This is a genomic window from Sanguibacter massiliensis (assembly GCF_900240335.1).
In the GTDB taxonomy this organism is placed as follows: domain Bacteria; phylum Actinomycetota; class Actinomycetes; order Actinomycetales; family Cellulomonadaceae; genus Flavimobilis; species Flavimobilis massiliensis.
The window spans coordinates 1,402,029-1,459,699 of record NZ_LT964979.1; the positions used below are offsets into that span (position 1 = coordinate 1,402,029).

Here is a 57,671-nt window from a genome sequence, read left to right on the forward strand (position 1 = left end):
CGTGAAACAATGCCACGTCGCCCGATCCCGGGCTGCGACCGGCCGCTCGCGCGGCTCGCTCGACCCGAAGTCTAGGGCTGGTACCCATGTCGTCGCTCCCCCGCGCCTCAGCGTCCACGCTGCTGGGGCCGTCCGCCCTCGTCGCCGTCGTGCTCGGGCTCGTCCTCGGTGCGATGTCGACCGTGCTGGGCCTCCCCCTCGTCGTCACCGCGGTCGCGCTCACGTGCTCCGCCGTCGCGGAGCCCTGGCTCGCCGGCCCCGCTCGCGCCTTCATGCGCCGCGCGTCGTTCGGCCACTCCGTGCGGCTCGCCGGACGCGCCGCGCTCGTCGCGCTCGCCGTGAGCCGCGAAGCTCCTGACCTCACCGGGGCCGCGACCGCGGCCGCCGTGTGCCTCGTCACCGTGAGGGTCGTCGACAACCTTGCGGGAGCGGTCCTCCGGTCACGGCGGACGACCGCGGTCGCGACCCGCAACGTCGGCGACCTCCCGGGCACGCGCCTTCCGGTGCCCGCTGCCGTGCTGCTGCCGCTCACGGTGCGCGCCGCGGCCGTCGAGCCCATCGTCGTCGTGGGCGTCGCGCTCACGGTCGTCGCGCCCACCTGGCTGACGCTCGCCGCGGTTGCCGTCGCGGCCTACGCAGCGCTCGCGCTCGCCACTGGCCTCGTCGCGCTGCGCCTCGGCAGGACGGGCACGGCCGCCGTCCTCCTCCCCCAGGTCGCCGCGGCGCTCGACGCGCTCGCCCCCGACGTCGCGCTCTACCTCAGCGGCGACGCCGCGTCGGTCTACCAGGCGAACATGTGGCTCGCGACGCTCGAGCGCACCGCGCCACGCTCCATCGTCCTCCTGCGCGAGCGGAGCGTCATGGAACGCCTCGCACCGACGTCCCTGCCTGTCGTGTGCGTCCCCGACGCGACGACGCTCATGGCGCTCGGCCTGCCCACGGTCCGCGCCGCCCTCTACCCGGCGAACGTCGGCAAGAACATCCACCTCCTGCGCGAGCCGCACATCCTCTCCGTGTTCATCGGCCACGGCGACAGCGACAAGAACGCGTCGTTCAACCCGTTCACGCGCGTCTACGACGAGGTCTGGGTCGCAGGTCCCGCAGGTCGCGAGCGCTACCGGCGCGCACAGGTCGGCGTCGTCGACACGGACGTCCGCGAGGTCGGCCGGCCGCAAGCGGCCGGGCTCGCAGCCCTGCCCGTACGCAGCGGCGCGGAGATCCCAACGCTTCTCTACGCGCCGACATGGGAGGGCTGGAACCAGGAGCAGGACTACGGGTCGGTCGCGCACCTCGGCGTGCGGCTCATCGAGCACCTCCTCACGTCCGACGCCCCGGTCCGGATCGTCTACCGACCGCACCCGTTCACGGGCCGTCGGCGCCCCGAGGTGCGTGCCGCGCATGCCCGGATCATCGAGCTGCTCGACGCCGCGAACGCACGCGCGGGCCACCCTGCGCCGCCCCTGCCCCCGCTCGTCGACGAACCTGCCGACGCGGCGAGCCGCGAGGCTGCGGTGCAGGCGCGCGACGCCGCGTGGTTCGCGTCGTCGCCCGCGGCGCACCTCGTCGTCGCCCCGCGCACGGGCGTGAGCATGGACGCCTGCATGACCGTCGCCGACGTGCTCGTCACGGACGTCTCATCAGTGCTGTCCGACTGGCTCGCGACCGGCCGTCCCTTCGGGCTCGCGGTCCCCGCCCACCTAGCGGTCGACGACCTCGTGCGGCTCGCCCCAACGGCCTCGGGGGGCACGCTGCTCCTCGCCGACGGGACAGGGCTCGACGAGATCCGCGACCTCGCCCTCGGTCGCACCGACGATGCCCGGGCCGCCGAGCGGCTCCGCCTCCGCACCCACCTGCTCGGTTCGTCGCCCGCCACGGCTGATGTCACGTTCGCCGCTGCGGTGCGCGACGTCGTCGCGCGGTCCGAGGAACGGCTCGCGCGCCTCGGGGCCACGGAAGCCCCCTCGTCCGCAGCCGAGGCCGTCACCTCGCGCGACGCCCAGGTCCCGTCTGACGACGCGGCCGACGGGAGTGCAGGCCGGTAGCATGGACCGGCGGCGTCCCGCAGGGCGCCCGAAGCAAAACGAAGGAGTCGTCCTGTGCGCACGGTCGGAGTGGTTCTCGCCGGAGGCGTCGGTGCTCGTCTCGGGCTCAAGGTGCCCAAGCAGATGGTGAAGATCGCCGGCAAGACCATCCTCGAGCACACGGTGAGCGCCCTCGACGCGAGCCCCGAGATCGACGAGCTCGTCGTCATGATCACGCCCGGCTGGTCCGAGCACGTCGCGACGCTCCTCGGCAACCGCTACGGCAAGCTCACGCGGATCCTCGAGGGCGGTGCGACGCGCAACGAGACGACGCGCCGCGTCCTCGACGCCCTCGGCGAGGACGAGTGCAAGGTCGTCCTCCACGACGCGGTACGCCCGCTGCTCGACGAGCGCGTCATCAAGGACTGCGTCGACGCGCTCGACTCCTACGGCGCCGTCGACGTCGTCATCCCGTCGGCCGACACGATCGTCGAGGTCGACGCGCACGACGTCATCTCCTCGATCCCCGACCGCAACCGGCTGCGCCGGGGCCAGACGCCCCAGGCCTTCAAGCTCTCGGTCCTGCGCTCCGCCTACGCCAAGGCGCTCGACGACCCGTACTTCGCGGCGACCGACGACTGCGGCGTCGTCCTCAAGTACCTGCCCGAGGTCCCCATCAAGACCGTCGCCGGAGCCGAGCACAACATCAAGGTCACGCACCCCGTCGACCTCTTCATCGCCGACAAGCTCTTCCAGCTCGCGTCGCAGGGGCCGAGCCACCTCACGGCCGCCGAGCGCTCAGAGCTCCTGCGCGACCGGACGATCGTCATCCTCGGCGGCTCCTACGGGATCGGCGCGGAGATCGCTCGCATCGCCGAGGCCGCAGGTGCGAACGTCGTCGCCCACGGGCGGTCGACGACCGGCCTCCACGTCGAGGACTACGAGTCGATCGCGTCCGCGTTCGCGCAGACCAAGGCCGAGCACGGCAAGATCGACGCCGTCGTCCTCACCGCCGGAGTCCTGCGCATCGGACGCCTCGCCGAGACGACCGAGGAGCAGATCGCCGAGACGATCGGCGTCAACTACCTCGCCCCCGTTCACGTCGCCAAGGCTGCCTATCCGTATCTCGCCGAGACGAGCGGCCACCTCCTCTACTTCACATCGTCGTCCTACACGCGCGGCCGCGAGAACTACGCGCTGTACTCCTCGACGAAGGCCGCGGTCGTCAACCTCACGCAGGCTCTCTCGGAGGAGTGGGCCGGCGTCGGCATCAAGGTCAACGTCGTCAACCCCGAGCGCACCGCGACGCCCATGCGCACCCAGGCGTTCGGCGAGGAGGCCCCGGGTTCGCTCCTCTCCGCCGAGGCGGTCGCGGAGTCTTCGCTCGACGTCCTCGTCTCCGACGCGACGGGCCTCGTCATCGACGTGCGCCGCGAGCAGGCGCAGGACCGCGGCGAGGCCATCGCGAGCGCGCTCGACGAGACCGAGGCCGAGCTCTCCGAGAACACCACCGCCTGATCCGTGGACGCCGCGGACGCCGTTGACGACGAACCGCTCGCGTGGGGTAGGCACCTTCCCGCGCGCGTGCGTCAGCTCTACACTCTCGGGGCGCGGCCGCTGCTCGTCTCGGGCGTCGCCCTCATCGCATGGGCGTTTGCCGCCGCCACACCTCCAGTCGAGGTCATCGGCGCCCTCACGGTCCCGCTCGCCCTCGCCCTCGTGCTCCAGCGGCGGCTCATCGGGCGGACGCCAGGTGGACGCCACGGGCGCTTCGTCCTCGCGGACGGCACGGCTGTCGGCACGTTCGTCGTGCCACGCCTTGCCGTGCTCGCCGCCCTCGTCCCCACGTCGCGCGGCGACGTGCCGCGCATGGCGACGCTCGCCGTCCTCGCAGCGGCCCTCCTCGCCGAGCCGGTCCTGCGCACGCTGCTGCGCCGTGCCGTCCCGTACGCGTTCAACGTCCCAGCCGACTATGGCCCCGTCCGCAACTGGCCGTTCCTCGACCCGACGCTCGCGTGGCTCGCTTGGCTGTTCTCCGCCGTGTGCGCGATCCTCGGCCAGGTCGCGGGCGGCGGCGAGGTCGTCGGGCTCGTCGCGGCGTTCCTGACGCTCGGCCTCGTCGCCACGCTCGGGGCCGACGCGTTCCGCCGGACCACCGCCCGCCAACGGTTCGAGCGGCGAATCCCGGAGCTCCTCGCCGAGGTCGCCCCCGCGATGCTCCTTCACTGGGAGTCCGTGCCAGGGACGGGCTACCAGGTGCGCATGTGGCTGCCGTACCTCGACCGTGTCGGCGCTCCCTACGTCATCGTGCTGCGCGACCCGCTCAACGTCCCGGACGTCTGCCACACCGCGACCGTGCCGATCATCGTGCGCCCCGCGCTCGAGCAGCTCGACGAGGTCGCGGCCACCCCGTCGCTCCGCGTCGCGCTCTACGTCAACACCGCGACGAAGAACCAGCACCTCGTGCGCTACGCGAACCTCACGCACATCCAGCTCAACCACGGGGACTCGGACAAGGCGCCGAGCCACAACCCGGCGTTCCGCCTCTACGACCGCAACTACGTCGCCGGGCAGGCGGCGATCGACCGGTTCGCCGCCAACGCGGTGCGCGTCCAAGAGGACTTCTTCCGCATCGTCGGTCGGCCGCAGGTCGAGAACGTCCTCCCCGCGCCCGACGTCGACCGTACCCCGACGACCGTCCTCTACGCCCCGACATGGCGCGGTTTCTACACCGACTCCGACTACTCGTCGCTGCGCGTCGGCGCCGACCTCGTCCGTGAACTTCTCGAACGCGGTGTGCGCGTCGTGTTCAGGCCCCACCCGTTCGCACGGAACGACAGCCGTCTCGCGCAGTGCTGCGACGCGATCATCGAGCTGCTCACGGAGGACAGCGCCACGACGGGCGTCGACCACGTCCACGGGCCGCGTGCCGAGGACGTCGAGGTCGTCGAATGCTTCAACCTCGCCGACATCATGCTCTCGGACGTCTCGAGCGTCCTCGGAGACTTCCTCTACTCCGAGAAGCCCTACGTGCTGCTCGCGACCCAGCTGCAGGTCGACGATCTCCGCGTCGACGTGCCGCTCGCCGACGGCGGGTACGTCGTCCGTGCCGTCGACGGCACGACGGCCCGGACCGATCTCGCCGCGGTGCTCGATCTCGCCCTCGGGCCCGACCCCGCGCGCACCCGACGGTCGGAGCTGCGCCGCCACTACCTCGGCGACCTACCGCGCGACGGCTACGCGAACCGCTTCGTCGAGGTGATGCGCGACGAGCTCGGGCTCCCGCCTGCGTCCTGACACAGGCGGCGCACGGCCTCACGGGTCAGCGCTCGCGCCGCACGACCTCACGCGCCGCGTCGAGGAAGAGCCCGACGTAGTCGTCGCGCTCGACGTCGCCGAGGTACGCCGTGCGCAGGCGCAGCCTGTCGGTCCGGAGCGGATCGAGGCCGAGGAGGTCGTCGAGCGCGGCACCGAGCCCGGTGAGCGCCTCGTCGATGACGTACGCGCCCTCCGCGACCGGGTTGGCGGAGACGAAGTCGTCGATCGTCGTGCCGACGGCGACGAGCGCGAACGGCTTGCCGGAGAAGAGAAAGTCCGGGACGACGCTCGAGACGTCGGACACCATCGCATCCGCCGCGTTGAAGCAGTCGACGACGGACATCTGCTGGGCCGCGACCTCGCCGAAGAGGTGCGCGCGACCGGTCGCGGCAGCGTCCGCCGCGAGCAGCTGCTCGATCTCCCGGCACGCGGCGGCAAGGCTGCGGGACCGCCACGCGTGCGGGTGCGGGCGGAACACGACGGTCGTTCCGCGACGCAGCAACTCCCGGACGATGTCCGGCCCCTGGAGGAGCGAGGAGTAGTTCGAGTCCGCCATGAACCCGGCCCACGTGGGCGCGTAGAGCACCGTGAGCGGGGCATCCGCGGGCCGCGCAGCGGCCGGCGCGACGTCGGCGACCTGGGGACGTCCGACGATCCGGAAGAAGTCCTCGCGCGTCGTCACGCCGTTCGCCGCATAGCGGTCGACCGCCGCCTGCCCGGCGACGAAGTTGAGGTCGTACATCCGCATGACCGGGTTGAAGCTCGGCGCCTTGTCGGAGTCCCCATGGTTGAGCTGCACGTGCGTGAGCTCGGTGAACCGCACGAAGTGGCAGTTGCGGATCGAGTTGTTGACGTAGAAGGCGGTCGTGAGGCTCGGGACGAGGACGTCGTCGAGGCCGTCCATCGCGCGGACGACAACGACGGGCCTGTCGGTGAGCGCAGCGACGGCTTCGAGGTTGCGCGGGTGCCGGAGCACGACGACGAAGGGCTCGCCGATCTGCTCGAGGTACGGCAGCCACATGCTGATCTGGTACGTCGTCTCCAGCCCGGCCTCCCAGTAGAGGACGAAGCGCGGCGCGTACTCCTCAAGCCCGCCGCGCAGCCCCTGCTCGGCCTGTAGCCGGTCGCGTCGCGCGAGGAGCGCCCCGACACCAGCGCCGACGAGAGCAGCGAGCGCGAGGGACGTGAGGCCGAGCGCGGGGACCATGCTGGTGCCGAGTGCCGCCAGGACGAGCGCGACGACCATCGTGAGCACCGACACAGGTGCGACGAGGTGCACGGTTCGCGGGGTGCGTGCAGGTGCGGCCCATGGAGCATTCGCTGCCGCTGGCTCCCAGGCTGCCTCGGCACGTCCGAGCACCGTCTCGGCCAGTACCCCGAGGACGAGAGCCCCGGCCACGACGAAACCGAGGGCATCGGGGTTCGTGACCGCGACGAGCACCGCACCCCAGGAGCGCGACACCGCGAAGCTGCCGAGACCGAAGCGGCTCGGCCGGGGTGTCGCGTCGGGCCGCCCGAGGGCGCGCCGCACCGCGCCGACCGGACGGAGGAGCGCCAGGACGGCGACACCCGCTGCGATCATCACCCAGAGTCCGCCCTCGACCGCGCCGACGACGAGCAGCGTGGCGAGCGTGGCGGCCGCGTTGACGAGGACAGCGACGTTGCCGAGGGCGATCGCGCCGATCTTGCGGAGCATGCGTCAGCCCTTCGTGGACCCGGAGCGGGCCCTCGTGTGCTCGTGGTAGGCCGCGGTGACGTCCTCGGCCGGGCCGTCCATGCGGACGAGCCCCTTGTCGATCCAGATCGCGCGCGTGCACATTGCCTTGATGGAGGCGAGGGAGTGCGAGACGACGAACACCGTGCCCGCTTGGCGACGGATCTCGTCGACGCGCTGGCGGCTCCGCTCCCGGAACGCAGCGTCGCCGGTCGCGAGCGCCTCGTCGATCATGAGGACGTCGGGCACCGCGGCCGTCGAGATCGCGAAGCGGAGGCGCGCCGCCATGCCCGCCGAGTACGTCGTCATGGGAAGGTGTACGAAGTCACCGATGTCCGCGAACTCGACGATCTCGTCGAACCGCTCTTCGACCTCGTCCTTCGTGAGCCCGAGAGCGAGGCCGCCGATCATGATGTTGCGCGCGCCCGTGAGCTTACGCACGAGGACCGCGCTCACGCCGAGCAGCGAGGGGATGCCCGCGACGTACACGGAGCCCTGGGCGGGCTGGATGAGGCCAGCGAGCGCCTGGAGCGTCGTTGACTTGCCCGAGCCGTTGGTGCCGACGATGCCGATCGACTCGCCGTGACGCGCGACGAACGACACGCCACGGACGGCGTGGATCTCCGTGACGCCGCCCGTGCTCGCGAGAGAACGACCGAGGAACTTGCGCATCCTGCCCTGCGGAGGAGCCTCGACAGCCTTGCGCCTCGTGCCGAGGATCCGGTAGGTCACGTGAAGGTCGTCGACGACGACCGAGGGGTCGCCGAGCGCGACCCCGTCGTCCGTCATCGGGATGAGGTCGTCAGCGTCGACCTCGACGTCGAACTCGTCAGTCACGTCCGTACCTCGCCTCGTCGCGCCAGAAGATCACAAAGCCGACGACGAGCGTCACGACGGCCCACACGAGCCCGACGAGCCACAGCTCGCCCGAGAGCTGCGCGGAGGGTTCGTCGAGCATCGCCTGCCGTGCAAGGTTGAGGTACACGGCGACGGGCTGGTAGTTCATCATCGTCGCGAGCACGCCGCCGCTTGCAAGGTAGTGATCGATGCTGAAGATCACGCCCGACGCATACATGCCGATCCGCAGGACGAACGGCAGGAAGTTCAGCACGTCCGGCCAGCGGGCGCCGAGCCGCGCGAGGACGAAGCCCGCTCCCGTGCTGAACATGAAGAGCAGGAGCACCGCGGGCACGATGAGGAGCCAGCGCCAGTTCGGCGTCGTGTCGAGATGGAGCATCCAGCGGTCGGAGACGAGGACGAAGCCCGCCATGACGGCGAGCGCCGGCAGGAGCATCGTGAGCTCGGCGAGCACGGAAGAGATGGGCAGGACCGCCCGCGGGAAGTGCAGCGACCGCACGAGGTTGATGTTGCGCGGGATCGCACGCGCGGCGCCCGTGACGGAGTCCTGGAAGAACTTGTACATGAACGTCCCGACGACGATGAAGCCGATGACGTTGTTCATCCCGTCGCGGGTCTTGAGCAGGAGGCCGAAGATGAGGACGTAGACCGCCGCGTTGAGCGTCGGGTTGAGGATGTCCCAGACACGTCCGAGGTACGTGTTCTGGTTCTCGGCCTCAGCCCTCGACCGCGCGAGGACGAGCATGAAGTCGCGGCGCGCCCACAGCGAGCGCACGTACTCACGCAGCCCAGGGCGCACACCCATCTGGTGGAGCCCGTACCGCTCCGCGATCTCGGCGGGGGTCATCCCCGCCGTCGCGTCGTTCGTCGCGTCTGTTGTCACGCGTCCATCCCTACAGGTCCCGTCCGTCCGGTTGTCCGACGTTGCATTGTGTCAGCCTCCTCGGCCGTCGTCCTACCCGGGCTCCCCCGCGGGTTCGTCGGAACGGGGGTTGCGGCCGGCGACGAGCGCCGCCGCAGCGGCGACGAACCGTGCGGTCGCGCGGCCCGGCGTAACGTCGGAGAGGTAGTGCTCGACGAGCGCACGCGCGGCGTCGTCGTCCGACTCCGCGAGGGCCCGCGCGACCGCGGTCGCGGCGTCCTCGTCGGCGTCGAGCATGCGCTCGGGCGCGAGGATCGGCGCAGGCTCGGGCACGACCGCGTCCCCACCCGGGCGGGCGACGAGGAAGGGCCGGCCCGTGGGCAGCCAGTTGAGGGCGACGCCCGAGACGTCGCACACGAGGACGTCGGCCCGCGCGAACGCGGCGGCGAGGTCGGGCGACGTGTCGACCCGGTGCGCGCCGCCGGCACCTGTGACGAGCGCGCGGATCTCCGCGTCGGCCGCGCCGTACTCCGCCGATGTCACGCCCGTGAGCGGGTGCGGCCGGTAGAGGACGTCGTAGCGGCCGTCGTCGAGCAGGGAGCGTACGAGGCGCACGCCGTGGCTGAGCACCGACGAGTAGGCGACCGACGGCTGCGCGCCCTCCCACGTCGGCGCGTAGAGCACGGCCGTCCGCTCCCCCGGCGTCCGCGCGGGCAGCGTGAGCAGGCCGCTCGAGTCGAGCTGCGGCTGCCCGATGATGATGCAGCGCGCCTCGGCGTCGTAGCGCGGGACGTGCGCGAGGAGCCGCTCGACAGCCGCACGCCCCGCGACGAAGCAGAAGTCGTACGCCTTCACCTGGTTGGACGCGCTCACGCCCTTGTCGGACTCACCGTGGCCGAGGTAGACGTGCGTGAGCGACGTGAACCGCAGGTTCTCGAAGTTCCGGGGCGAATGGTTGACGTAGAGGGCGACGCGGACGTCGCTGCGCGCGAGGAGGTCGTCCATGCGCCCGTAGCGCGCGATCGTCAGCACGTCGAGGCTCGACGCCTCCCGGACGGCACGTGCGGTGCGGGAGTCCTGGCAGACGACGACGGTCCGCGTGACGCGGTCGAGCGCCTCGAGCGCCGGCAGCCACGGGCGCAGCTGGTAGAGGCTTTCGAGCGTGTCCGGAAAGAACACGACGACCCGGTGCGGCAACGACGTTCCCGCGAGCTCGTCGTCCTGGCCGAGGCGGTCCGGGATCGTCACGGGGAAGAAGCGCGAGCGGCGCGCACGGCCCATGACCCAGCGCTGCAGCGCCCGCACCTGGCGCGAGCCGAACGACGGGCCGCTCATGCCTCGTCCCATAGACCGACGAGCTGGTTGTCGACCATCGAGAGCGCCGAGCCGATCGCCATGTGCATGTCGAGGTACTGGTACGTGCCGAGGCGTCCGCCGAAGAACACTCTCGGCTCGGCCGCCGCGCGCTCGCGGTACCGGAGCAGCATCTCGCGGTCGGAGGCAGTGTTGACCGGGTAGTACGGCTCATCGCCCTCGTCCGCGAACCGCGAGAACTCACGGACGATGACCGTGCGGTCCGTCTGGAGGTCACGTTCAGGGTGAAAGTGGCGGAACTCGAGGATCCGCGTGAACGGGACGTCCTCGTCGGCGTAGTTCATCACCGACGTGCCCTGGAAGTCGCCCGTCTCGACGATCTCCTGCTCGAAGTCGAGCGTGCGCCACGTGAGGCGCCCCTCCGCGTGGTCGAAGTAGCGGTCGAGCGGCCCCGTGTAGACGACGGGCACGTGCCCGACGACCTTGTCCTTCGAGAGATTGTGGGAGTCGTCGAAGAAGTCGGTCGATAGGCGCACCTCGATGTTCGGGTGGTCCGCCATGCGCGTGAGCCACGCCGCGTAGCCGTCGGTCGGCAGGCCCTCGTACGTGTCGTTGAAGTAGCGGTTGTCGTACGTGAAGCGCACGGGCAGCCGCGAGATGATCGACGCTGGGAGGTCCCGCGGGTCCGTCTGCCACTGCTTGGCCGTGTAGCCGCGGATGAACGCCTCGTAGAGAGGACGCCCGATGAGCGAGACGCCCTTCTCGTCGAGGTTCTCGGGGCGCTTGCCGTCGAGCTCGGCGGACTGCTCCGCGACGAGCGCGCGCGCGGCGTCGGGTCCGTGCGACGAGCGAAAGAACTGGTTGATCGTGCCGAGGTTGATCGGCATGGGGAAGACCTCGCCGCGGTGCGACGTGTACACATGGTGCACGTAGTCCGTGAACGACGTGAAGCGGTTGACGTACTCCCAAACGCGCTCGTTCGACGTGTGGAAGAGGTGCGCGCCGTAGCGGTGCACCTCGATGCCCGTCGTCGGCTCGACCTCGCTCCACGCGTTGCCGCCGAGGTGGTCGCGCCGGTCGAGGACGACGACGCGACGGCCCGCGGACGCCATGCGTTCGGCGACGGTGAGCCCGAAGAGCCCAGCACCGACGACGACGAGGTCTGCTCCCATGGTCACGACTCCTTCTCCCCCGCGCGACGACGCAGGATGACAGACCTGTACGCGACACGACGCACGGCCTCCGGGACCAGACGGTACCCGCCCCGCACGACGACGTTGCGGACGGCCTGCGGGGTGCTCGTGAACCCCTCGCGCCGAAACGTCTCCTGGAGGGAGAGCTCCGAGCGGAGGAGCGCGCGCCCGCCGCGCCGCGCGTACGATCCGGCACCCGTGCGGTACTTGACGAGCGGCTCGGCGAGGTTGGCGACCTTCGCGCCGTGCGCGATCATGCGCGCGAAGAGCAAGTAGTCCTCCATGAGGTGGAGGTCCTGGTAGCCGCCCGCCGCCGCGACCGCGGAGCGACGGTAGACGACGCTCGGGTGGTTGAAGGGGTCCGCGAAGCGCGCGTAGCGCGCGATCTCGTCGGGGTCCGTCGGCAGGACGCGCAACGCCCCCGTGACGTGCTCGTCGTCGTCGAACTCGACGAGCGCCGTGCCGACGAGGTCGGCACCGGCCGCGACGACGGGAATCTGCTCCGCGAAGCGCCGCGGGAGCGAAATGTCGTCCGCATCGGCACGCGCGACGACCTCGTGCGCGCAGCGCGCGAGCCCCGCCTCGAGCGCACGGGCAAGCCCGACGTTCTCGGAGAGCTCGACGAGTGTCACGGGCACGACCGCGCGCTCCTGGATCGCAGCGAGCTCCGCCGCGATCTCGGGTCCGACCGGGCCGTCGCGCACGATGACGACCTCGTCGGGACGCAGCTCCTGCTCGACGGTCGCGGCGTCGAACGCGCGCGCGAGGAACTCGGCACGATCCCCGCGGTAGACGGGCAGGAGGACGGAGAACGGAGGAAGCTCGCCCGTCATCGCACGGACCGGTCGAGGACCACGACGTCGGACGCGAGCGAGAGGCCCGCGAGGACCTCGGACGTCGGACGCGGTCGTCGCAAGACGCCGTCACGCAGACCACGACCACCCGCACGCAGGAGGACGCCGCGCGCCTGGGACCGCGCGACCGTCCGCGCCCAGCGACGCAGCGTCGACGCACCGTAGAGGAGCCGCTCGCCGCCGCCGAGCGCGCGCGACCGCGTGAACATCCAGATCTTGTTGCGCACCTCGAAGTAGAACCGGTCCCCGGGGTCGGCGTCCGTCGCGCCGAACGTCTTCGTGCGGTGCTCGACGACGCTCGCGGGCACGTGGAGACCCGTCCCGTCGCGCAGCAGCCGGCACGAGTACTCGAAGTCGTCGTTCCAGATGAAGTAGTCGGCGACGGGCAGACCGTGCGTGCGGACGGCGTCCGCGCTCACGAGCATCGAGACGAACGACGTCGAGCGCACCGGGACGACGCCTGCGCGGCGCGCGGCCGCGAGCGCCGCCCGGCTCGCGCCCGGCCGGCTCCGCGGCGTGTTCATGGGGTGGTCGCGCCCGTCGGTCCACACGACGCGGCTGCCCGCAGCGTCGACCGGCGCCGGGTGCGTCGCCCACGCAGCGAGCAGCTCGGCGAGAGCCGTCGGCGTCGGGATCGTGTCGTCGTCCATGAGCCACACGCCGTCGGCGCCGAGGCTCGCGACCGCGTGCGCGAGGCCTGCGGCGAAGCCGCCGGCGCCCCCGGTGTTGCGCTCGAGCGTCACGACGACGGGAGCCGCCGGGTGGTTCCTCGCGACCTGCGCCGAGTCGTCGGTCGACGCGTTGTCGACGACGAGGATCGCGTCGAGCGGGCGGGTCTGCGTCGCGAGCGCGTCGAGCGCGTCCTGGAGAAGATCCCGGCGGTTGAAGGCGACGACGACAGCGACGACGCGACCGTCAGGCCGCACGAGAGGAGAGTCCACCACCCCTCGAGGATACCGATGAGCGGAGCGCCGAGACGCTCCGACGTCCCGGGGCGCTCTCAGTAGGACGGGTAGACGTAGTAGAGGACCGCCGAGCGGGGGAACCAGCGCTCGAGCACACCGCGATGTCCCGCGGGGAGCGGGCCGACCGTGTTGCCGTCGACGAGCCGCACCCTGCCGCCCGAGATCTCGCTCACGAGCGCGACGTGCGTCGCCTCGCCCGCGGGCCCCGTCGTGTGCCGGAACGCGAGCGCACCAACCTTCGGCGTCGTGCCCGACGGGAGGGTGCGCAGCGTCGTCGACCGGAACGTCCTGAACCTGTCGATCTTCGGGACTGCCGCGCCGTTCCCCGAGGCCTGCGACGCCCACGACTGGAAGAACGAGCACCACGCGGCCCGCGATCCCATCCACGTGTTGAACTTCGTCGTCTGTCGCGACGGGTCCGGTGCCCGCCTCACGTAGCCGACCTGCGAGCGCGCGGCCGCGATCATCGCGCCGCGGTCGCCCGTGACGGTCGTCGACGCGACAGCGCCGCTCGACGGTGAGACGTAGGCCGTCCCGCGCGAGAACCTGTGGACGCAGCCCCGCTCGAGCAGGCCACACCGACCGTCGGCGATGGGCACGCCCCACCGGCCCTTCGCCGCGCGCGCGTCCGCGTACCAGCGACCAGTCGCGCCACTCACGAACCAGGTGCGGACCGTCGTGCGCGTCGACGTCCTGCGCGTCACCTCGACGAGGACGCCCTTGGCGTACTCGCGAGACCGGACCTTGAGGAGCCCGGTGACGCGTGTCGCCCGGCGCTGCGCAGGGGTGAGCGTCCGGATCTTGTCGAGGGGCCGGCCGAGGCGCGTCGTCCCGAGCGCGGCGGCGCGCGCCTCGAGCGTGCGTGCGCCGCGGCTCACGACGACGGCACGCTGCGCCGAGCGGACGGTCCTGCCGTCCGCACCGAGGACCCGCACGCGGAACGCGTCCTGCCGGTCGACGACAACGTGAGCCGTGAGACGCCCCGACGACGACGTCCGGGAACGCGTGACGCGGCTCCAGCGCGTTCCGCGGCGCTGCTCGACGACAACCTCGCGCGTCGCCGCCCGCGTCACGCCGCCCACCCTCACGGCGAGCCAGAGACGCTCGCCCGCACGGGGACGCGTCGAGGACACGGCGAGTCGCACCGTGGGACGCGCCGTGGACGCTGCGGCACGGACCGCGGATCCGTCGACGACGGGCGCGGCGGCTGCCGCGGGCACGAGAGGGCCTGCGAGCACCAGGACGAGCATGAGCACGAGACCGGGCGCCGGGCGGAGTGGTGGACGACGGGCCATCGACCCACAGTGCCACGAGTCCCCGGGCGTGGCCAGAGCAGAGCGGGACGGGGACGCTCGCGACCCACGACCGGGGCACCTATCCTCGGCTGGTGACCACACGCGACCCGTACCTCGACAACGCGCGCGGCCTCCTCATCGGCCTCGTCGTCCTCGGCCACGTCCTCACGCCGCTCGCGACCCGAGAGACCGACGTCCTCAACCTGTGGATCTACTCGTTCCACATGGCGGCGTTCGTCACGGTCTCCGGGTACGTCGCGCGGAGCTGGGTCGGCAGCCCGCGCCAAGCGGCCGCGATCGTCACGTCGCTCGTCGTCCCGTACGTCCTGCTCGACCTCGCGCACGAGGCGATCGCGTCAGTCCAGGACGGCACGGCCATCCGCGTCACGCTCCTCACGCCGGCGTTCACGCTGTGGTTCCTCGTCGCGCTCGCGCTGTGGCGCCTCGCGACGCCGGTCCTCCGGGTGCTCCGGCATCCCCTGGCATTCGCCGTCGTCCTCAGCCTCGTCCTCCCGTTCGAGCGGGCGCTCGACTCGACGCTCTCCCTCGGGCGCGTCGTCGGGTTCCTGCCGTTCTACGTCCTCGGCGCGTGCGCGACACCCGAGACGCTCGCACGCGTCCGGGGGCTCGGACGTCGGTGGCGCCTCGTCGGAGGCGCCTACCTCGTCGCGCTGCTTGTCGTCTGCGTGGTCGTCGAGGACCGTGTGCACCGTGGCTGGTTCTTCCTCGACGGCTCCTACCGTGAGCTTGAGCTCGACCCCGTGCCCGGTCTCGTCATCCGTGCGCTCGCGCTCGCTGGCGGCCTCTTCGGCACCGTCGCGATCCTCCTCGTCGCGCCGCGTGGCGACTCATGGCTCACCCGCTGGGGTCGCAACAGCCTCGCCATCTACATCGTCCACGCACTGCTCGTGCGGCCGTTCCTCGGTTCCGGGACGCTCAAGGCGCTCGAGGGCCCGTGGGTGGTCGCCGCCGCTGTCGGCGTCGCCGCCGTCCTCACGGCGATCCTCGCCCTCGACCCCGTCGCGCGGGGCGTCGACGCGCTCGTCCGGCCGGCATGGCTCGGACGACTGCTCACCGACCGCGAGGCGGCCGCCCGCCGCGGCGCACCGGCCGACGCGCCACGCAGCGGTACGGAGGTGCACAGCGCCGAGGTGCGCAGCGGTACGGAGGCCACGGGCGTACCCGGCGACGAGCAGTCGCGCCCCGCTCAGTAGCGCGGGTAGCCGTAGAACTTCACGCGGTTCGCGGTCGACCACTTCTGCTCGGACACGCCACGGAAGCCGCCGCCCGGACCGTAGTTGCCGTGGATGACGTTGAGCCAGCGGCCGTCCGCGCTCACCGAGGTCACGAGCATGACGTGGTTCGCCTCGGAGTGCGGGGGCCTGGTGCTCACGAACGCGAGCGCGCCCGGGCGGGGCTTCGAGCCCGTCGGCATGGACGCCCGTACCTTCGAGACGAAGCTCCGGTAGCTCTTCGCGACCGGGATCGCGGCCTGCCCCGCGGCTGCGCCCGACCACGAGAGGAAGATCGAGCACCACGCGTTGTCGGAACCGACCCACGCGTTGTACTTCGTCGTGTGCGGACCGACACCCGGGTAACGGTCCTTGTAGCCGAGCTGCGAGCGTGCGACCGCGAAGACCTCGCCCATGCGGCCGCGTGCAGCCGACGACGACGCCTTCCGGTCCCCCTTCGCCGCATAGAGCGTGCCCTTGGCGAAGCTCTGGACGCAGCCCCGCTCCGCCAGGTCGCAGCGCGCGTCCGACGTCGGGACGCCCCACCGACCCGACGGGCCGCCGTCAGCGAGGTACCGCCGGAGGATCGTGCCCGTGACGAACCACGTCCGGCGCGACGACGACGTCGTCACCTCGACGAGCAGCCCCTTCTCGAAGCGCTGGTGGACGACCTTGCGGACGTTCTTCACCCCGGTGCGCGACCGCTGCAACCGCGTGAGCGTGCGACGCGCCGAGGTCGCGTCCCCGACGCGCCCCGCAAGCGTCGACGCCCGCTTCGTGAGGGTTCGTGAACCCGTCGCTCGCACAACCATGACGGTCCGGCTCGTCGCCGACGCCGACGACCTCGTGGCCGAGGCGACGACACGGAGCCTGCCACCCTTCGACGGGCGGACGGAGAGCGTGAACCGACCGCCCGCACGCGTCGACGTGCGCGACACCGTCGTCCAGCCGGACGCGCCGTCCGGGCGGGACTGGAGCCGCACCGACCGACCTGCGGACGAGCCCGAGACCTTGCCCGTCACCCAGAGCCGCTCCCCCGCGAGGAAGAGGCCTCCGGCCGACACCGTCGCCGTGACGGTGGGGCGTGGCGGCGCGGCGGCCACGGCCGCCGGTGCCCCAGCCGCCGGTGCCCCGGCCGGAACGACGAGCCCTGCAAGCCCGATGACGACGACGAGGAGCGCTGCCCTCACCGTCCGTGAGCTGCTGACGTTCGTGACCATGCGTGGCTCCTGACCCCGGCACCGACTAGTGCCCACGCTACCCCGGGGCGGACGCCCGGGCACGGACTCAGGAGGCCGGGCTGGTCGTCCCGGCGCGGCGCAGGTCGGGCTCGAGGTAGATGACCGACCTGAGGTCGGGGACGGCCGCGCGCACCGCGGCCTCGGCCGCGTCGATCTCGGCAGCGACGTCGGCCGCAGACTCGGCGGCCGTCACCTCGATCTTCGCGGCGACGAGGATCTCCTCGGGTCCGAGGTGCATCGTCCTCAGGTGGATGACCGACTCGACGCCGTCCGTGCCCTCGAGCGCGGCGCGCACCGCCGCGACGTTCTCCGGGGTCGCCGCCTCGCCGATGAGGAGCGACTTCACCTCGATGCCGAGGATGATCGCGATGAGGATGAGGAGGACGCCGATCGACGCCGTGCCCGCCGCGTCCCACAGGCCGTTGCCCGTGACGAGCGTCATCGAGACGCCCACGAGCGCCAGCACGAGGCCGACGAGCGCACCGAGGTCCTCGAGGAGGATGACCGGCAGCTCGGGAGACTTGGCATGCTGCACGAACTCCCGCCACGAGAGCCGTCCGCGCACGTGGTTGGACTCGACGACCGCCGTCCGGAACGAGAACGACTCCATGGCGATCGCCACGACGAGTACGACCACCGGCACCCAGTGCCACGACGTGATCGGGTGCGGGTCCTGGAACTTGTGCCACGCCTCGTAAAGCGCGAAGAGACCACCGAGGGAGAAGAGGATGATCGACACGAGGAACGCGTACACGTACCGCGCCCGGCCGTAGCCGAACGGGTGCTCGGGGGTCGCCTCCTTGCGCGCACGCTTACCGCCCACGAGGAGCAGCACCTGGTTGCCCGAGTCCGCGAGCGAGTGGACGGACTCCGCAAGCATCGACGACGACGATGTGAGCAGGTAGGCGATGAACTTCGTTACCGCGATGCCCGCGTTCGCGAGCAGCGCCGCGACGATCGCCTTGGTTCCACCGGCAGTTGACATGGTCAGTCGTCCCCTCGACGTCGTCCTCGCCCCCGGACGGGGCGCGGATCAGTGTAGGGCCGGAGGTCCGCTGCGCGCGCGGCGGCCCGAGGCTGCGCCGCCGCCGGGGTCAGAGCGGGCGGGCGTCGTCGACGAGCAGCACGGGGATCCCGTCGCGGACCGGGTACGCGAGCGCCCCCTCGGGAGCGGTCGACCACAGCTCGGGCGAGCCGTCGGGGCCGACGCCGTCGACGAGCTCGGCGCCCGTCGCGGGGCAGCGCAAGATCTCGCGCACCCATGGCTCGACCGGCACTCCCGCGAACCCCTCGTCGTTCTGCGCGCTCATCGTTCCTCCTGCGTGTCGTGGTGGGACGTGCTCGCCCCTCGGTCCGTCCGGCGCGACGCGTCGCGCCCCCGTCCCCTCGCGGGGCGGACGTGGTCAGTTGCTCGGCCTGCGCATCCGGGGAAGGACGTCGTCCGGGTCGAGGACCTCGCCCGTCGCGCCGATCCAGCTCGTCGTCTCGCAGCGGTGGCACGAGACGAAGACGACGTCCGTGCCGTCCGCGAGCGTCATGTCGACGCGGGTGAGCTCCTCCGCCCCGCAGCCGACGCACTCGCGCGTCCCCGGGGACAGCGGTGCGGGCGAGCTCAGCGATCCGAGCGGCTCGGCAGGTCGTGCGCCGCGGCGCCGGCGCGGCGTCGGCCCGGCCACGTCAGCCCTCGCCCCGCAGCACCCGGAGGTGTCCCTTGCGTGCGATCTCCCCGACCTGGACGGGAGCGGGCTCGGCGAGGTGACGGCCACGGACCGGCGCGGCGGCCGGCCGGCCGGCCTCGCGCACCGCGTCGGCGAGGGCGAGCAGGTCATCCCGGCTCGGGCCCGCCTCGACGTGGTCGGTGACGAGACGCACGACCTCCCAGCCCCGCGGGGCCGTGAGCCGGTCGGCGTGCTCGGCGCACAGGTCATAGCTGTGCGGCTCCGCGAGCGTCGCGAGCGGCCCGAGGACCGCGGTCGAGTCTGCGTACACGTACGTGAGCGTCGCCACCGCGGAGCGGGGGCACGCGGTCCTCGTGCACTGGCGAACGGGTCTCACAGCTCCCGATGGTAAGCCGCCACGGCACCCAGACCCGAATCCCACGCCGAGCACGGGCCGCCACGCACGAGCGCCTAGTCTGGGGACGTGCGTCCGAGACCCCCTGCCCCCAGCCCCGCCGAGGGCGTGCGGCGGCGCGACCGACGCGGTCGCGGCCTCCGCGGCCCCCTCATGCCGGCCAGCCTCCCGGCCGCACGGACGCGCGCCGAGCACTTCGACGACCTCGTCGTCGCGACGGTCGTCCGCATCGAACGGACCTGGTCGCGCCAGCTCGCGGGCACGGAGTTCGCCGTCGAGGACGTCCCGCCGTCCGACCCGGCCCCGTGGGAGCACCGCCGGGGCGTGCCGATGGGACGCTACTTCCCGTCCGACGGCGCGCTCGCGGCACGGATCGTCGTCTACCGTCGGCCCGTCGAGGAACGCGCGCACGACCGCGACGACCTGGCCGAGCTCGTCCGTACCGTCGTCGTCGAGCAGGTCGCCCACATGCTCGGCCGCGACCCCGAGGAGATCGACCCGGGGTACGTCGGGGACTGGTGAGCCCGTGCTCCGGGACGGGCGCCGCAGGGCGGACGCCGCCGGACGACGCGTGCCGTCAGAAGCCCTGCGAAGGCCGCACGACGACGGACCGTGAGACGACGTCGCCCACGACCGGCGCGAGCACCGTGAGCAGGCCGTCGGCCGTCCCGTCGAGCGCGTCCGCGCTCGCCTCGAGCGACCACGCGACACCGGGGCCGTCCCCGACCGTCCGCACGACGACCGCCGCGACGTCGACGCCAGGTGCAGCGGCGTCGACCCCGAGCACTGTGGTCCCCCCGACAGGGACGTCGACCGGTCTGGTCGCCACGACCCGACCATCGACCCCCACGAGGTCAACCTCGACGCGCCGCGTCGCGACGGCGAGCGGAGCCCCGTCGTCGTCGACCGGGACGCCCGTCCCGAGCGCCGCTCCCGGGACCGCCGAGAGGTCCCCGGGCACCGCGGCGAGCACGAGCGTGCGCCGGACGCCCGCGGGGCTCGCGACGAGGCTCGTCCCCGGGACCGGCGCGACGTTCCCCGCGACGATCGCCCTGTCGTCGCCGTCCGTCCCGGGACGCACGACGGTGACGGACGTGACGACCGGGACGGCCGCGTCGACGACGACCGTGTACCGGCCACCCTCGAGCGCGTCGAGGTCGAGCGAGACGATCTGACCTGGAACCGCCTCGAGCTGCTCCGCGCCCGGGACGAGCACCCTTCCGTGCGCGCCGAGGACCGTCACGGTCACCGGTACGGGCTCCGTGGACGCAGCTTCCTCGGCCCCGGCCTCCGGGACGGGCACGAGAACGTCGAGGCGCGGTCCGGCGCCCGGGCCCGTCGTCGTCACGCCGGAGACGACCTGGCGGGGCGCCGGCGATGTCGCGGAGGCGAGGTCGACGCCCGTCGGCCGCAGCCCGTCGAGCGCCCCGACCTGCAGGTACGACGTCACGAGCGCGCCGCGTGCGACGACCTTCACGGCGAGGAGCCGCTGCTCGGGCGCGACGCTCTCGCGCAGACGTGAGGACTGCCCGCCCGCCGGGATCGTCATCGTCGTCGGCCCTGCCGCCTCGACACGTCCGCCCGGTCCCCACAGCTCGACGTCGACGACCGCGGCGGTCCGCGACGGGTTCTGGACGACGAGCCTCGTGCTCGCGCCCCGCGTCGTCGTCCCGCCGAGCAGCCACTGCCCGGCCGAGGGCGTCGCGCACGACGCGCCCGCAAGTCCGCGCAGGTCGCCCGCGGTCGTCGTCGAGACGACCGCGCCGCCGAGCGCAGCCGTCCCGTCGGGTGCGGGCGACGCGGCGAGCGTCACCGGGCCTGCGACCCGCCCGCGTGCGACTCCGTGGCCCCCCTGCGGCGTCACCGTCACGCCGTCAGGCGTCGCGCCGTCGAGCAGGCGCACCGGGGAGGGCCCGACGGTCGCGGGCGTGAGGACGACTCCGCCGAACGCCGTCACCGTGCCGACGGGTGTCGGGTCGAACGCCGGGTCCGTCGACGCGTCGGGATCCGCGAGCTGCGCGGGACCCGGGCACACAATGCCGACCGACGACGGGACGACCGACAGCTCCCGCGCGGCCCCGCCGCCTGCCTCCTCGACCGGCAGGAGGTCGACCGCCCACGCCGTACCGCCCGCGAGCCCCACGACGAGCAGGCCCGTGAGCCCGCGCAGCGCCGCAGCGCCGTACCGGCGCCGAGGCGCGTGCACGGGGGCCTCCTCGACGGGCTGCTGCGTGCTCTCGTCGGTGCTCACCGTTCCACCACCCTGCGTCGGACGGGCACGACGAGCAGCCCGTAGATCACCGCCGTCGCGACGAGCGCGACCCGCCACCAGGTGCCGCCCGGCGACTCGTACCAGACCTCGAGGCGGCCGCCACCCTCCGCGGGCAGCGCGAACGTCTGCTGCCACGATCCCTCGGGCACGCGCTGCGCGACCTCGAGCCGCCGCCCGTCGAGCGTCGCGCGCCAGCCCGGCGCGGCACGCTCGGCGAGCACGAGGGTTCGGGTCCCGGGCTGCACGTCCCAGCTCGTGCCCGCGGTCGTCCCGAGCTCGGCGAGGTCGCTCGCCCGGAGCCTCACGTCGATGCTCCGGCCGTCCGATGGCACGACGAGACCGGCGCCCGACCCGTCGAGCAGCCGCGCCCAGCCTGTCACCGTCGAGGTGCCCGCCGATTCCCCTGCCGGGACCGCGACGCGCCACACCGTGCCCGTCGCACCGTCCGCGACACGCTCGAGACCGGCGTGCGCATCGAGCCGCGCGAGCAGGGCGCCACGGGCGTCCTCGTCCGTCGTCGGGCCGACGAGCACCGCACCGACGCCGAGGTCGACGAGCGCCGAGCCGTCATCGTCGACCCCGCCGACGAGGCTCGCGACCGCCGTCGCGAGAGCCTCGGCGGGCGCGTCCGCGTCGGCCGTGAGCGCACGGTGCGCGAGGACGACCGACGTGTCGGCGAGCTGGGGGCCGTCGGCGTGCAGGAGCTGGAACGTCGTCGTCGGACCCGCGTCGAGGCGCAGCACGCGCGCCGAACGGGGCGCTTCCTGCATCTGGCGTCCCACGGCAGGCACGACGTCCCCGTCGAGGACGCGCAGCCCGGGCGCACCACGCACGTCGACGAGCTCGGCGCCGCGTACCAGAGCGAGGCCCGAGCCAGCGAGCCCCACGACGACGAGGAGAACGAGGGTCATCTGACGCCATCCGAACGCGTGCTCCGCGACGCGTTCCGTCACGTGGTCGAGCCCCACGAGCCCCGCGCCGAGCAGCGCGAGGACGACGAGCGACACCGCGCCGCTGGCCGACGCGTGCACCGCGCCGAGGTCTCCCGCACCGACGACGACGGTCGCGGCCGCGGCACCCGCGGCGAGCGCGACCGTCGCGACGAGCCACACGCCGCGCACCGCTCCGGCACGGTCGCGTCGCACGAGCGCGCTGAGCGCGCACACGACGACGAGCCCGCCGAGGACGAGTGGCAGCGCAGCGGCCACCGCGGCGGGCACAGGCAGGTTCTCGGCCCACGACCACGCGGGCAGGACAGTCGGCTCGCCGAGCAGCAGGCGCCAGCCTGCGGGCGCGACGGTCGGCACGGGCCGTCCCGGAGACGCGAGGAGCAGCGGCCACGCCGCCGCACCGCGGCGCACGACCTCCGCGACGAGCGGCACGAGGACGAGCACGGGCGGCACCGCGACGAGGAGGAGCAGCCGACGCGCACCTCGTGGCCGCGGACGTCCGCGCAGGAGCGCGACGAGCACAAGGCCCACGAGCGACGGCACGAGGAGCACGGGCGCTCCCGCGACCGCGAGGGCGAGGGCGAGGCCCCCGAACGCCGCGGCGGGGACCGACGTGTGCGCGACCGGACGGGTCCCCGGCAGGACCGTGTCCGTCACCGGCGCCGACGCGACGCCCGCGGCCGCGAGGTACGCCTCCTCACCGTCGTCGGACGTCGCCGACTCCCGCTCGAGACGCCGTGCCTCCGCGCGTCGCGCGGCCGCGACGACCGCACGCTCGACCGGAGGACGCGCCCCCAGCCCGACGCCCTTGAGCGCACCCCACACGGCCCACGGCAGCGCGACGTGCGCGAGGACGTCGCCGAGGCGCCCCGCACCCAGCCCGGCCGCGAGCACGGGGTTCGCGACCCACACGAGCGCGGCCGTCGAGCGCAGGAGGAGCGACTTCGTCGCCGTGCCGGCGGCGAGCCACGCGCCGAGGCCCGCAACGACGAGCGCGCCCACGAGCGCGACGTCGACGACCGTCTGGAGGCCGCCCCCGAACGGGGTGGCGAGCGCGACGAACGGCAGGAGGACCGTAAGCAGCGGGTCCGCGGCGGCAGCGTCGCCGACTCCCGAGCGCAGCCAGCCGTCGGCGACCTCCGCCCACACGTCGGCGAGCGAGCCGCTCGCCACGGGGAGCGACTCCGACACGAGCCGGGCGCCGCGCCCCACGGCTCCGAGCGCCGGGCCGAGCCACCACAGAGTGAGACCGACGAGCCCGACCGTCGTGAGGCTGACGCCGACGATGCGTCGACGCAGGTCCGCACGACGCTCGGCGAGCGCGAACGCGTCGCCGCGCGCGAGCGCCCGACGACGCTCGCCACGCGCGAGCCGGCGGTCGCGCCGCGCGACGAGGACGTCGCGCCACGTCGCGCGCAGCGGGACGAGCGCGGATCGTGGCAGGACGCGCGCCCGTCGCACCCGGCGGCGCGAGCGCCACAGCGCGACGGGACGCAGCACCGCCCAGGCGGCCGCGGTGATCTCGGCACGTGCGCGCCGCGCGCGCTTCGCACCGAGCTGCCACAGCGCGCGCGGCACCGCGAGGAGCGCGACGACGACGAGGTGCAGCCACACGAGCCCCGTCGGAGCGCCCGTGAGTCGATACCAGAGCTCGGCGCGGCGCCGGGCCGCGAACGACCGCTCCTCGTCGGGCTCGTGCTCGGGGTCGGACTCCCTGCGGCGCAGGTCGAGGTGCGTCGCCCTGGCGTGCGCGACGACAGCACCCGGGACGACGACGACGCGGTGGCCGGCAAGTCGTGCGCGGCGCGAGAGCTCGAGGCCGTCACCGACGTTGCCGTACTCCGGGTCGGGACCGTCGAGGGCCGTCCACACGTCGAGGCGGGCGAGGGCGCCTGCGAGCCCCACGCCGAGGACGTCGACCCGGCCGTCGTGCTGGCCCTGGTCGATCTCGCCCGGCTCGACGGACGTCATGCGCCGGCCGGCGGGCGACGTCGTGAGGCCGACCTCGACGAGGCGGCGGCGGTCGCCCGGCTCGACCTGCTTGGCGCCCGCGAGCACGACGGATGGCGCGTGCTCGACCGCGCGGACGAGCGCGTCGAGCGCCTCGGGCTCGGGCGTCGCGTCGTCGTGGAGCAGCCACAGCCAGCCGGACGGGCTGGGGGCGGGGGCGGAGCCGAGGTCGGTGAGGTGGGCGAGCCCGGCGCGCACGGCGGCGCCGAAGCTCGTGGCGCGCGGCGCGTGGACGAGGACTGTCGGGGGTGCGTCGTCGGAGGCGGGGGCGAGGCGTGCACGTCGGTCGGCGTCGCGAACGACGTCGACGACGAGGAGGCGGTCGGGGGCGTGCTGCTGCGCACGGACGGCGGCGATCGTCGCGTCGAGGTAGGGGGTCGCGCCGCGCGTCACGACGACGGCCGTGACCGTCGTCGGCGCGTGGGTGACGCCGGTGCGGGTGCGCGGGGTCCCGGCGTCGCTCCTGCCGTGAGAACGGGCGGGACGAGGGCTGTGGGCGGGGGTCGCGTCGGGGGTCGTCATGCTGTCGCCATCATGCCGCGCCGACGGGTGACGGTCCCGGAGGACCGCCGGTGTGTCAGACGGCCTGTCGCTTGAGCTTGCGGCGCTCGCGCTCGGAGAGTCCGCCCCAGATGCCGAAGCGCTCGTCGTTGGCGAGCGCGTACTCGAGGCACTCGGCGCGGACCTCGCAGCCCGTGCAGACGCGCTTGGCCTCGCGGGTCGAGCCGCCCTTCTCGGGGAAGAACGCCTCGGGGTCGGTCTGCGCGCACAGGGCGCGGTCCTGCCATGCGAGGACGGTCTCGTCGGTGTCGATGCCGAGCGTGAGGATCTCAGCCCCCACGGGACGGCTCGCGTCGGACGGGAACGGGCCGTCCGTCTCGAGCAGGTTCCACATGGTGCTCCCCCTTAGTCTCTCCGTGCGTCGCCGGACCGATGCCCTGGGTGGTGCCCGGGGCGCCGTCGTCCCGCACCTGAGCCGTTCGGGGCTCTGGTGACCCCGCACGACGATCCGTTACCCAAATTACATGCGTGTCATGCGGGTAAGTCAAGCCGAGGTGTGCTATCCCGAGGGTGAGGAACCTCCCAGGTCCGTCCCGCAGGCGCCCACGGCGCGTCCTCGGCGAGGTCACGGACGGCCACGACACAGGCAAAGGCTCGGTAGGCTCTCCCCATGACGACCTCCCCTGTCGCGGCGATCCTCGCGACCCTCACCCAGGATCCCGGCCGCCCGCGCCTCACCTGGTATGGACCCGACGACGAGAGGGTCGAGCTCTCGGGGGCCGTCCTCGCCAACTGGGTGACGAAGACCTCCAACCTCCTCGTCGAGGAGCTCGACGCCGCCCCGGGCACCGTCGTGGCGCTCGACCTGCCCGCGCACTGGCGCACCCTCGTGTGGGCGCTCGCCGTGTGGCGCACCGGCGCGACCCTCTCGCTCGTCTCCCCCAAGGACGACGAGGTCGAGGCCGACGTCGCGATCACGCATCGCCCCGAGGCCTGGGCCTCCTACGACGTGCCGCTCGTCGCCGTCGCGCTGCCCGCCCTCGCGCGCTCGTTCGGCGACGGCCTGCCCGCCGGCGCGCTCGATGCCGCAGGCGCCGTCATGACGTACGGCGACGTGCTCGGGCCCGTCGTCGATCCCGTCCCGGACTCCCTCGCGATCGTCACGGGCGCCTTCCGCGGCGCGGTCACCGTGTCGTACAACGACCTCGTCGACTGGGCGGAGTCCGCGCGCGTCGCTCCCCAGGGGGACCGCATCCTCCTCACGTCCGACGCCGACTGCGTGACGTGCGCCGACGAGCCGACGACGCACCACGCCGACCACCTCGGGCGCCGGGGCAAGCTGCTCCAGACGCTGCGCTCGTCGCTCAACGCCTGGTCGACGGGCGGCTCCGTCGTCCTGCTCGACCCGACACAGTCCGAGCGCATCGCGACGCGCGAGGCCCGCGCGCACCTCGTCGAGATCGAGCGCATCGGCCGCTAACCTCGGCACATCTCTCCCCCTCGCGCAAGAATCCGCCCGTATGGCTGCTCCGGATAGCCATACGGGCGGATTCTTGCGCGAGGTGGGGCGGGTCAGGGCTGGCACACGGTGAGCCGGTAGACGGTCGCGGTGCCCTCGGAGTCGACGACCTCGACGCCCTCGGTTGGCGCCCGGTGCAGTCCCGGCGCGCCCGCGTCGACCTTCGCGCCGTCCGCGGGCGTCGCCGTGTCGACGTAGAGGTGCGTGATGCCGTTGCGGCGCACCGCGTCGCACACCGCAGGGTCCGTCACGAGATCCGAGAACGAGGCCCGCAGCAGCCTCTGGTCCGCGGTGAGGTTCGACACCGACAACTGCGGCAGGAACACACGACGGTCGGCGACGGCCCAGACGAGGGCCGCGCCGTTCGCCGGGTCCCCGACAACGAGCGCGTCCGGCGGTAGCACCCGGTCGAGGCGACCGAGCAGCCGGACCTCGTCGGGCGAGAGCATGTGGCCCCAACGCGTCGCGCCCGGCTCGTAGGCCTCCGCGAACCGGCCCGCCGTCGCTGGCGCGGTCCACGGCACGGACGTCACGAGGGCGAGCACCACGATGCTCGCAGCAGCGCGCGACGTCGTCGCACCCCCGGCCCGCACCACGGCGGGCACGGTCCCGTCCCGCCACCCCAGGCGACGGGCGATGACGCCCCCGAGCACGAGGCAGCCGAGCGCCGCGAGCGGCACCGCGACGACCGGTAGGACCGCCTGGATCCGCGCCGGCTGCGAGTACCAGAGGCCCGTGAGGACGCGTAGCGGCATCGGCGGACCCGCCGCGAGCGCCGTGAGCACAACGACGAGCGCCCACGCACCCACGACCCACGTGATGCCCTGCAGGTCGGCGCGCGCACGCTCAACCTGCGCCGCCCCGCTCCCAGGACGCACCGGCAGCCACGGCACCGCACCGATCCGGGCACGCAGCACGACGACGATCCCGGCGATCGTCGCGACCGCGACGACGAGGTCGCCGACCGGCCCTGACAGCGGCTGGTCGATGAGCACCCCGCCGATCGTCGCCGGGTAGAACGCCTTCGTCGCCCGCGGGAACGAGAGCATGTTCTGGACGGTCGGGTTCGTGAGGACGACGACGAGCCCACCGACGAGCGCCACGCCCCCGACGACCGCGCTCACGACGACCCGTCCCCGCTGCCCTGCCGCCCAGCGGCGCGACGCGGCGTGCGTGAGTGCCGCGAGGACGTACGGGCCGAGGAGCAGCCCGAGCGAGAAGATGCCCGAGCCGTGCGCGAGGCCGACACCGCCCGCCGCGGTGAGGACGACGAGCACGGTGACGACGAGCCGTGCCGGCGCCGTCGCCGGCACACCACGGTCGACGCGGGCGCGGCTCGCGACCGCGAGCGCCGTCGCGCCCGGGACGAGCGCGACCGCGAGCGCGTATGGCCACTGGGCGAGCGTCGAGAGGACGACCGCGGGGAACGCGCCGAACGTCGCGACGAGGAGCAGCGCGAGCGGCGTCGCCGTCCACCAGCGCCACAGCAGCACGCGCACGAGCGCCGCGATGCCGAGCGGCCACACGAGCCCGCCGAGGACGAACGTCGACGCGTTCGCGGCGAGCGTCACGGAGCCGCCCGCGGGCAGCAGCGCGACCATCGCGTGCCACACCGCCGGGTAGTAGACCTTCGGTCCGATCTCGCCGTAGAGAGGCCGCATCGCGCCCCGGTTCGACGCGAGCCCCGTCTCCTGCACGGCGCGCACCCCGTTGAGATGGAAGACCGCGTCCCACTGCTGGAGCACCGCGTCCGGCGCGCCCATGCCGAGCACGACGGGCACGCAGAGGAGCAGTGCCGCGACGGCGAGCGACGCGACGACCCACGGCCAGCGCGCGCCCCCGAGCTCGAAGCGACGAGCCCACAGCCCCGCGGGTCGCAGGCCGCGCGAGCGCTCCTCACGGGCGACCCAGCGGCCGAGGATCCACGCGACGAGGACCGCCACGAAGAGCGCCGCGCCGATCGGGGCCCACCCCCACGGCACGCCGAGCATGCCGGCGAGGAAGGCGGTCACGCCGACGAGCGCGACGGAGACGGGCGCCGCCCCGCCGACCGCGAGGAGCCCCCGCACCCCGGCACAACGCAGCAGCGTCCACCCGGGCACGACGAGGAGCGCCGCGAGCACACCCGCGGGGACGAGGACAGCTGCCCAGCTCATGCGCGTCGTGGGCGCCCGGACGCGGTCACGACGCCGTGCCCTGCCCGACGACGACGCGCGGCGTCCCCGTCCACAGCGCGGCGTCGGTGATCCGACGTCCGTCGACGAGGAGGCGCACGCCCGGCACGTCGGCCGGGGCCAGCGTGCGGTAGTCGGCGTGGTCAGTCTGGACGACGACGAGGTCCGCACCGTCACCGAGGTGGTGGGCGGCGAGGCCGAGCGCGGCGAGCTCGTCGTCGGAGTAGAGCGGATCGTGGACCGTCACGGACGCGCCGCGCGCCTCGAGCGCGGCGACCGTCGCGAAGACGCCAGAGAACGCCGTCTCCTTGACGCCGCCGCGGTAGGCCGCACCGAGGACGACGGCGCGCAGGCCGTCGAGGCTGCCGAGGAGGTCCGCGGCACGGGCGACGGTGCGCTCAGGCATCGCGGCGTTGACCGCGCGCGCCTCGCGCACGACCGATGCGTCCGGGTCGACCGAGAGGTAGAGACGCGGGTAGACGGGGATGCAGTGCCCGCCGACGGCGATACCCGGCCGGTGGATGTGCGAGTACGGCTGGGAGTTGCACGCGTCGATGACCGCGTAGATGTCGATGCCCGCCTTCTCAGCGAACGCCCCGAACTGGTTGGCGAGGCCGATGTTGACGTCGCGGTACGTCGTCTCGGCGAGCTTGGCCATCTCCGAGGCCTCCGCGGAGCCGAGGTCCCACACGCCGTTGGGGCGCGGCAGGTCGGGGCGCTCGTCGAACGTGAGGACGGCCTCGTAGAAGGCCGTCGCGCGCGCCGCACCCTCGGCCGAGAGCCCGCCGACGAGCTTGGGGTACTTGCGCAGGTCCGCGAAGACACGTCCCGTGAGGACACGCTCAGGCGAGAAGACGAGGTGGAAGTCCTCACCCTCCGTGAGGCCCGAGCCTGCCTCGAGCATGGGCTTCCAGCGACCACGCGTCGTGCCGACCGGGAGCGTCGTCTCGTAGGAGACGAGCGTGCCGGGTGTGAGGTGCCTCGCGAGCTCGGTCGTCGCGGCGTCCATCCAGCCGAAGTCCGGCTGGGCCGTGGCCTCGTCGACGAAGAGCGGCACGACGAGCACGACGGCGTCCGCTCCCGGCACCGCGTCCGCGTAGTCGGTCGTCGCGCGCAGGCGGCCCGCGGGGACGAGCTCCGCGAGACGTTCGGCGAGCTCTGCCTCCCCCGGGAACGGCTCACGCCCCGCGCTGACCGTCTCGACGGTCGTCGGGTTGACGTCGACGCCGACGACCTCGTGCCCCATGCTCGCGAACTGCACCGCGAGCGGGAGTCCAATCTTGCCGAGGGCGATGACTGCGATGCGCATGGGGGTCCTTAGGACGAGGTCGCGGGGTGCGGCCGGCGCGCGGCCGACCACCCCGAGCATATCGACGCACCGCGCCCCGCGGAGCGGCGGCCACGTCGTGTCCGGGCAGCGCCTGCGACCTCAGCGAACGAGGACCGACGCCGCCATGAGCCGTAGCGGAGCCTCGCGTGCCAGCGCGCGACGGAGATCGCGCGGCACGAGCGTCGCGGGCGTGCCGTGACGGCGGCGCCGATCGGAGAGCCGGGCGAGCTGCTCGGTCGTCGCGCCGGCGGCGATCGCGTCGAGGAGGTCGCGCTCGGCGCGCGAGAGCACGTCGAGCACGGTCGGGGCGAGCGCGACGACCGCGTCGGCTCCCGCCGCGAGCGCGGCCCGGTCCGCGTCGTCGAGGCCCGTCGTCCGACGGTTGTGGACCGCCGCGAGGACGTGGATCCGCACGAGCTTCGCGGCGACGGCGGCGCGCACGCGCGCGTCGGCGTCGCGCAGCTCGGGACGTGCGACGAGGTCGAGGACGGGTACGAGGTCGTCGGCGACGGGCCGGACCGTGAGCGTCACGCGTTCGGCGGCGTCCGCGCCGATGACGTAGGCGGGCCCTCGCCGGTCGAACGCGACGCCGCGCGCACCGGCCCACAGGAGCGTCGACGGTGCGAGGTCCTCCCCCGACGGCAGCCCCGGGGTCATGCGCAGCCCGAGCCGGTCGAGCGCAGCGCGCGAAAGCAGCCCGAGCGGGGCTGTGCGGTACGCGAGTCGGTCCCGCACGAGGTCGAGCCCGCGCGTCCGCCGGGGCCGGGCGGGCGGCGTTGGCACGACGGCGCCCGCGGCGTGCCGCAGCCGCGGCAGGACCGCCTCCGCGCCCGTGCGGGCCGCGAGAGCGAGCCACGAGTCGATCGCGCCGACCTCGAGGACGTCGTCCGAACCGAGCACCGACACCCATGGGGCGGTCGCCGCATCGAGTCCGGCGTTGAAAGGCCCGGCGGGGCTCGGCACACCGTCCGCGAACGGCAGGAGGCGCACGCGCGGGTCCTCGGCGAGGACGCCGAGCCGCTCCGCGATCGGCTCGAGCGGCGTCCCGTGGCACACGACCGTCACCCGCACGGGGGCCTCGGTGAGGACGACGGAGAGCACGGCGCGCTCGACGCGCCGCTCGGGCGTGTGCACAGCGACGACGACGTCGACCTCGGGCTCGTTCACGTCCCCAGGGTAGGGCGTGCGACTACTCTCGGGGGCGTGCCCGCCTCTCGTCCCGACGGTCCCGCCGACGCGGCCCGGCCCGTCGCCGGTCCTCGTGTGCTCCACGTCAACGACGTCGCGGGCGTCGCGACGACGCTCGTCGCGACGGCCCGGGCGCGCGGCCTCCCGTGGGACCTGCGGCGCATCCCCGCGGGACGGGGCGCGCCTGCGCCGGTCGTCGCGGCGCGTCGTGCGCTCGACCTCGCCGGGGCCGTCCGCCCGCTCGCGCGCGCCGACGTCGCGCACCTCCACTACGGGGTCACCGGCTACTACGGCTGGGTGACGCGCCGCCCCGTCGTCCTCCACCTGCACGGCACGGACCTGCGGGTCGACGCGCGCTCACGCTGGCTCGGTCCCGTCGTGCGCGCCGCGCTGCGCCGCGCGGACCTCGTCCTCGTCGCGACGCCCGACCTCCTCGACCTCGCCCGCGAACTGCGCGACGACGCGATCTACCTACCCAACCCCGTGCCCGACGCGCTCTTCGCGACGCCCGCCCCGGCTCCCGACCCCGCGGGGCCGCCGCGCGGCACGCGCGTCGTCCTCAACATGCGGTGGGACGACGCCAAGGGCGGCACGTCGCTCGTCACGGCGGCACGCGCGCTCGTTGCCGACGGGCTCGACGTCGTCGGCCTTGACTGGGGCACGTACGCGGCCGACGCTCGCGCGGCGGGCGTGCGGCTCGTGCCGCTCCAGGACGCGGCCGGGTTCCGGGCGCTCCTCGCGGGCGCCGACCTCGTCGTCGGGCAGCAGCGCGCGGGCGCACTCGGCATCTCCGACCTCGAGGCGCTCGCGCTTGGGCGGCCGCTCGTCGCGCACGTGCGCGGCGACGAGCCCGTCGTCGCGTCGGACGAGCGCACGCTCGTCGACGTCGTCCGCGCGACCCTCGCGGCGGGGCCCGACGACTCCGCCGCGGCCCGCGCCGCACGCACGACGTGGGTGCGGGAGCAGCACGGGGCCGAGCGCATCCTCGACCGGCTGCTCGGGCTCTACGCGACGCTCTGACCTGCGCGCGCCGGTAGGCTCGCGGCGTGAAGATCCTCTCCGTCGTCGGTGCCCGTCCGCAGTTCGTCAAACTCGCGCCGGTCGCGCACGCGGCCGCCGCGGTGGACGTCGAGCACGCGATCGTCCACACGGGTCAGCACTACGACCCGATGCTCTCCGACGTCTTCTTCCGCGACCTCGGCATCCCCGCCCCGGACCGTCACCTCGGCGTCGGCTCAGGCGGCCACGGCGCCCAGACCGGGCAGATCCTCGCCGCGATGGACGACGCGATCACGGAACTCGCGCCCGACGTCGTCCTCGTCTACGGCGACACGAACTCGACGCTCGCCGGCGCCCTGTCCGCGGTGAAGCTCCACGTGCCCGTCGCGCACCTCGAGGCCGGGCTGCGCTCGTTCAACCGGGCGATGCCCGAGGAGATCAACCGCGTCCTCACCGACCACGCCGCCGACCTGTGCCTCGCGCCGACGGCCGTGGCCGTCGAGCACCTGGCCGCCGAGGGCCTCGCGAGCTCGACCGTGCTCGTCGGCGACGTCATGACCGACGTTCTGCTCGAGGTGCGCGAGCGCGCCCTCGCCGACACCTCGGCGGTCGACGCCGTGCTGGCCGCGGCCGGGCTCGCCCGCGGCGAGTTCCTCGTCGCGACCCTCCACCGCGCCGAGAACACCGACGACCCCGCGCGGCTGCGCGCGATCGCCGCCGAGCTCATGGCGCTGTCCGTGCCCGTGCTGCTGCTCGCGCACCCGCGGCTCGTCGCCCGCTCCGCCGAGGCGGGCGTTGAGTGGTCGGGCGCTGTGCGCCTCCACGCGCCGCTCGCCTACCCCGAGCTCGTCGGCGCGGTCCTCGCGTCGCGCGGCGTCGTCACCGACTCGGGCGGCCTCCAGAAGGAGGCGTTCCTCCTGCGCGTACCCTGCACGACGGTCCGCACCGAGACCGAGTGGGTCGAGACCGTCGAGCTCGGCTGGAACGTCCTCGTCGACCCGCGCGACCCGTCGGGCACGGCCGGCGGCACGCCGCTCGGCGCGGCCGCCGCACGGCCTGCGCCCGCCCCGACCGAGGCGACCCCGTACGGCGACGGCCACGCAGCGCCCCGCACGATCGAGGCGCTGCGCGCGCTCGTCGAGCGACGCGCCTGACGTCCGGACTGCTCGCCGACCCCTTCGGCTGGCCGCAGGGCTCGCGTTACGCTCGGGTGACCGGGTGTCGGTCCACCGGCTCCCCTGGTCCGGGAGGTCAACGATGTCCGCGCTGGTCCACAACTACGAGCCCCTGCACGTCGTCCTCTCCCGCGGCGAGGGGGCGTGGGTCCACGACACCTCGGGACGCCGATACCTCGATCTGCTCGCCGGGTACTCGGCGCTGAACTTCGGCCACCGCCACCCGGCTCTCGTCGCCGCCGCGCACACGCAGCTCGACCGGCTCACGCTCACGTCACGCGCATTCGAGCACCCACTGCTCGAGCCGTTTGCCGACGCGCTCACACGCCTCACGGGCACCGAGCGGTTCCTGCCGATGAACACGGGCGCGGAAGCCGTCGAGACCGCGATCAAGGCCGTGCGTCGCTGGGGCTACCTCATGCGCGGCGTGCCGGACGGCGAGGCGACGATCGTCGTCGCCTCCGGCAACTTCCACGGCCGCACGACGACGATCACGTCGTTCTCGACCGACCCGGACGCGCACGACCACTTCGGTCCGTACACGCCCGGCTTCCGCGTCGTCCCGTACGACGACATCGAGGCCGTGCGGGCTGCGATCGACGCGACGACCGTCGCGGTGCTCGTCGAACCGGTCCAGGGCGAGGCCGGAGTCGTCGTCCCGACGCCCGGCTACCTGCCGGCGCTGCGCGCGCTGTGCGACGTCACGGGCACGATGCTCGTCCTCGACGAGGTGCAGTCCGGACTGGGGCGCACGGGCACGACGCTCGCCGCGCAGCTGAGCGACGTGCACGCCGACCTCACGTGCCTCGGCAAGGCGCTCGGCGGAGGGATCCTGCCGGTGAGCGGCGTCGTCGGGCGCGCCGACGTGCTCGACCTCCTCACGCCCGGCACCCACGGCTCGACCTTCGGCGGCAACCCGCTCGCGTGCGCGGTCGGCCTCGCGGTCGTCGGGCTGCTCGAGCCGGGCGACCTCCAGGAGCGCGCACGCACCCTCGGCGCCCGCCTGCACAACGGCCTCGACGAGTTGCGCCGGGCGGGGCTGCTCGACGCCGTGCGGGGCGTCGGGCTGTGGGCTGGCGTCGACGTCCCGGACGCCTGGGGCGTCACCGGGCGATCCGTGTGCGAGGCGATGGCCGGCCGCGGCGTGCTCGCCAAGGAGACGCACGGTCGCACGCTGCGGCTCGCACCTCCCCTGACGATCCGCGCCGAGGACCTCGACCACGGGATCGCGATCCTCGGCGAGTCGCTCGAGTCGCTGCGGCCGTAGAGCCTGCGACTCAGATGTCGTAGACCGCCGTGAGCGGGGCGTGGTCCGACCAGCGGGTGTCGTAGCTCGCGGCCCGACCCACCTCGATCGACCGTGCGGCGTCCGCGAGCGCGGGCGTCGTGAGGTGGTAGTCGATGCGCCAGCCCGCGTCGTTGTCGAAGGCCTGCCCACGGTTGGACCACCACGTGTACGGGCCCGGCACGTCCCCCGCGAAGCGTCGGCCGAGGTCGACGAAGCCGAGCTCGTCGAACCACACGTCGAGGTACGCGCGCTCCTCGGGGAGGAAGCCCGCGCTCTTGAGGTTGCCCTTCCAGTTCTTGATGTCGTTGTTGCGGTGCGCGATGTTGATGTCGCCCGCGACGACCGTGAACCCGCCCGCCGAGGCAAGTTCACGCATCCGTGCCGTGACCTTCTCGAGGTGCGCGTACTTCTCGTCCATCTTCGGGGTGCCCGCCGTGCCCGAGTGGATGTACGTCGAGACGACCGTGAGGGTCCCGCCCGACGGCAGCTCGACGTCAGCCTCGACCCAGCGGCCCGTGTCGACGTCCGGCTCGACCTCGGCGAGACCGATGCGCGCGGCCGACAGCGGCAAGCGCGACGCGATCGCGACGCCCGCGCGCCCCTTGACGGTGCACGCCTGGTGGACGACGTGCCAGCCGTCGCCGATGAGCGACCGCACGATGTCGTCGGGCGCCCGCACCTCCTGGACGAGCACGACGTCCGGCTCCTCCGTCGCGAGCCACGCGTCCATGCCCTTGCGGTAGGCGGCACGGATTCCATTGACGTTGACCGTCGTGACCTTGATCGACACGGGTCCTCCTGCAGGTACGGACGGGCGAGGCCGGGGTCGCCCGGCGCCCACCATCCTCCCCCATGCCTCCGACATCCCGCACGAGCGCCCGGAGCAGCACGGCGGGGCCGTGCGCTCGCGCGCACGACCCCGCCGTGGAGAGAAGCGTCAGCGGATGACGCGAGTCACCTTGACGGTCTTGCCGGCGGTGCCGTCGGTGCCAAGGTACGTCACCGTGTACGTGTGCCGGCCAGGACGCGGCTTCGAGAGCTTGACCGTCGCGCTGCCCTTGCGGAGCGTGACGAGCTTCGAACCTCCCTTGTCGACCCGCACCGACACCTTGCCCGTCGGCGTGTAGCCCTTCGCGCTCACGCGCACCGTGAGGCTCCGACCGTCACGCGCCACCGTGACGGACACCTTTGGCTTCGCCTTGACGACCCGGAGCGTCGTAGCCTTCGACATGCCCGCGAGCGTCGTCGAGGTTCCTCCGTAGCGAGCCGTGAGACGGTGCGTGCCAACCTTGAGGGTCTTCGGCAGGGTCACGGTGACCTTGCCCGTGCGGCCCGACACGCTGAGCGTGGCTCGCGCGATGCGCTTCGAGCCGTCGTAGATCCCGACGACGCCCCGGGGCGCCGAGGTCTTCCCGACGACCGTGACCGTGACCTTCGCCGCCCGGCCGTAGTCGACGCGAGACGGTGAGACCTTCGCCTTCACCGTGACCTTCGACTTCTCGACGGGCTTCGCAGCGATCGTCACGAGGCTCGTCGCGGACGTCGACCCGGCGTACGCCGTCGGGTCGGTCGGCACGAACCGCGCGGAGAGCCGGTGGACGCCCGCGGTGAGGCTCGACGTGCGGTACGTCGCGATGCCCGAGGCCACCGTGACGCGTCCGAGGACCGTCGCCCCGTCGAGAAGCTCGACGACGCCGGCGGCGGCCGGCGTCACGCGAGCCGTGAGCGTGAGCTCGCGACCCTCGACCCGGTCACCCGTGACGCTGAGCGACGTGCTCGTGCGCACCGGGTCGACGACGACCGGGGCCGTCACCGTGAGCGGGATCTCGACGACGGTGCCCGACGGCGCGACCGTGAGACGGAGCCTCGTCGCACCTGCGGCCCCCGCGGGGACCGTGCCGGCGACCGTGGACGTACCCTCGGTGACGGCGAACGTGCCGAGGCCGACGCCTGCCGTCGGGAGCGTGCCCCCGTGGAACGTCGCGGTGATCTCCGTGTTGCGCTTCGCGCCGAGGCTCGTGAGGTCGAGACCGCTGACGTCGAAGGAGAGCGCCGTGCCCGCCTCGACGGTCGCCGGGTTGCCCGTGACCCCGACGGCCCGCTCCGCGAACGACGGGCTGAGGCCCGGGTTCGCCGTGAGGTAGGCCATCCATGCGTCACGGTCGATGAGGCCCGAATCGACCGTGCCCGTGCCCTGAGTGAAGACGCGGAAGTTGTCGCCTCCGGTCGCGAGGAACGAGAACGTCCCGACGCGGAAGGAGTCCGACACCGTGACGAACGCGCCGTTCACCGTGATCGACGTGATGCGGTCGCCGAGCGGACGCGACTCGTCGAACGTGTACGAGACGTTGTCCGACAGCCCGAGTTGCAGGTACTTGCGGGACGGGATCGTGCCGTCGGGGTTCGTCTGCCACTGCTGCTCGAGCAGTGTCTTGAGCTGCGCACCCGTGAGCGTCGTCGACCAGAGGTTGTTGACGAACGGGAGCACCGCGTTGGCCTCGGCGAAGGTGACGATGCCGTCGGTGGCCTCCTCGCCGCTCTTCGCGAAGAGCAGGTCGCTGCGCAGTCCGCCCGGGTTGACGACGCCGATGTCGGCGCCGGCCTGGACGCCCGAGAGCGTGTCGCGGAGCGCGTTGGCGACGAGGTTGCCGAGCGTCGACTCGGCGCCACGGTTGTCACGGCCGTCGGTAACCTTCGGTCCCGGACCGACGTAGCCGTCGGGGCCGTAGGAACCACCGGAGAACGCGGTCGTGATGTCAGCGGTGACGGAGCCGACCTGCTGCTTGCCGATCTCGTTCGCCTCGGCGAGCGCCTTGTCGACGATCGACTTCACCTCGGCGACGCGCGGGAACTCCGCGACGAGCGCGTCGTCGGCCGTCGTCGACCGAGCGACGTTCCGTGCGGTCGCGTCGGTGACGGCGCCCGTCGCGCGGTCAACGGTGAGCTCGACGACGCCGACGTTCTCGCCGTAGCTGCCCGTCTGCACGATGGGGCGGGTTCCGCCGCCCGTCACGGGTGCGAGCCACGCGTACTTCTTGTGGGTGTGGCCCGTGAAGATGACGTCGACGAGCGCCGACGTCTCGGTGATGATCTTCGCGAACGCGCCGCCCTTGGCCAGCTCGGCCTCGAGCGTCGTGCTCTCCGTGTCGCCGGCCGAGGCTCCCTCGTGGAACTCGGCGACGAGGACGTCCGCCTCGCCGTTCGACTCGTCGCCGTCCGAGAGCTGGGCCGCGACGCGGTTGACCGCCTCGACCGGGTCACCGAAGTCGAGGTTCGCGATGCCAGCGGGCGTGACGAGCGTCGGGGTCTCCTGCGTGACGGCGCCGATGACCCCGATGGTGAGGCCGTCCTTCTCGACGAGCGCGTACTCGGGCAGCGCCGGATTCCTCGTGCCCTTGGCGTAGACGTTCGCGCCGAGGTACGGGAAGTCGGCCGTGTCCGTGACCCGGCCCGTGAGGTCGGCGATGCCCTGGTCGAACTCGTGGTTACCGACCGCGGAGGCGTCGAGCCCAAGGGCGTTGAGGACCTCGAGCGTCGGGGTGTCCTGTTGGAACGCCGAGGCGAACAGCGACGCACCGATGTTGTCACCCGCGGAGAGGAAGAGCGTCGAGCCTTCCCCCGCCGACTTGCGCAGCTGCTCGATCGTCCCCGCGAACTTCACGGTGTTGCTGTCGATCCGACCGTGGAAGTCGTTGATGTTGAGGAACGTGAGCTTCGAGGTCGCAGACGCGTCGTTCGCCTGGAACGCGGCGATGACGGGGTCGTGGTCCGACGAGCGGAACGCGCTCTCGTCGTAGAAGAGCTTGCCGTGACTGTTGTAGCGCGAGTACTCGAGCGCGATGGACTCCGGTGCGTTGATGTTCCAGATGTCCGCGCCGGTCGCACGCTCGAGCATGGAGGCGTTGAGCAACACGTGGTCGAGCGAGCCGGAGAGGCCGGAGAACGAGTAGGAGTACTCGGTCGCCGGGTTCTTCACCTGGGCGTTCGTGTAGCCAGCCTCACGGAGGACGTCGATCGGGTCCTCCTGGGCGTAGGAGTTGAAGTCGCCGAGGAGCGCGACGTCGTTCACCGTGTGACCCGCCGAGGCGAGGTCGGCGAGCGCGGTCGGCACCCAGGCCGCGAGCGCCGTCGCCTGCGCCTTGCGCGAGGCGTTCGAGGCACCCTGCCCGTCACCCGAGTCCTCGTCGCCCTGCAGCGGGCCTGCCGAGCCCTTCGACTTGAAATGGTTGACGACCGCGAGGAACGGCTCGCCGCCGCCCGCAGGCGCGAACGCCTGCCCGAGCGGCTCGCGGGCGTTGACGAACGGCTCGCCGGAGCCTGAGAGGTCGCCGAGGGCGAGGGACGGACCGACCGGGGTGACCTCGTCCTCCTGGAAGATCATGGCGTTCGTGATGACGTCCTGCTCGCTCACGGGCGGCAGGTCGGCGGACGAGCGCACGTAGTCCCAGCGGTTCGTGCCGGCCTTCGCGTTGAGGGCGGCAACGAGCGTCGCGACGGCCTCGTCGGGCGTCTCGCCGAGCTTCGCGGAGTTCTCGATCTCCATGAGGCCGACGACGCTCGCGTCGAGCGCGTCGATCGCTGCGACGATCTTCGCCTCCTGGCGGGCGAGGCTCGCCTCGTCCCACGCGCCGCGCGGCCCGTTGCCGGGGCAGCTCTTCACCGTGATGCCGCGGCCTGCCCGGTCGGTGTACGGCGTGCAGCCGGCGACGTCCTTGCCGAGCGTCGTGAAGTAGTTGAGGACGTTGAACGACGCGACCGTGAGGTCGCCGTCGCCGAGCGACGCGGCCGACGGCTTGTCGGTCCGCGTGTCCTCGAACGACGCGGTCTCGTGGCCGGGCGTCACCTGCGACGTCGGGTTGAGCTTCCACGTGTTGTTGCGGAAGTCGACGACGAGCGGGGCGTCGAAGGTCACCTTCGCACCCACGCGCACCGGGTCAACGAGCGAGACGTACGGCGGCGTCTGCGACTGGTTCGCGGACGACGTGAAGTTCGTCGACGCACCGTCGTCGAGGACAACGCCGCGCGCGGTGTTGTCCGCCGCGACGTCTGCGGCCTCGGCGCTGCCGGGTCGCGCGAGGTCGGTCGGCTGGCGCAGCGGCGTCGTGCCGACCGCGAGGCCGACCTCGCCGTACTGGTTCGTCGAGTACGTGTTCGAGACGGTCATGGCGCCCTGCGGCGCGATGAGCATCGACTCGATCGCCTCACGGTCCGTGTCCTTCTCGGGCCAGGCGATCTCGAGCGGGACGGCGTCGCCGGTCCCGTACGGGTCGGCCACGACCTTGAGCCCTGGGCCGGCGATCTGGGTGAGTCCGTTGAACTCGGCGGCCGTGCCCGTGACGATGACGTGGTCGCCGATCGCGTGGCCGCCCGCGCCGTTGCCGGAGCCGAGGTAGACGAAGACCGCGTCCGACGCATCCGGGGTCGTGTCAGCACCCGGGGTCTGGACGACGATGCCGTTGAAGCCGCCCGTCTCGTAGGCGGCCGTGACGACGCCCTTCGTGCGGACGAGCTTGCCGGCGAGCGGGGTCGCGTCGCCCGTGCCCTGGATCTGTGCGATCGTGCGCTCGAGCGCGCCGTCGCCGGGGCCGCCGGTGGGCTCTTCGGTGGGCTCTCCGGTGGGCTCCGGGTGTGGCTCCCCGCCCGGCTCCGTCTCCCCCTTCGCGTTCGTCGGCGTCGGGGTGCCCGCGGTGAAGTCGTCAGCGTTGTTCGCGGTGTTGACGCCGTTCGCGCGGCTAATCGACGTGCTGTTCGAGGGGGCAGGTGCCGGCCCGGTGCCGGCGAACGCGACGCCGGTGCCGAAGCCGACGAGGTCGACGACCGCGTCGTCAGCGGCGCACGCGGCCGCCTGGCAGCTGAGCTCGGTGGTCGAGCTGACGAGCGCGACGTTGCCCTTCGACCCTGAGAGGTTGAGGTTGCCCGTGGCGTCGGCGGCCGGGAGCGCCGCCCCGGTGGCGCCGCCCGACGCGAGCTGCACCAAGAACGTGGCGCCGACGGGGATCACGCCGGAGAGGTCGAACCTGTTGTTCCAGGCCGTGCCCGCGGCGGCCGCGTACTGCAGGCTCCAGCCGCTGAGGTCGGCCGGCGTGGTGCCGGTGTTCCTCAGCTCGACGAAGTCGTGGCTGAGGACCGCGCCCGAGTTGCCACCACCTCCATAGACCTCGTTGATGACGACGGACGCCTCGGGCGAGACCGCGGCGGTGGCCGCTCCCGCCGTCACGAGACCGATGGTCCCGATCATCGAGGCGCTGGCGAGCGTCGCGACGACGCCTGCCCTCACTGGGTGCTGACGCATGGAAAAACCCCAATCTCGCACGTGCGCCGTTGCACGCGCTGGTCGACGGTGGGGACAGGCTCAGCCTGTTCCACGCCCGTCGCCACCGCATACGGCGCCCTGGACGTTCTCAGGGAACTCCGCGAGGGTGTCCGCGCTGGGGTCGCGGGGTGAACGTCGGCGGGCGGGCGCATGTCGGGTGGTGCGCGTCGGCGCAGGTCAGCGAGGCTCGCCGCCCGCCGACGGACGTGGTGCCCGCAGGCGGCGACGTGGACGTGCGCCGCTTCGCGTCGCGGGGGTGAGCACCGGGGTGACCTTGGGAGCGGTCCCGCCATGCGGCCGCTGGTCTCGCGCCATGGGACGAACGTCCCGGTGCGCACCCATCGCATCTACGACGAACGACCGGCCGTCCCGGGCCACGTCCGCGCTCGGCCCGACCCCCGGCCCAGCCTTGGCCCCGGCGCCCTCGATAGCCGATCGTCACAGCTCACGCGGACGGATCCGCTATCGAGCATCGCCGCCCATGTTCCGATAGCCGATCGAGTCGCGACACGTACACGGATCGGCTATCGGAACACTCCGGTTGCCCGGGGGCTCAGCGTGCGAGGGGCTCAGCGCGCGAGGCGCTCCGCGGTGTCGACGACGTTCGCGAGGAGCATGGCGCGGGTCATGGGGCCGACCCCGCCGGGGTTCGGCGAGATCCACGACGCAACCTCCGCGACGTCCGGGTGGACGTCACCGAGCAGGCGGGCCTTGCCGGTGGCGGGGTCCTCGACGCGGCTCACACCGACGTCGAGCACGATGACGCCCGGCTTGAGGTCCGCGGCGCGCACGACGTGCGCGACACCCGTCGCCGCAACGACGACGTCCGCGCGCCGCAGGTGCTCGGCAACGTCGACCGTGCCCGTGTGCGTGAGCGTCACGGTCGCGTTGACGTCCTTGCGCGTGAGCAGCAGGCCGATCGACCGGCCGACGGTCGTGCCACGGCCGAGGACGACGACGTGCTTGCCCGCGAGGCTGAGGCCGTGGCGGGCGACGAGCTCGAGGATGCCCGCGGGCGTGCACGGCAGCGGCGAGTCGATGGTCTCGCTCACGCGCAGCACGAGCCGCCCGAGGTTCGTCGGGTGAAGGCCGTCGGCGTCCTTGTCCGGGTCGATGAGCTCGAGCACGCGGTTCGTGTCGATGCCCTTGGGCAGCGGCAGCTGGACGATGTACCCGGTGCACGCCGGGTCGGCGTTGAGGCGCGCGATCGCGGCCTCAACGTCCGCCTGGGTGGCGTCGGCCGGGAGGTCCTCACGGATCGAGGCGATGCCGACCTCGGCGCAATCGCGGTGCTTGCCCGCGACGTACGCCTTCGAGCCGGGGTCCTCCCCCACGAGGACGGTGCCGAGGCCGGGCGTCACGCCACGCGCCCTGAGGGCGGCGACACGCTCGGCGAGCTCGGACTTCAGGGTGGCCGCGGTGGCCTTGCCGTCGAGGATCTGTGCGGTCATGGGTTCTCCTCCCACGCGCGACCGCCCGGCCGGGAGACCCGGCCGGGCGGTGCGGTGCGTCAGTACTGCTGCAGGTCCGGGTAGAGCGGGAAGGCATCCGCGAGACGCTGCACGCGAGCGCGCAGCGCGTCGACGTCCGCGCCGCCCTTGAGGGCCGTCGCGATGATCTCGGCGACCTCGGTGAACTCGGTGTCGCCGAAGCCTCGGGTCGCGAGCGCGGGCGTGCCGATACGCAGGCCCGACGTGACGCGCGGCGGGCGCGGGTCGAACGGGACGGCATTGCGGTTGACGGTGATCCCGGCCGCGTGGAGGAGGTCCTCGGCCTGCTGACCGTCGAGGTCGGACTTGCGCAGGTCGACGAGCACGAGGTGAACGTCGGTGCCGCCCGTGAGGACGTCAACGCCGGCCGCACGGACGTCGTCCGCCGTGAGGCGGTCGGCGATGATGCGGGCACCCGAGAGGACACGCTCCTGGCGGGCCTTGAAGCCCTCGCTCCCGGCGAGCTTGAACGACACGGCCTTGGCCGCGATGACGTGCATGAGCGGGCCGCCCTGCTGGCCCGGGAAGACGGCCGAGTCAAGCTTCTTGCCGTACTCCTCGCGCGCAAGGATGAAGCCCGAGCGGGGGCCGCCGATCGTCTTGTGGACGGTCGAGGAGACGACGTCCGCGTACGGCACCGGGTTCGGGTGCAGACCGGCGGCGACGAGGCCCGCGAAGTGCGCCATGTCGACCCAGAGCTTCGCGCCGACCTCGTCAGCGATCGAGCGGAACGCCTCGAAGTCGAGGTGACGCGGGTACGCGGACCAGCCGCCGATGAGGACGTCGGGGCGCGCCTCGAGCGCCTGCTCGCGGACCTTGTCCATGTCGAGGCGCATCGTCTCGGGGTCGACACCGTACGCGGCGACCTCGTAGAGCTTGCCGGAGAAGTTGATCTTCATGCCGTGCGTGAGGTGGCCGCCGTGCGCGAGCTCGAGGCCCATGATCTTGTCGCCCGGCTTGATGAGCGCATGGAGGACCGCGGCGTTCGCGGTGGCGCCCGAGTGCGGCTGGACGTTCGCGTACTCGGCGCCGAAAAGGTCCTTTGCACGCGAGAGCGCAAGCTCCTCCGCGATGTCGACCTGCTCGCAGCCGCCGTAGTAGCGGCGGCCCGGGTAGCCCTCGGCGTACTTGTTCGTGAGGACGGAGCCCTGCGCCTGCAGGACGGCGCGCGGGACGAAGTTCTCCGACGCGATCATCTCGAGGGTGCCGCGCTGACGCGCAAGCTCACCGTCGAGGACGGCGGCGATCTCCGGGTCGACCTCGGCAAGGCCCTGGTCGAGCACGGGCTCGTGCTGGCTCATTCTCGTCTCCTTCGGACGTGGTGGACGTGCAGTCAAGTGCATGTCTATGCGGGCGCCGGACAGGCACGCGCACGACGGTGCGGTGACCGGGGCCCAGGCGAACGACCCGAAGTCGGAGAAGAAGGTGCCGCTCCCCGGTGGTGACCCACCTGAATGCGCCAGTCGCGACCGGTACAGCGTAGCAAGCCGGGCACCCCACGCGTCGAGGTCCCGGGGGGGTCAAGCGGACGTGCGACGTGTCACGTCCGACCTGGCGTGGCGCACGGCCGGACGACGACGGCGCCGACACAGCTGGCCTCTCGGCACCGTCGGGCACGGCTGGGCTCAGCCCTCGACGTCCTCCCCGAGGATCCGCCGCAGGTACGCGTACGTGAGGTCGCCGACGGTCTCGTCGAACTGGTGCTCGTAGCCCTGGTTCTGGTACATCGCGAGGTTCTGCTTGGAGTCGCGGCCCGTGAAGACCCAGATCTCCTCGGTCTCCTCCGGCAGCATGGGCGCGACGGTGAGCATCATCTGCGTGCCGATGCCCTCGCCCTGACGGTCCGGGGCCACGGCAAGGCGGCCGAGCGTCGCCTTCGCCCCTTCGAGCTCGACGCGCACCGATCCGATGAGCCGCGGACCGTCCCACGCGCCGAGGGTGATGACGCCCTCGGCCTCGAGGTCCGTGCGGAGCTCGTCCAGCGTTTGCGTGAGCGGCGGGATGAACGGGTCGTCGTACGTCTGCGCCTCCGTGACGAACGCGGCGCGCCGCAGCGTGAGGAGCTCGCCAGCGTGCTCGAGGGTGACAGGACCGATGCGGAGGGCGTCGTTCATGAGCCCATCGTGTCAGGTGGACCACGTCCACGCACGCAGCGTCCGCGCCCGCGCGCGGCGCGTTGGACTACCCTCGCCCTCGTGACCGCCACCGATCTCGCCCCGACGCCCGACCCGACGCACTGGGTCCTCGCCCTCTCGTGCCCGGACCGTCCCGGGATCGTTCACGCCGTGTCCGGGGTGCTCGCCGAGAACGGTGGCAACATCACCGAGTCCCAGCAGTACGGCGACCCCGAGACCGACCGCTTCTTCATGCGTGTCCAGGTCCGCACGCTCGCCGAGCCCGACGTCCTGCGAGCGGCGGTCGCCGAGCTCGCGGACCGCTTCGACATGACGTGGACGCTCGACGTCGTCGGGCGCCCCGTGCGCACGCTCGTCCTCGTCTCCAAGGCCGCGCACTGCCTCAACGATCTGCTGTTCCGGCAGCGCTCGGAGGGGCTCGAGATCGACGTCGTCGGCGTCGTCGGCAACCACACGGACCTCGCGACGCTCGCCGCGTTCTACGACAAGCCGTTCCACCACATCCCGGTGACGAAGGAGACGAAGCCCGACGCCGAGGCCGCCCTCCTCGCGCTCGTTGACGAGCTCGACGTGGAGCTCGTCGTCCTCGCCCGGTACATGCAGGTGCTCTCCGACGACCTCTGCCGGCGGCTCGAGGGGCGGATCATCAACATCCACCACTCGTTTCTGCCGTCGTTCAAGGGCGCGAAGCCGTACCACCAGGCTCACGCGCGCGGCGTCAAGCTCATCGGTGCGACGAGCCACTACGTCACCGCAGACCTCGACGAGGGTCCGATCATCGAGCAGGACGTCGAGCGCGTCGACCACTCACGCTCGACCGAGGAGCTCGTCGCGCTCGGGCAGGACGTCGAGCGGCGCGTCCTCGCGCGCGCGGTCCGCTGGCACTCCGAGCACCGCGTGCTCCTCAACGGGCACCGGACGGTGATCTTCCGCTGACGGAGCCCGGCGCGGGCTTGCGCCGGAGCACCCCTGAGGGGTGCTGACGCGCAACCCCTCGAGGCGGAGCACGGCCGGCCCAGCTAGGCCCTCGTCCGGCCGCCCTCGCGCTTGCCTGACGCGTCGATCGCGACGGCGACAACGAGGACGACCCCGAGGATCAGGTACCGCACCGACGCCTCGGCACCGAGCATCGCGAGACCCGTCGAGATCGACTGGACGACCGCGACGCCAAGCACCACCGACCACGCGCTCCCGCGCCCGCCGTAGAGGCTCGCCCCGCCGATGAGCGCGGCCGCGATCGCCGTGAGGCTCAGCTCGGCACCGCCCGTCCCCTGGTTCGCGGCCGCGAGCCGCCCCGCCGCGAGGACGCCGCCGAACGCCGCGAGCGACGAGCACAGCACGTACACCGAGATGATCGTGCGGTCGACGCCGAGCCCCGCGCGCCGGGCCGACTCGACGCTGCCGCCGATCGCCCGCACGTGGCGGCCCCAGCTCGTGCGCCGCAGGCAGACGTCGACCACCGTGACGACGACGAGGAACAGGACGAACATCCACCCGACGCCCCGCGCCGTCGACAGGTAGAGGGTGCCGCCGAGCAGCAGCGCCGCGAGCAGGCCCGTCCGCGTGCCGATCCGCACCCAGCTGTCTCCCGCAAGTCCGGCGCGGTCGCGCCGACGCCGCTCGTGCGCACCGAGGAACCCCACGACGACGACAACGAGCGCCCCGACGCCGAGCGCGACCGGGGTCGGCACGTACGCCTGCTGCGCGAACCGCACGAGCCCCGTCTCGAACGGGAGGTTGACCGCTCCCGTCCGGCCCAGCACCTGCAGCTGGAGGCCGAGCGCGACGAGGAGCCCCGCCAGGGTGAGAACGAACCCGGGCAGCCCGAGACGCGTGCTGAGCAACCCGTAGGCGAGGCCGAGGACGACGCCCGTGAGGATCGCGAGGAGGATCGCGACCACCTCGGGCAGGCCGTGCTGGACGACGGCGACCGCGACGGTCGCCGATCCCAGCCCGGAGACCGCCCCGACAGAGATGTCGAGGTGCCCGATGAGCATGACGAGGACGACCCCGAGCGTGAGCATCCCCGTGACGGCGGACTGCTGCGTGACGTTGACGAGGTTGTCCGCGGAGAGGAAGCGCGGCGTCGCGATCCCGAGGACGATCCACACGACGGCGAGGGCCGCAAGACCGCCCGCGGCCCGTCGGCCTGCGAGGTCCCGCAGGCGGGAGAGGTCGAGCCCGCTCATCGGTCGCCTCCCGTCGCACTACTGCGGGCGTCGGCCTCGTGCGACGCGCGACGGGGCGGCCCCGCCGTCGTGCCCGGCACCCGCGCCCCCGTGACCGCGGCGAGAAGGTCCTCATAGCTCGTCGTGCGCGCGTCGAACGTCGTGGCGTGCCGCCCGAGACGCAGGACCGCGATGCGGTCGGCGACCGCGTGGACGTCCGCCATGGAGTGCGACACGAGGATGACCCCGAGCCCACGGTCCCGCAGCCGCTCGACGAGCGTGAGGACCTCGGCAGTCTGGGCGACGCCGAGCGCCGACGTTGGCTCGTCGAGCAAGACGACGCGCGGCTCCCCGTGGAGGGCGCGAAGGATCGCGACGGCCTGCCGCTGCCCGCCGGAGAGCGTCCCGACGGGGACGCGCACGGACGGCAGGCGCACCGCGAGCTCGCCGAGGAGCTCCCATGCGCGCCGCTCCATCTCGACCTCATCGAGCAGCGCACCCGACCGCCGTCTGCGCTCGCGGAGCTCGTGGCCGAGGAAGATGTTCTCGACGACGTCGAGGTTGTCGCAGAGCGCGAGGTCCTGGAACACCGCGGTGACGCCCGCGGCGCGGGCCGCCCCCGGCGACGGGAACGTCACGGCGTTGCCGTCGAGCTCGAGCGTGCCCGTGTCCGGGCCGAGCACCCCCGCAAGGATCTTCACGACGGTCGACTTGCCTGCGCCGTTGTCGCCGACGACCGCGAGGACCTCCCCCGGGTGGACGGCGAGGTCGACGTCGACGAGCGCACGGACAGCGCCGAAGGTCTTCGTGACCTTGCGCAGGGCGAGGACGGGGGCGGTGGTCACGGGGTGCTCCTCGGCAGGAGGCCGGCGTCGGTGCAGGCCTGGACGAAGGTGGGCGTGCAGATGTCGTCGACGGCGAGGACGCCGCCTCCGACGAGGATGTTCGCGACGTCGTCCCGGCCGATCCCCGTCGGGGTGAGGAGGACGGAGGGCACGCCGTCGACGCGGGTCGGGACGACGGGTGGTTCGCCGCGCGCGATGCGCACGGCGATCTCGGCGGCGGTCCGGGCCTGCTGGGCGATGGCCTTGTAGACCGTCATCGTCTGCTGGCCCGCGACGATCCGCTGGACCGCAGCGAGCTCGGCGTCCTGCCCGGTGACGACGGGCAGGGGGTCGGCGCCGGCCGCGAGGAGCGCGGAGATCGCGGCCGCCGCGAGGGCGTCGTTCGCGGCATAGACTCCCGCGACGTTTTCGGCGCCGACGCGGGCGATCTGGTCGGCGACCCAGTCGCGGGCGAGGTCGGGGCTCCAGCCCGGCACGTCGATCTCCGCGAGGATCGCGTGCTCGGTGCCTGCGAGGGCCGCGTCGAGCCCGGCCCGGTTGTTGACCGCGTTGGGGTCCGACGCCGCTCCTCCGACGACGAGGATGCCGCCGTCAGCCTTCCCGCGGGCCGCGAGCTCGGCGACGAGCGCGTCACCCTGGATGCGGCCGACCCGGCGCGGGTCGAACGACACGTAGAACGCGACGTCCGGGGAGGCGAGGAATCGGTCGTACGCGATGACGGGCACGCCGCGTGACGTCGCCTCGGCGACGATCGACAGGGCGCTCGCCCCGTCGACCGCGGTGAGCACGAGGACGTCGGCGCCGTCGGCGAGGAACGACTCGGCCTGCTCACGCTGCGTGAGCGCGTCCTCGCGCGCGTTCGCGTAACGGAACGTGCAGGTCGAGCAGCGTTGCGCGACGACGTGCTCCATCGTGGGGCGGTCGAGGTGCTCCCACCGCTCGGTCGTCGCGTCGGGCATGAGGAACGCGATCGTCGGGCCCTCGTCGGCGGGGACGCAGCCTGCGAGGCCGAGGGCGGCCGCGGCGAGCGCCGCCGCGAGCGCCGCCGCGGCGCGGGTGCGGCGCGCGGCGCGGACCCGGAGCGAGAGGTGGATCATCGGGGACCCCCGCGTGCGATCTCGACGTTCTCGAGGGCGAGGAGGACGGCGCCCCGCAGCTCGGACTGCGTCCCGAACTCGGCGGGGACGACGGGCACGGGCCCCTCGTCGGACGGGACGGCGCGCCGCGCGAGCGAGGCCCGCAGCGGCTCGAGCAGCAGCTCGCCCGCAGCGGCGACCTGGCCCCCGACGACGACAATCTCGGGGTCGACGAGGTTACAGAGGTTGGCAACCGCGACACCGAGGTGCCTCCCCGAGTCCTCGAGGACGCGCACGCAGCCGAGGTCGCCGGCGGCGGCGCGGTCGAGCACGCCCTGCATCGAGAGGGTGCCGTGCGTGGGTTCGAGCATCGCGAGGAGCGCGTGCGAGGCGACGTACATCTCGAGGCAGCCGCGGTTGCCGCAGCGGCACACGGGGCCGTTCTCGTCGATCGTCGAGTGCCCGATCTCGCCCGCGGCACCCGAGCGGCCGTGGTGGACGCGCCCGCCGAGGACGAGGCCGGCCCCGACCCCGTTGGACACACGGATGTAGACGACGTCGCGGAACTCGCGCGCCGCACCCTGGCGCGACTCGGCGAGGGCGCCGAGGTTCGCGTCGTTGTCGACGTCGATGGGGACGGCGAGCTGCTCGCCGAGGACGTCGGCGACGCGGACGCCGTCCCAGCCGCGCAAGAGGCCGCGTGTGGTGACGCGTCCGTCGGCCTGGTCGATGGGGGCGGCGACGCCGACGCCGACACGCAGGAGCTCGTCGCGCGTCGCCTCGACCTGCTCGAGCATCTCCTCGAGGAGGAGGGCGACGCGGTCGAGGCCGATGTCGGCGCGGTGGTCGGGCGCGAGGGGCATACGCTGCTCGGCGACGGTGCGGCCGGAGGTGTCGGCGAGGGCGACACGCAGGGTGCGGCTGCTGAAGTGGACCCCGCCGACGAGACCGAGGGTGCGGGCGAGCGTCACCTGCTGGGCGCGCCGGCCCGAGCGGGATGTCGGGGAGGTTGCGAGAACCCCCGCGGCCGTGAGCTCCTTGACGATGTTCGAGACGGTGGCTGGGGACAGCCCTGTGACGCCAGCCAGCTCGACCTGCGTGAGGGCGCCGCGCTGCTGGACCGCATTCACGACGCGGGCCCGGTTGGCTTCACGCAGTGAAGTCTGCGAACCCGGCGTCAGCCGGTCGATGCTCACGGTTGGTGATCCTACGGCATCCGTTCCTGTGAGCAGCGGACGCCGCCAGGTTCTGGTCTGCCCGCACCACATCGACTCCACCTCCCAAAGCCAACATCACGATCGAACATCTCTTGCGTTCAAGACTTGACGCCAACGGTGGCACCGGCTTCTCTAGGACCAACGGCCCGGGCGCGACGACGCACCCACCCGACGCGACGACGCGCCGGAGGCCACTCACACGGAGGACACCTTTCATGCGCAGAGTCAGCAAGGCGCTCACCGCGGCGCTCGCCGCCACAGCACTCACGTTCTCCCTCGCAGCCTGCTCCGACGACGAGGGCGACAAGCCCGGCGCTGCCGGCAGCGAGGTCGAGGTCTTCACCTGGTGGGCGTCCGGCTCCGAGAAGCGCGGCCTCGACGCCCTCGTCAAGGTCTTCAACACCCAGCACCCCGACGTGAAGTTCGTCAACGGCGCCGTCGCCGGCGGCGCCGGCTCCGCCGCCAAGGAGCTTCTCCAGACCCGCCTCCAGCAGAAGAACCCGCCGGACACGTTCCAGGCCCACGCCGGCGCCGAGCTCACCGACTACATCAAGGCCGGCCAGCTCCAGGACGTCTCAGGCCTCTACGACGAGTTCAAGCTTCGCGACGCCTTCCCCGCCGACCTCGTCAACCGTCTCACGGTCGACGGCAAGATCTACTCCATCCCCTCAAACATCCACCGCGCCAACGTCGTCTGGGCCAACCCCTCGGTCCTCACCGGCGCAGGTCTGGACGCCACCGCGAAGTACGCGACCATCGCCGACTGGATGACCGCGATGGACAAGATCAAGGCCTCCGGCAAGACCCCCCTCTCCGTCGCGACGACCTGGACCCAGGTCCACCTCCTCGAGACCGTCCTCCTCGCCGAGCTCGGCGTCGACGGCTACTCCGGCCTCTGGGACGGCACGACCGCCTGGGACGGCGCCGACGTCACCGGCGCGCTCACCACCTTCCAGAAGCTCATGTCCTACACGAACACCGACCGCGACGGGCTCGACTGGCCCGAGGCCACCCAGCTCGTCATGGACGGCCAGGCCGCGTTCAACGTCATGGGTGACTGGGCGGTCGCCGCGTTCGAGGAGGCCGACAAGAAGGCCGGCACCGACTTCACGTACTTCCCGGTGCCCGGCACGGACGGCGTCTTCGACTTCCTCGCCGACTCCTTCACCCTCCCCGTCGGGGCACCGCACCCGGACGGCGCCAAGGCCTGGCTCGAGACCGTCGGCTCGCTCGACGGCCAGACCGCCTTCAACAAGGCCAAGGGCTCCATCCCGGCCCGCACCGACGCCAAGGCCTCGGACTTCTCCGAGTACCAGCAGACCGCCATCACGTCCTTCGGCCAGGACAAGATCGTCTCGTCGCTCGCCCACGGCGCCGCGACCCCGATCGCATGGCTCAACAAGATCTCCGAGGCCACGAGCAAGTTCACGACCGGCGCGACCGACCTCGCCGGCTTCCAGGCCGAGCTCACCACCGCGGCCCAGGGCTGACACCACGGACGGGGTGCGCACCGACGTGCGCACCCCGTCCCTCCCCACGCACAGCCCGACCCGACGACCACGGAGGCGACACCCGTGCGCACGTACAAGCGGTGGCTCCCACCGCTCCTGCTCATCTCACCGACCCTCGTCCTGCTGAGCGTCTTCGTCTACGGCCTCCTCGCCGTCAACGTCCAGACGTCCATGACCGACAACCACACCTCCGCGCAGGCCGCAGGCGTCGAGCCCTCCGTCTTCGTCGGGCTCCAGAACTACCTTGACCTCCTCGGGTCCGACTCGTTCCAGCACTCGCTCAAGAACCTCCTGCTCTACACGGTCGTCTTCCTCGTCGGCACCATGGTCTTCGGGTTCCTCTGGGCCTGGCTCCTCGACCGCCCCATGCGCTTCGAGGGCATCTTCCGCTCCGTGTACCTCTTCCCCATGGCCGTCTCGTTCGTCGCCTCGGGCGTCGTGTGGCGCTGGCTCCTCAACTCCAACCAGGGCGAGCAGGCGTCCGGCCTCAACCGGCTCTTCCAGATCGTCGGGCTCGACTTCCTCCAAAACAACTGGTGGAACAACAACTCCGTCGGCATCGCCGCAATCGCCATCCCCGCGATCTGGCAGCTCTCCGGCTACGTCATGGCGCTCTTCCTCGCCGGCTTCCGCGGCATCCCCGAGGAGCTGCGCGAGGCCGCGCGCGTCGACGGCGCGACCGAGTGGAAGCTCTACCGCCACGTGCTCTTCCCGCAGCTCGGCCCCGTCGCGCTCTCCGCCGTCGTCATCATTGGCCACATGTCGCTCAAAGCTTTCGACCTCATCATGGCGATCTCGAAGCCCGCGAACTACCAGACCAAGGTGCCCGCGATCGACATGTACCAGCTCAAGGCCAGCTTCGACTACGCGAGTTCCGCAGCGGTCGGCTCGATCCTGCTCGTCATCGCCGCCGTCCTCATCATCCCGTACCTCATCCACCTCGCACGGGAAGGCCGACGATGACCGCCTCGACCCTCACCGGACCCCTCGAGCGCACCGCCGCGCCCGTCGCACGGCCCTCGCGCTTCTCCGCCGGGCGGACCGCCCGCTACGCGCTCCTGCTGTTCTTCCTCGTCCTCGTGCTCATCCCCGTCTACGTGCTGCTCGTCACGAGCTTCAAGGGCGCGGGCGACGCCGCACCGTCGCGCGCCTGGAACCTCCCCCAGGTGTGGACGCTCGAGAACTGGCAACTCGCCTGGGAGACGCTCTCCCCCGCGATCGTCCGCACCCTCCAGATGGTCGTGCCCGCCGCGCTCATCTCGTCGTTCCTCGGGTCGATCAACGGGTTCGTCCTCTCGCGATGGCGTTTCCGCGGCGCCGACCTCGTCTTCACGCTCATCCTCTTCGGCATGTTCATCCCGTACCAGGCCGTGATGATCCCGCTCTCGCAGCTCGTCATCGATCTCGGCATTCCCTCGGGCATTCCGTCGCTCATCCTCCTCCACGTCATCTACGGCCTGCCCATCACGACGCTCATCTTCCGCAACTACTACGAGTCCGTCCCGAACGAGCTCATCGAGGCGGCCCGCATCGACGGCGCCGGCATGCTGCGCACCTACGGGTCCGTCGTACTGCCCCTGTCGATCCCCAGCTTCGTCGTCGTGCTCATCTGGCAGTTCACCTCGGCGTGGAACGACTTCCTCTTCGCCGTCTTCTTCTCCTCGAGCCAGAACGGCCCCGTGACCCTCGCGCTCAACAACCTCGCGAACGGCGCGCTGCTGCAGAACTACGGCGTCTCGATGTCGGGCGCGCTCCTCGCGTCGCTGCCGACGCTCCTCGTCTACGTGCTGCTCGGCAAGTACTTCATCGGCGGACTCATGAGCGGCTCCGTCAAGGGCTAACCCGCCCCGTCGCCTCACCCGGACCNCCTGCGCCGTCCCCGCACCCGCCCCCGCGCCGCGGGCGGGCGGGCCCGCGGCGCGGGGGCGGGTGCGGGGACGGCGCAGGGCGCGCCCTCCGTGAGGAGGACGCGCCCTGCACCGTGCCGCCGTGCGGGATCAGCGGACGGTCATCGTGGTGCTCGCGCTCGCCTTCGCGAGCCGCGCCGAGCCGCCGTACGTCACCGTGATGTCACGGTCACCCGGGCGGAACGCGACGACGCGCACCCTCAGCGTCGTCGACGTCGAGCGGCCCGAGAGGCGCACCGACGCGATCTTCTTGCCGTCGAGACGCACCGTCACCGTCCCCTCGGGGCGGGCGTACGCCGTCCCTCGGACGCGCACCGTGACGTACGCCGAACGGTGGACGCGGGCGTCCGGAGCCGTGACGCTCAGCCGCGGCTTCGTCCGCACGACCTTAAGCGTCGTGCGGGTCGACGCCTTCGCGACCGTCGTCGAGCCCGAGTAGCGCACCGTGAGCCGCACCTTGCCGGCCTTCGCCGACACGGAACGCGGCAGGACGACCTTCGTGGAGCCCTTGACGACGCGCGCCGAGCCGACCCTGCGGTTGCCCTGGTAGACGGTGACCCGTCCGGCGGTCGAGCCCGCGGACGCGCTCACCCGCACCTTGAGGACGGCACGCTCGCCCGCGCGGACGGTCGTCCCCGTGACCTTGAGCCGCGCCTTCGCCCGGTTGACGACAAGCGCCCCCTTCGACGAGCGTGACGCTGCCGCGGTCGGCGTGCCGGAGAAGCTCGCGACGACCGACATGCGCCCGACGCGGGCGACCGCCGTCTTCGAAAGCCGGACCTTGGCGACACCGCCTCTGGCCTTCGCGGAGCCGAGAACCTTCGACCCCGCCCGGAGCGTCACTGTCCCGCCGTCAGTGCGCCCCGCCGAGGACACGCGCACGGTCCACACGGCCCGCGAGCCGAGCGTCGTCGTGAGCGTCGTCGGCGACAGGCGCGTCGTCGACGGCTTGGGAGCCTCGGTCGTCGGCGTCGGGGCCGGGGTCGTCGGCTCCTCGGTCGGCTCCTCGGTCGTCGGCGGGTCGGTCGGCTCCGTCGACTTCTCGACGAGAAGCGCGACGGTGCGGGCCGGGATCGTCACCGTGCCGGTCCGAGCATCGAACGTCGTGCCCTTGACGACCGCGTCAGAGCCCTTCGCCTGGATCGGCGAGAGCGCGAACGCACGGCCCTTGAGCGACGCGACCGTCGTCGTGATCGGCGCCGGCGACGCGTTGAACGCGACGAGCGCGCCGTCGAGCGCCGTGTCGACGTCCGTGCCGACCGTGTCGTCGACCTGCATGAGGAGCAGGCCAGGCACGGCGTCGGCACCCGAGCCCGGGAACGACACCTTCTGCTTGATGAGATCTGCGGAACCGAGACGCAGGAGCGACGTCGAGTACCGCAGGCGGAGCAGGTCGAGCGCCTGCGCGTTGGCCGTGGCGATGTCCGCGGCCGACGGGGTGAGCGCTGGGTCGGCGAGGAGCGGCGTCATGAGCGACCACTTCTCCCCGTTCTTCTCCTCGGGCGGGAGGCCCACGCCGAAGTTGTTGCTCTTCCCGGTCCAGTCGAGCGCGTTGAAGTGGTCACCCGAGTTGTAGCTGTCACGGTCGAGGGACTTCGACCGCAGCAGGTCCGTGCCCGCGTGCCAGAACGTCGGCGTCTGCGCGAGCGTCGTCGTCGCGAGCGACAACGTGTTCATGCGGACGCGGTCCGCCATCGACGTGTCCTTCGGCAGCTTGAGCGCGAGGATGTCGAAGAGCGTCTCGTTGTCGTGCGCGTCGACGTACGTGACGACCTCGTCCGGCTGGCTCGCGTACCCGGCGGGGGCGCCGCGGTAGTCGAGCTCGTCGCCACGCTGGACCTTGCCTGCCGCCGTCGTCAACGTGTAGTCGGCGAGGTTGCCCGCGAGGCCCAGGCGGACGAGGTCCGTCTGGTGGCGCAGGTCCGCGATCTCGTCGGCAGCGCCCGTGTTCGTGCCGCCGTCGCCGCGCGTGCGACCGTTCGGGTCGGTGCCGAGGCCCGTGCCGAAGCCCTGGACGAACGTCGAGCCGCCGTCGACCGGCGAGCCGCCGTGGACGGCGTCACGCAGGCGGTCGGAGAACGTTCCGATGCCCGTGCCGCCCAGCTGCCCCTGCGTCGCCTGCTCGAAGCGGGCGTTGTCCGCGACCTCTCCGAAGTTCCAGCCCTCGCCGTAGAGGTAGATCTTCTTCCCGTCGACGCCGTCCTTCGCGACCGTGAGGGCGTCGAGCGCCTCGCGGACGGCGAGCATGTTCGCCTTCGAGTGGTGCCCCATGAGGTCGAAGCGGAAGCCGTCGATCTTGTACTCGCGCGCCCACGTGACGACGGAGTCGACCATGAGCTTCTGCGCGAACGCGTTCTCGGTGGCGACGTTCGAGCAGCACGTCGAGTTCTCGACGCCGCCCGTCGCCGAGAGCCGCTGGTAGTAGCCGGGCACGACGCGGTCGAGCACCGACTTCGGGTCCTGGCCGGAGGCCGCCGTGTGGTTGTAGACGACGTCCTGGACGACCTGGAGCCCGTTGCTGTGGAGCGCGCCGACCATCGTGCGGTACTCGGCGACGCGCTTGCCGCCGTCCTGGTTGCCGGTCGTCGCGTACGAACCCTCGGGCGCAGTCCAGTGGAGCGGGTCGTAGCCCCAGTTGAAACCGTCCTCGTCCTTGATCGCGTCGACAGCCGCCTGCTGCTCCTCGGACGCCGGCCCGAAGCCGGAGAGGTCGCCCGTCGTCTTCTGCTTGCTGCGGTCCTCCTCGATCGTCGCAATGTCGAACGACGGGAGCAGGTGCACCGTGTTGAGGCCCGCAGCCGCGAGCTTGCGCAGGTGCTTGACGCCGTTGCCCTCGCCCGCGAAGGCAAGGTACGTGCCGCGCTGCGCCTCGGGCACCGACGTGTCGGTGATCGAGAAGTCACGGATGTGCAGCTCGTAGATCGAGCGGTCGACGGGCCGGGCGATCGTCGGCGCGGCAGTCGAGGACCACGCGGTCGGCCGGTAGGCCGGGTCCGCGAGGTCGACGAGCACGGAGTGCGTCGAGTTGAGCGTCAGCGCGACGGAGTACGGGTCGGTGACGAGGTTGTGCTCCACCTTGCCCGTCGACGGCACGAAGACCTCGACGTCGTAGCGGAACGCCTTGTCCTTCCACGCGGACGTCCCCTGGGTCACCCACGTACCGTCGGCCTGGCGGGTTGCCTCGACCTCCGTCATCTCGCCCGTCGCCAGGCCAGCGCCGTCGAGCCACACCTGGGTCGTCACCGACCGTGCGGTCGGAGCCCACAGCGTGAGCGTCGGGACGCCCGCGGCGAACGTCGCGCCAAGGTCGCGCTCGAGCGCGGCCGCGTAGACGTCGTCGAGGACGCCGGCGAGCTGGACGCCCGTCGCGTAGACGACGCTGCCGTCCTTCTCGGCGGACACGAGGAGCTGGCCCTGGAGCGCGGACTCGACCGCGGCACGGTCGACACCCGCCGGGAGCTCGAGCGCCGCGTACGTCGCGAGGTGCGGGTAGGCGGTGCGGAGCGTTGCGGGCAGGCCCGTGCTCAGCGCGGTGAGCTCGTGGACTGTCGTGCCCGCGGGCGCGGCGATGCCGTCCTTCCTGGCGCTCATGCCGCCGTCGGCAGCGGCCCGCAGGGTCCAGGCCGCGCCGGCGGCCGCGGAGGCCGGGACGGCGAGCGTGCGCTCGTCGAGCCAGTAGGCGCGCGAGCCCTCGCCGGCGACGGAGGTGTCGGCCGCGGCCGTGAACTCCTTCGTGGTGAGGTCGAGACGGAAGTTCATCGTGGCGTAGTCCTTCGGGACGGTGAAGTTGAGGTCGGAGTCCGGGTAGGACTCGGCCCAGCCGAGGTCGAGAGCTGCCTTCGCAGAGTACGACCCCTTCTTGAGGCGGTTGGTCTGCAGGACGTAGACCTGGCCGTCACGGTCGTGGTTCTGGAGCCACGAACCGAGGCACTTGGGGTCCCAGACCCCCGCGCAGCCGAGCTGGTCCTGGAGCGTCCCCGCGATGACCGCGACGCGGCTCGGGCCGCCCGCGAAGATCGCGTCGACGAAGTGTGAGGCGTCGTCGTAGACGAACGTCACGTCCGTCTCCTCCGCGAGCACGAGCGGGATGTTGCCCGAGCCCTGCGTCCGGTCGGCGCCGTAGTTCTCGTCCCACGAGCCGTCGATCGCCACCTTGTACTCGTAACTGCCCGCGGGCAGCGTGAACGTCCCGGAGAACACCGAGCCGACCTGCTGCGTGAGGACGCCGTCGGCGCAGTCGGGCGACCAGTCGCCCGCGCAGCCCATCTCGGAGTTAAGCGAGCCTGCGATGTTCACGGTGATGTCGCGCTGCGGCTCGGGGCCCTCCTGAGGTGCGGCTCCCGTCTCGACCGTGACGGCGTTCGTCGTCGGGTCGAGCGTGACGACCGCCGCCGGGTCTTCCGCGGTGATCTCGAAGTTGATGTTGCCACCGGCTGCGGTCCCGTACGACGTCGACCAGTCGAGGTTCTCGATGACCTTGAGCTCGTACCCCCCCGGGGTGAGACCGTCGAGCACGTAGCGGTACGTGCCGTCCTTACGGAGCTCGAGCTGGCCCGCGAGGCATGCGTCCGTCCAGTCCGCCGCGCAGCCGAGCTGCGTCTGGAAGTCGCCCGCAACCGTGAGGACACGGCCCTCGGCGGTGTGCGCGCCGAGCTTCGTCACG

The 57,671-nt window shown here is 72.6% G+C and carries 42 protein-coding genes and 1 riboswitch (1 of these 43 only partly in view); of the genes, 13 read left to right on the top strand and 29 right to left on the bottom strand.

All coding sequences use genetic code 11. The annotated features are described in order from the left end of the window. The first annotated feature begins 86 nt into the window (after nucleotides 1-86). The 3 genes from C1729_RS06595 to C1729_RS06605 are packed head-to-tail and all read left to right on the top strand — an operon-like array spanning nucleotide 87 to nucleotide 5,318. Nucleotides 87-2,042 (top strand): hypothetical protein, encoded by a 1,956-nt coding sequence (locus C1729_RS06595; RefSeq protein WP_102509237.1) that lies wholly within the window; start codon nucleotides 87-89, stop codon nucleotides 2,040-2,042. Nucleotides 2,043-2,096: 54 nt separating this feature from the next. Continuing rightward, complete coding sequence (locus tag C1729_RS06600) at nucleotides 2,097-3,539, top strand: bifunctional cytidylyltransferase/SDR family oxidoreductase (RefSeq protein ID WP_102509238.1); 1,443 nt, start codon at nucleotides 2,097-2,099, stop codon at nucleotides 3,537-3,539. A gap of 3 nt (nucleotides 3,540-3,542) precedes the next feature. Then, the gene (locus C1729_RS06605) at nucleotides 3,543-5,318 is read left to right on the top strand and encodes a CDP-glycerol glycerophosphotransferase family protein (RefSeq protein ID WP_102509239.1); all 1,776 of its coding nucleotides are present in this window, start codon (nucleotides 3,543-3,545) and stop codon (nucleotides 5,316-5,318) included. A gap of 25 nt (nucleotides 5,319-5,343) precedes the next feature. On the opposite strand, the gene C1729_RS06610 is transcribed toward C1729_RS06605, so the two are convergent. The 8 genes from C1729_RS06610 to C1729_RS06640 all read right to left on the bottom strand — a co-directional run bounded on the left by C1729_RS06610 (nucleotide 5,344) and on the right by C1729_RS06640 (nucleotide 14,394). Next, entirely contained in the window at nucleotides 5,344-7,035 is a 1,692-nt protein-coding gene (locus tag C1729_RS06610; RefSeq protein WP_102509240.1) for a CDP-glycerol glycerophosphotransferase family protein, read from the bottom strand. Between the two features lie 3 nt (nucleotides 7,036-7,038). Next, the gene (locus tag C1729_RS06615) at nucleotides 7,039-7,890 is read right to left on the bottom strand and encodes an ABC transporter ATP-binding protein (RefSeq protein ID WP_242493742.1); all 852 of its coding nucleotides are present in this window, start codon (nucleotides 7,888-7,890) and stop codon (nucleotides 7,039-7,041) included. Beyond that, a complete protein-coding gene (locus C1729_RS06620; RefSeq protein ID WP_242493743.1) occupies nucleotides 7,883-8,794 on the bottom strand; it encodes an ABC transporter permease in 912 nt (303 codons plus the stop codon). Before C1729_RS06620 ends, C1729_RS06615 begins: the two co-directional genes overlap by 8 nt. 72 nt (nucleotides 8,795-8,866) lie before the next feature. Next, nucleotides 8,867-10,108 carry a CDP-glycerol glycerophosphotransferase family protein gene (locus C1729_RS06625; RefSeq protein ID WP_102509241.1) on the bottom strand — a complete coding sequence of 414 codons (1,242 nt, stop codon included), beginning with the start codon at nucleotides 10,106-10,108 and terminating at the stop codon, nucleotides 8,867-8,869. After that, nucleotides 10,105-11,259, bottom strand: coding sequence for a UDP-galactopyranose mutase (gene glf, locus C1729_RS06630; RefSeq protein WP_102509242.1), 1,155 nt, complete (start codon nucleotides 11,257-11,259; stop codon nucleotides 10,105-10,107). Before glf ends, C1729_RS06625 begins: the two co-directional genes overlap by 4 nt. A gap of 2 nt (nucleotides 11,260-11,261) precedes the next feature. Further along, nucleotides 11,262-12,113: a glycosyltransferase gene (locus tag C1729_RS14565; RefSeq protein WP_165375440.1), complete on the bottom strand. Its 852-nt coding sequence runs from the start codon at nucleotides 12,111-12,113 to the stop codon at nucleotides 11,262-11,264. Beyond that, entirely contained in the window at nucleotides 12,110-13,078 is a 969-nt protein-coding gene (locus C1729_RS14570; RefSeq protein ID WP_242493744.1) for a glycosyltransferase, read from the bottom strand. The genes C1729_RS14565 and C1729_RS14570 overlap by 4 nt, the downstream gene beginning before the upstream one ends. Nucleotides 13,079-13,134: 56 nt before the next feature. Further along, nucleotides 13,135-14,394 (bottom strand): hypothetical protein, encoded by a 1,260-nt coding sequence (locus C1729_RS06640; protein WP_102509243.1) that lies wholly within the window; start codon nucleotides 14,392-14,394, stop codon nucleotides 13,135-13,137. 92 nt (nucleotides 14,395-14,486) lie between these two features. On the opposite strand from C1729_RS06640, the gene C1729_RS06645 reads away from it, so the two are divergent. Beyond that, nucleotides 14,487-15,608 (top strand): acyltransferase family protein, encoded by a 1,122-nt coding sequence (locus C1729_RS06645; RefSeq protein ID WP_165375441.1) that lies wholly within the window; start codon nucleotides 14,487-14,489, stop codon nucleotides 15,606-15,608. On the opposite strand, the gene C1729_RS06650 is transcribed toward C1729_RS06645, so the two are convergent. The 5 genes from C1729_RS06650 to C1729_RS06670 form a co-directional block, all read right to left on the bottom strand. After that, nucleotides 15,602-16,846, bottom strand: coding sequence for an LGFP repeat-containing protein (locus C1729_RS06650; protein ID WP_102509245.1), 1,245 nt, complete (start codon nucleotides 16,844-16,846; stop codon nucleotides 15,602-15,604). The two genes, C1729_RS06645 and C1729_RS06650, sit on opposite strands and share 7 nt — an antisense overlap. 67 nt (nucleotides 16,847-16,913) lie before the next feature. Next, nucleotides 16,914-17,852 carry a cation diffusion facilitator family transporter gene (locus tag C1729_RS06655; protein ID WP_102509246.1) on the bottom strand — a complete coding sequence of 313 codons (939 nt, stop codon included), beginning with the start codon at nucleotides 17,850-17,852 and terminating at the stop codon, nucleotides 16,914-16,916. A gap of 109 nt (nucleotides 17,853-17,961) precedes the next feature. Next, nucleotides 17,962-18,177 (bottom strand): Trm112 family protein, encoded by a 216-nt coding sequence (locus C1729_RS06660; RefSeq protein WP_102509247.1) that lies wholly within the window; start codon nucleotides 18,175-18,177, stop codon nucleotides 17,962-17,964. Nucleotides 18,178-18,270: 93 nt separating this feature from the next. After that, on the bottom strand, nucleotides 18,271-18,543 hold the full coding sequence (locus C1729_RS06665; protein ID WP_207204571.1) for a hypothetical protein: 273 nt from the start codon (nucleotides 18,541-18,543) through the stop codon (nucleotides 18,271-18,273). 1 nt (nucleotide 18,544) lies between these two features. Then, complete coding sequence (locus C1729_RS06670; RefSeq protein ID WP_102509248.1) at nucleotides 18,545-18,922, bottom strand: DUF3499 domain-containing protein; 378 nt, start codon at nucleotides 18,920-18,922, stop codon at nucleotides 18,545-18,547. An 87-nt stretch (nucleotides 18,923-19,009) separates the two neighbouring features. On the opposite strand from C1729_RS06670, the gene C1729_RS06675 reads away from it, so the two are divergent. Next, nucleotides 19,010-19,462: a metallopeptidase family protein gene (locus tag C1729_RS06675; RefSeq protein WP_340637943.1), complete on the top strand. Its 453-nt coding sequence runs from the start codon at nucleotides 19,010-19,012 to the stop codon at nucleotides 19,460-19,462. Nucleotides 19,463-19,517: 55 nt separating this feature from the next. Here the strand turns inward: C1729_RS06675 and C1729_RS06680 are convergent, their stop codons facing one another. The 3 genes from C1729_RS06680 to C1729_RS06690 are packed head-to-tail and all read right to left on the bottom strand — an operon-like array spanning nucleotide 19,518 to nucleotide 25,067. Beyond that, the gene (locus C1729_RS06680) at nucleotides 19,518-21,191 is read right to left on the bottom strand and encodes a DUF5719 family protein (protein ID WP_102509249.1); all 1,674 of its coding nucleotides are present in this window, start codon (nucleotides 21,189-21,191) and stop codon (nucleotides 19,518-19,520) included. After that, complete coding sequence (locus C1729_RS06685; RefSeq protein WP_102509250.1) at nucleotides 21,188-24,694, bottom strand: glycosyltransferase; 3,507 nt, start codon at nucleotides 24,692-24,694, stop codon at nucleotides 21,188-21,190. The genes C1729_RS06680 and C1729_RS06685 overlap by 4 nt, the downstream gene beginning before the upstream one ends. 55 nt (nucleotides 24,695-24,749) lie before the next feature. Next, complete coding sequence (locus C1729_RS06690) at nucleotides 24,750-25,067, bottom strand: WhiB family transcriptional regulator (RefSeq protein WP_102509251.1); 318 nt, start codon at nucleotides 25,065-25,067, stop codon at nucleotides 24,750-24,752. A gap of 276 nt (nucleotides 25,068-25,343) precedes the next feature. Between C1729_RS06690 and C1729_RS06695 the strand changes: the two genes are divergently transcribed. Beyond that, nucleotides 25,344-26,153 carry a TIGR03089 family protein gene (locus C1729_RS06695; protein WP_102509252.1) on the top strand — a complete coding sequence of 270 codons (810 nt, stop codon included), beginning with the start codon at nucleotides 25,344-25,346 and terminating at the stop codon, nucleotides 26,151-26,153. 92 nt (nucleotides 26,154-26,245) lie between these two features. Here the strand turns inward: C1729_RS06695 and C1729_RS06700 are convergent, their stop codons facing one another. The 3 genes from C1729_RS06700 to C1729_RS06710 all read right to left on the bottom strand — a co-directional run bounded on the left by C1729_RS06700 (nucleotide 26,246) and on the right by C1729_RS06710 (nucleotide 30,863). Then, nucleotides 26,246-28,348, bottom strand: a complete 2,103-nt coding sequence (locus C1729_RS06700) for a DUF6541 family protein (RefSeq protein WP_102509253.1) — start codon at nucleotides 28,346-28,348, stop codon at nucleotides 26,246-26,248. Between the two features lie 25 nt (nucleotides 28,349-28,373). Beyond that, nucleotides 28,374-29,675 carry a nucleotide sugar dehydrogenase gene (locus C1729_RS06705; protein ID WP_102510566.1) on the bottom strand — a complete coding sequence of 434 codons (1,302 nt, stop codon included), beginning with the start codon at nucleotides 29,673-29,675 and terminating at the stop codon, nucleotides 28,374-28,376. A 120-nt stretch (nucleotides 29,676-29,795) separates the two neighbouring features. Continuing rightward, the gene (locus C1729_RS06710; RefSeq protein ID WP_165375442.1) at nucleotides 29,796-30,863 is read right to left on the bottom strand and encodes a glycosyltransferase family A protein; all 1,068 of its coding nucleotides are present in this window, start codon (nucleotides 30,861-30,863) and stop codon (nucleotides 29,796-29,798) included. Nucleotides 30,864-30,899: 36 nt separating this feature from the next. On the opposite strand from C1729_RS06710, the gene C1729_RS06715 reads away from it, so the two are divergent. From C1729_RS06715 to rocD, 3 genes are all read left to right on the top strand, one after another. Then, the gene (locus C1729_RS06715; protein ID WP_102509255.1) at nucleotides 30,900-31,904 is read left to right on the top strand and encodes a glycosyltransferase family protein; all 1,005 of its coding nucleotides are present in this window, start codon (nucleotides 30,900-30,902) and stop codon (nucleotides 31,902-31,904) included. Nucleotides 31,905-31,930: 26 nt separating this feature from the next. After that, nucleotides 31,931-33,037 (top strand): non-hydrolyzing UDP-N-acetylglucosamine 2-epimerase, encoded by a 1,107-nt coding sequence (gene wecB / locus C1729_RS06720; RefSeq protein ID WP_102509256.1) that lies wholly within the window; start codon nucleotides 31,931-31,933, stop codon nucleotides 33,035-33,037. Between the two features lie 103 nt (nucleotides 33,038-33,140). Then, nucleotides 33,141-34,325, top strand: coding sequence for an ornithine--oxo-acid transaminase (rocD, locus tag C1729_RS06725; RefSeq protein WP_102509257.1), 1,185 nt, complete (start codon nucleotides 33,141-33,143; stop codon nucleotides 34,323-34,325). Nucleotides 34,326-34,335: 10 nt separating this feature from the next. On the opposite strand, the gene C1729_RS06730 is transcribed toward rocD, so the two are convergent. The 5 genes from C1729_RS06730 to C1729_RS06750 all read right to left on the bottom strand — a co-directional run bounded on the left by C1729_RS06730 (nucleotide 34,336) and on the right by C1729_RS06750 (nucleotide 44,263). Then, on the bottom strand, nucleotides 34,336-35,190 hold the full coding sequence (locus C1729_RS06730) for an exodeoxyribonuclease III (protein WP_102509258.1): 855 nt from the start codon (nucleotides 35,188-35,190) through the stop codon (nucleotides 34,336-34,338). A 93-nt stretch (nucleotides 35,191-35,283) separates the two neighbouring features. Continuing rightward, nucleotides 35,284-40,638, bottom strand: coding sequence for an ExeM/NucH family extracellular endonuclease (locus C1729_RS06735; RefSeq protein WP_102509259.1), 5,355 nt, complete (start codon nucleotides 40,636-40,638; stop codon nucleotides 35,284-35,286). Nucleotides 40,639-41,228: 590 nt separating this feature from the next. Further along, on the bottom strand, nucleotides 41,229-42,110 hold the full coding sequence (locus C1729_RS06740) for a bifunctional methylenetetrahydrofolate dehydrogenase/methenyltetrahydrofolate cyclohydrolase (protein ID WP_102509260.1): 882 nt from the start codon (nucleotides 42,108-42,110) through the stop codon (nucleotides 41,229-41,231). Nucleotides 42,111-42,169: 59 nt separating this feature from the next. Further along, on the bottom strand, nucleotides 42,170-43,450 hold the full coding sequence (glyA, locus tag C1729_RS06745) for a serine hydroxymethyltransferase (RefSeq protein ID WP_102509261.1): 1,281 nt from the start codon (nucleotides 43,448-43,450) through the stop codon (nucleotides 42,170-42,172). Between the two features lie 84 nt (nucleotides 43,451-43,534). Then, nucleotides 43,535-43,626: riboswitch (ZMP/ZTP riboswitch) on the bottom strand. 148 nt (nucleotides 43,627-43,774) lie between these two features. Next, nucleotides 43,775-44,263 (bottom strand): GNAT family N-acetyltransferase, encoded by a 489-nt coding sequence (locus C1729_RS06750; protein WP_102509262.1) that lies wholly within the window; start codon nucleotides 44,261-44,263, stop codon nucleotides 43,775-43,777. An 81-nt stretch (nucleotides 44,264-44,344) separates the two neighbouring features. Between C1729_RS06750 and purU the strand changes: the two genes are divergently transcribed. Further along, nucleotides 44,345-45,220 (top strand): formyltetrahydrofolate deformylase, encoded by an 876-nt coding sequence (purU, locus tag C1729_RS06755; RefSeq protein WP_207204572.1) that lies wholly within the window; start codon nucleotides 44,345-44,347, stop codon nucleotides 45,218-45,220. A gap of 83 nt (nucleotides 45,221-45,303) precedes the next feature. On the opposite strand, the gene C1729_RS06760 is transcribed toward purU, so the two are convergent. The 4 genes from C1729_RS06760 to C1729_RS06775 are packed head-to-tail and all read right to left on the bottom strand — an operon-like array spanning nucleotide 45,304 to nucleotide 49,569. After that, nucleotides 45,304-46,473 (bottom strand): ABC transporter permease subunit, encoded by a 1,170-nt coding sequence (locus C1729_RS06760; RefSeq protein ID WP_102509263.1) that lies wholly within the window; start codon nucleotides 46,471-46,473, stop codon nucleotides 45,304-45,306. Beyond that, the gene (locus C1729_RS06765) at nucleotides 46,470-47,297 is read right to left on the bottom strand and encodes an ATP-binding cassette domain-containing protein (RefSeq protein ID WP_102509264.1); all 828 of its coding nucleotides are present in this window, start codon (nucleotides 47,295-47,297) and stop codon (nucleotides 46,470-46,472) included. The genes C1729_RS06760 and C1729_RS06765 overlap by 4 nt, the downstream gene beginning before the upstream one ends. Then, on the bottom strand, nucleotides 47,294-48,394 hold the full coding sequence (locus C1729_RS06770; protein ID WP_102509265.1) for a substrate-binding domain-containing protein: 1,101 nt from the start codon (nucleotides 48,392-48,394) through the stop codon (nucleotides 47,294-47,296). The genes C1729_RS06765 and C1729_RS06770 overlap by 4 nt, the downstream gene beginning before the upstream one ends. Beyond that, a complete protein-coding gene (locus C1729_RS06775; RefSeq protein WP_102509266.1) occupies nucleotides 48,391-49,569 on the bottom strand; it encodes an ROK family transcriptional regulator in 1,179 nt (392 codons plus the stop codon). Before C1729_RS06775 ends, C1729_RS06770 begins: the two co-directional genes overlap by 4 nt. Nucleotides 49,570-49,805: 236 nt before the next feature. On the opposite strand from C1729_RS06775, the gene C1729_RS06780 reads away from it, so the two are divergent. The 3 genes from C1729_RS06780 (at nucleotide 49,806) to C1729_RS06790 (ending at nucleotide 52,942) form a co-directional block, all read left to right on the top strand. Beyond that, on the top strand, nucleotides 49,806-51,080 hold the full coding sequence (locus C1729_RS06780) for an ABC transporter substrate-binding protein (RefSeq protein WP_102509267.1): 1,275 nt from the start codon (nucleotides 49,806-49,808) through the stop codon (nucleotides 51,078-51,080). Nucleotides 51,081-51,164: 84 nt separating this feature from the next. Next, complete coding sequence (locus C1729_RS06785; protein WP_102509268.1) at nucleotides 51,165-52,064, top strand: carbohydrate ABC transporter permease; 900 nt, start codon at nucleotides 51,165-51,167, stop codon at nucleotides 52,062-52,064. After that, the gene (locus C1729_RS06790) at nucleotides 52,061-52,942 is read left to right on the top strand and encodes a carbohydrate ABC transporter permease (RefSeq protein WP_102509269.1); all 882 of its coding nucleotides are present in this window, start codon (nucleotides 52,061-52,063) and stop codon (nucleotides 52,940-52,942) included. The genes C1729_RS06785 and C1729_RS06790 overlap by 4 nt, the downstream gene beginning before the upstream one ends. 156 nt (nucleotides 52,943-53,098) lie before the next feature. Here the strand turns inward: C1729_RS06790 and pulA are convergent, their stop codons facing one another. Beyond that, nucleotides 53,099-57,671: the 3' portion of a pullulanase-type alpha-1,6-glucosidase gene (pulA, locus tag C1729_RS06795; protein WP_242493745.1), read on the bottom strand. 2,687 nt of this gene lie beyond the right edge of the window; the window shows 4,573 of its 7,260 coding nt (coding positions 2,688-7,260); its start codon lies off the right edge, out of view; its stop codon occupies nucleotides 53,099-53,101.

What these genes read in the sequence shown, in the direction of transcription:
- C1729_RS06740 (WP_102509260.1), bottom strand. Translation starts at nt 42,110, where the DNA reads ATGACCGCACAGATCCTCGACGGCAAGGCCACCGCGGCCACCCTGAAG.
- glf (WP_102509242.1), bottom strand. Translation starts at nt 11,259, where the DNA reads ATGGGAGCAGACCTCGTCGTCGTCGGTGCTGGGCTCTTCGGGCTCACC.
- rocD (WP_102509257.1), top strand. Translation starts at nt 33,141, where the DNA reads ATGTCCGCGCTGGTCCACAACTACGAGCCCCTGCACGTCGTCCTCTCC.
- C1729_RS06595 (WP_102509237.1), top strand. Translation starts at nt 87, where the DNA reads ATGTCGTCGCTCCCCCGCGCCTCAGCGTCCACGCTGCTGGGGCCGTCC.
- C1729_RS06790 (WP_102509269.1), top strand. Translation starts at nt 52,061, where the DNA reads ATGACCGCCTCGACCCTCACCGGACCCCTCGAGCGCACCGCCGCGCCC.
- C1729_RS06625 (WP_102509241.1), bottom strand. Translation starts at nt 10,108, where the DNA reads ATGAGCGGCCCGTCGTTCGGCTCGCGCCAGGTGCGGGCGCTGCAGCGC.
- C1729_RS06695 (WP_102509252.1), top strand. Translation starts at nt 25,344, where the DNA reads ATGACGACCTCCCCTGTCGCGGCGATCCTCGCGACCCTCACCCAGGAT.
- C1729_RS06660 (WP_102509247.1), bottom strand. Translation starts at nt 18,177, where the DNA reads ATGAGCGCGCAGAACGACGAGGGGTTCGCGGGAGTGCCGGTCGAGCCA.
- C1729_RS06640 (WP_102509243.1), bottom strand. Translation starts at nt 14,394, where the DNA reads ATGGCCCGTCGTCCACCACTCCGCCCGGCGCCCGGTCTCGTGCTCATG.
- C1729_RS06655 (WP_102509246.1), bottom strand. Translation starts at nt 17,852, where the DNA reads ATGTCAACTGCCGGTGGAACCAAGGCGATCGTCGCGGCGCTGCTCGCG.
- C1729_RS06750 (WP_102509262.1), bottom strand. Translation starts at nt 44,263, where the DNA reads ATGAACGACGCCCTCCGCATCGGTCCTGTCACCCTCGAGCACGCTGGC.
- C1729_RS14565 (WP_165375440.1), bottom strand. Translation starts at nt 12,113, where the DNA reads ATGACGGGCGAGCTTCCTCCGTTCTCCGTCCTCCTGCCCGTCTACCGC.
- C1729_RS06690 (WP_102509251.1), bottom strand. Translation starts at nt 25,067, where the DNA reads ATGTGGAACCTGCTCGAGACGGACGGCCCGTTCCCGTCCGACGCGAGC.
- glyA (WP_102509261.1), bottom strand. Translation starts at nt 43,450, where the DNA reads ATGAGCCAGCACGAGCCCGTGCTCGACCAGGGCCTTGCCGAGGTCGAC.
- C1729_RS06700 (WP_102509253.1), bottom strand. Translation starts at nt 28,348, where the DNA reads ATGAGCTGGGCAGCTGTCCTCGTCCCCGCGGGTGTGCTCGCGGCGCTC.
- C1729_RS06705 (WP_102510566.1), bottom strand. Translation starts at nt 29,675, where the DNA reads ATGCGCATCGCAGTCATCGCCCTCGGCAAGATTGGACTCCCGCTCGCG.
- C1729_RS06685 (WP_102509250.1), bottom strand. Translation starts at nt 24,694, where the DNA reads ATGACGACCCCCGACGCGACCCCCGCCCACAGCCCTCGTCCCGCCCGT.
- C1729_RS06610 (WP_102509240.1), bottom strand. Translation starts at nt 7,035, where the DNA reads ATGCTCCGCAAGATCGGCGCGATCGCCCTCGGCAACGTCGCTGTCCTC.
- C1729_RS06780 (WP_102509267.1), top strand. Translation starts at nt 49,806, where the DNA reads ATGCGCAGAGTCAGCAAGGCGCTCACCGCGGCGCTCGCCGCCACAGCA.
- C1729_RS06650 (WP_102509245.1), bottom strand. Translation starts at nt 16,846, where the DNA reads ATGGTCACGAACGTCAGCAGCTCACGGACGGTGAGGGCAGCGCTCCTC.
- C1729_RS06735 (WP_102509259.1), bottom strand. Translation starts at nt 40,638, where the DNA reads ATGCGTCAGCACCCAGTGAGGGCAGGCGTCGTCGCGACGCTCGCCAGC.
- C1729_RS06760 (WP_102509263.1), bottom strand. Translation starts at nt 46,473, where the DNA reads ATGAGCGGGCTCGACCTCTCCCGCCTGCGGGACCTCGCAGGCCGACGG.
- C1729_RS06770 (WP_102509265.1), bottom strand. Translation starts at nt 48,394, where the DNA reads ATGATCCACCTCTCGCTCCGGGTCCGCGCCGCGCGCCGCACCCGCGCC.
- C1729_RS06730 (WP_102509258.1), bottom strand. Translation starts at nt 35,190, where the DNA reads ATGGTGGGCGCCGGGCGACCCCGGCCTCGCCCGTCCGTACCTGCAGGA.